A 55,418-nucleotide genomic window follows, 5' to 3' on the forward strand; every position below is an offset into this window, starting at 1 on the left:
TCGACGGTTCCGCGCGCAACATGCGCCTGAGCCGCATAGGCATAGCTGGCCTGCTGGGCGATCCGCTTGGCCAGATCGGCGGCCTGCTCCACCGCCTCGCGCGTGGCGGGCGGCAGCGGAATGTAGATGAAGGGCTGCGGCATCATCGCCTGGACGGCGGCCGATGCGCCATCGACCGACACATCCCCTTGGCCGGCGCGCATATCGGCCAGGATATCGGCGATCCGGGCATGGATGCGCGCATATTCGGCGGCGCCGGCGGCATCTTCGTCGACCGCAACGATATCAACTGCAAAACTCTCCTGCCTGCGCGCATCGCTGGCAGACATGTTGCCCTGCTCGGTCGAAGATTCCGTCGCTGAAACCGGCTGAACGGCCGCAGCCGGCACCGGCGCGCGAACGACGCTCCGATCCACTGGCGAAATCTCGCTACGCGAAAAATACTCGTTCATGACGCACCATCCTAATGCGTCCCCGTAAACAGAATACGGACAAGCGTGGCTAAACTTTAATTCACCATCGCCCTATTTCTTCGATCAACTGCCAAGTATCAGCAAATTCTCTACAATTTCTTTCCATCCGGATCGAAACGCAGATCTTCGGGCACGGTAATGAACGGACGGTCCATTTCCGTCGCCATCCCGTTCTCGACCCGGAAGACGAAGGCCAGCACCGTCGCCACCGCCATGTAGAGGCCTTCATTGACGATCTCGCCAGCGCGCGAGGTGAAGTAGATGGCGCGCGCCAGCTCGGGATATTGCAGCACCGACACGCCATGATCCTCGGCCAGTTCGCGGATCGAGGCCGCGATCGCGTCACAGCCGCGCGCGACCACGACCGGCGCGGCATCCACGCCGGGCCGATAGCGCAGCGCCACCGCGAAATGGGTCGGGTTGGTGATGATGACGCTGGCCTCTGCCACCGCCTGGCGGGTCGATCCGTTCAGCACCTCGAACTGGCGCCGGCGGATCTGGCCCTTGAGTTCGGGCGAGCCTTCGCTTTCCTTATGCTCGTCCTTGATGTCCTGCTTGCTCATGCCCAGCCGCTTGCCGCGCTGGAAAATCTGCATCGGCACGTCGATGCCGGCGATCACGAACAGCCCGCCTGCCATCACCAGGCAGACCAGGATGAACATGTTGCCAAGGTCGCTGATCGCATTGCCGACCCCCGCCTTGCCCAGGCCGATGATCGCGGTCAGCCGGTCCCAGATCATCCAGAAGCCGACCGCGCCCAGCAGCCCCACCTTGGCGATCGACTTGACCAGTTCGATCAGCCCCTGTGCGCCGAACATGCGCTTGAGGCCAGAAGCCGGGTTCATCTTCGACGCCTTGGGCGCGAAGGCGCCGGGACGAAAGCCCAGCGAACCGAGCAGCGCCGGCGCCGCGATCGCGGCAAAGAAGGTCGCGAGCAATACGCCGCCCACCGGCAGCGCGATGTCCGCCAGCAAGCCGGTGCCGCGCGTTACCGGCGAGAAGTTCACGATATCCTCGCGCCCGAAGCGCAGCGCGCGGGTCAGCATGCCAGACAGCGCATCGATCAGGCCCGGCCCCGCGACCGCCAGCCAGCCGATGCCGGCCATCACCACCAGGGCCGTCCCCAGTTCGCGGGACTGGAGGATATCGCCTTCCTTGGCGGCATCCTGCAATTTCTTCTGTGTCGGTTTTTCGGTCTTTTCGCCGCCCTCGGATCCGCCCGCCATGGCTCAGCGTCCTTCCGAGATGGCGCGGGCCTGTTCCAGCCCCGACTTGAGCGCGATGGTAATCCCCTCGCCCATCACCGGCACCGCCATCGCCAGCAGCACCAGTCCCGCCATCACCGCCATCGGCATGCCCACGGCGAACAGGTTGAGCGCGGGCGCGGTGCGCGCCAGCATGCCCATGACGATCTGTACCAGCACCAGCGCAAAGCCGACCGGCAGCGCGATCGTAACCCCGGCGCCCAGCAGCGAGCCGCCAAACTGGATCATGTGCCAGACCGCATCATTGCTGAGCATCGCCGCGCCCGGCGGCAGCGCCTTGTAGCTCTGCACCACGAAGCTGACGAGCAGCAGATGGCCGTCCATCGCCAGCAGCAGGAAGGTCGAGAGGATCGACAGGAACTGGCCGACCGCCTGCGTCCCCTGCCCCGATCCCGGATCGACCATCGCGGCAAAGCCCAGCCCCATGGTGTTGGCAATCGCCTCACCAGCGACGAAGGCGGCGGAATAGCCGATCTGCACGGCGAAACCCATCGCAAGGCCCGTCAGCACTTCGCCGGCGACCAGCATTACGCCTTCGAAACTGGCGACGCCGTCATGCGGCAACTGGATGGTGACGCTGTTGAGCGCCGCCATGCCAAGCGCGAGCGAGAGGATCAGGCGCAACTGAAGCGGCATCGCGGGCGCACCGAAGACGGGCGCGGCCAGAAAGGCCGCACCAGGGCGGATCATGGCGATCAGCCAGATCCACAATTGCGTCTCGACGCCTGCGAAGCCGGGTGCGATCATTGCAGCAGGTCCGGTATCCGCTCGAATATCTCGCGCGTGAAGTCAGCGATCAGCACCATGATCGATCCGCCGAACAGGGTCAGCATCGCACCCACGACCAGAATCTTGGGAATGAAGCTGAGCGTCTGTTCGTTGATCGACGTCGCGGCCTGGACCATGCCGATCAGCACGCCCGCGACCAGCGCCGGAATCAGGATCGGCGCCGTCGCCAGCGCCGTGATCCACAGCGCATGCTGTGCCAAGCCCATGAAGAAATCCGCATTCTCCATTGCCGCCCTCCTATGTCGCGAAGGAGCCGGCGAGCGACCCCATCGTCAGCGCCCAGCCATCGACCAGCACGAACAGCAACAGCTTGAAGGGCATGGAGATGATCGTGGGCGACAGCATCATCATGCCCAGTGCCATCAGGGTCGATGCGACGACCAGGTCGATGATGAGGAAGGGCAGGAAGATCATGAAGCCGATCTGGAACGCGGTCTTCAACTCGCTGGTGACGAAGGCCGGCAGCAGGATCGTGAAGGGAATGTCGTCGGGCGTGCGGAAGGCCGGAGCCTCGGCCATGTTGGCGAACAGCTTGAGGTCGCTCTCGCGCGTCTGCTTGGCCATGAAGCCGTGCAGCACCTTGCCCGAACGGCCAACCGCTTCCTCGATCGAAATCTGGCCCTTGCCATAGGGATCATAGGCCTGGCCGTTGATCTGGTCGATCACCGGTCGCATCACGAACAGCGACAGGAACAGGGCAAGCCCCACCAGCACCTGGTTGGGCGGCGTCTGTTGCAGGCCCAGCGCCTGGCGCAGCAGCGAGAGGACGATGATGATCCGGGTGAAGCTGGTCATCATGAGGATCAGCGACGGCAGGACCGACAGCAGGCTCATGAGGACGAGGATCTGCAGCGACAGCGACAGCGAGCGGCCGTCGCCCGAAATCTGTCCCATCGCGCGGGTCAGCGCGCCGCCATTGTCGACCGGCGCCGGCGCGACCGGCACCGCCTGCGCCAGCGCAGGATCGACCAGCATCAGCCCGGCGGTCAGCAGGATGCCGCCGACCAGCCAGTGACTAGCGCGCACGATAGGGGTCGCCTTCCGCGATCTTCTCGATCCGGCCACGGGTGACCGACAGCAGGATCTTCTTGCCCTCGAACTCGACCACGGCCAGCTTGCCGAACGTGCCCATCGGCAGCGCTTCCAGCAGCTTCAGCGACCGGTCATTCTGGCCGACCATCATGCCGGGCTGATATTTGCGCCACAGCCACAAGGCACCAAAGGCCATGCCGCCAACAAGCGGCAGCAGGATCAGCAATTTGACGAAATACCAGAACATGCACGCGCCCCGCGTTTAGGTTAATGCGTCATCCGATCCGCAAGAATGGGCCGCAAGGCAAGCGCAAAAGCACGGCCCTGCGATCAGCCGCGCCGTTCGACCCCGGCCATGCGGGTTTCGGTGGCGGCGATATCGACGATGCGGATGCCATAGCGGCCATTCACCGTCACGACCTCGCCCTTGGCGATCAGCGCGCCATTGACCATGATGTCGAGCAGTTCGTCGGCCTGGCGATCCAGTTCCACGATGCTGCCTTCGGCCAGGTCCATGACTTCGGCCAGGCGCAGCGAGGTCGATCCGACCTCCACCGACATGCGCACCGGAATATCGGCCAGCAGCTTGAACTGGCGGTTCGCCGCCATGCGGCTGGCGCTGTCTTCCCCACGGGGATCCATCATCGGGGCGTCGCTCATATCACTCATTGTTCCGGTCCCTGTGCAATCTTTTCAATCTGGAAGGCGGCACGGCCATCCTGTTCGCCGATCGTGCCGTGCGCGACGATCCTGTCGCCGACGATCAGCGGCAGGCTGCGGCCGATCGTCACGGGTATGATGTCGCCAGCCTTGAGCTGCATCAGCTCCGCCAGCGAGAGATTGGGGCGGGCCAGCACGGTGCGGGCCGGCAGGCGGATGTCGCGCATGCGGCGCGCCACGCGGGCCTGCCACACCGGATCGACATGCTCGTCATCGCTTGCGACCTTGCTGCCCATCAGCGCCTCGACGCCGCGCAGCGCCGCCAGCGGGAAGACCATGTCGATCGACCATTCGCGATCCCGGTCTAGGCCGACGCGGAAGCGCTGCACCACCATCTGGTCGGCGGGCTGGGCAGCGGCGGCAAAGCCGATGCCGGTTTCACGCAGCAGCAGGCCGGGTTCCAGGGGCAGGACTTCGGACCAGCATTCGACCATGCGGGCCATGATGGTTTCCGACAGGCGGGCGATCAGCCGGTCTTCGGTCGGGGTAAATTCGCCGCGCGCGGGCAGCGCCCGGTTGCCAAGGCCGCCATAGAAGCAGTCGACCAGGGTCGAGATCATGGTGGTGTCCATGCACAGCAGCATCTGCCCCTTCAGGGGCAGCAGGCGATAGATGGACAGGCTGCAGAAATTGGGCGCGCCGGCCGACCAGGCGCCGAACTCCACGACCCGCGCATCCTCGGCCGCGACGTGCGGGCGGATGCCGGAAATGGGTTCGATCAGCGCACGGATACGCCGGCCGAGCTTTTCACCCAGCCGGTCGAGGCCCGACAGCATTACCGGAGCTTGCGCGTCTCCCCGCCCGAAGGCGAAGGATTGAACGTGATTCATGTCTGTCCCCTGCCCTCGGCCAGGGGACTTCCCAGCGTTCAGGCAGCGCTATTGAATAACGAAATTGGTAAAATAAACGTTATCGACACCGCCATAGCCGGTCTTCTGCTTGAGTACATCGTTGATGATGCCCCGGATTTTTCCTTGCAGCATGCGCTTGCCGTCGGGCGTGACCAGCTGCTCCTCGGGCTGTTCGGCGAGCATCATCAGCACCTGACTGCGAATCGCCATCTCGTGCATCTTGATCGCGGCGATCACGCGATAGTCATAATAGGTCGACACCGCGACGGTGATCTGGGCGAAGGCGTCGGTGTCCGTCATGTTCGACGTGAAGGGCGCCTGGAGCTGGAAATAGGTGGCCTGATAGGCAGTCGGATTGCTTGGTGCCGGCAGGTCGATGCCCTTGCCCGGCGCATGGGCGGCGGACGGGGCATGCCCCTCGCCACCGGCGCTCGCATGGCCACCGCCTTCGCCACCACCGCCGCCGCCTTCACCGGCCCAGCCATGGGCGGTGGCGACAGCCTGCGCATCCTCGCCCGCCAGGACGAGCACGGGCTTGTTGGGATCTTCCTTGGGGCCTTCGGCCTTGGGGCTGAAGAAGCCGGCGGCGTACAGCCCGCCCGCAGCGCCGGCACCGCCCACCACCATGGCGACGGCGACCAGCAGGATGAGCTTCATCCCCCCACCCTTCTTCTTCTTCGCCTTGGGTTCATCGCTCATCGTTCACGTCCCCTGGAATATCCCGTCCCGGCCGTCAGGCGTAGCGCGCGCGGCGGACGTCACCGGCGCTATCGCCGGTGTCACCATGGTTAAGAACGGCCGGATCGCTCCCGGCTTTATGGCCAAGGCCATTATTTTCGTGCCCCTGCCAGCGGCCCTGCGACGAGGATTGGCCCATCGACTGGCCCGCCATCTGGCCAGCACCTTGCCAGGCGCCCTGCTGCTGAGAGGCATTGCCCTGCTGGCCGTTCGACTGGCTGCCGGTCTGGCCATTGGCATCGGCCTTGGCCGCTTCGGCGACATGCGGCGCGCGTTCGATCTTCACTTCGTGGATGCGCACGGCGGCAAGGCCCGCGTCCAGCTTCAGCCGGTCGCTATCCTGGCGCAGCGCCATTTCCGCCGCCTCGCTGGCGACGGTCAGGCTGACCGCCGCGCCATCGCCATCCTGGCGGATATCGACCTGGATCGGGCCAAGCTGGTCGGCATTGATCTGGAACCGGCCCTGCGCGCCATTGGCCGACAGGCCGGCAATGTCGCGGGCCAGCCCGTCAATCCACTGTCCCGACACGCCCATATCGACGACCTGCTGGCCAAGGCTGGCCGACAGGTCGACGGTCGGCATCGCCGCCGGGGTGAGCGAAGGGGTCTGGGGCGTGGCGGCCTGGGGCACGGAGACTTCCGAGCCATGATGGGGCGCGGCCGGAGTGGCAGCAACCAGCGGATCGACGGCCGCGGCCGCCTTGTCCGGCGTGGGATCGCTGACCGGCGTTGCCGCATCGGCGCTGTCGCGCACCGGCGTCGCCCGGCGGTTCATATGGTCGCGCACCAGTTGCAGCAGCGACAGGGCTTCCGCCTTGGCCGGCTTGGCGGCCACGGGCGCGGCCGGGACGTCGGTGCCAGCGGATGCGATCTCGACATCTCCCTCATCCGGGCTGCTGGTCGCAACCACCGGTGCGGTCTTCTCGGTCGGCTTGGCGCTCGCCACGACCATTTCCACCGGCATGTCGGCGTCCGTCACCGGCCCTGCCGCGACGGCGGGCATGACCTGCTCGACCGGGCGCGGTGCAATCGCGGGCTGCGGGGCGGCCTGGACCGGGGCCTGCACGACATTCGGTGTCGCGTTGGCGACTGGCACAGGCTGGGCCGGGATCATCGCAGCGACCAGTTCGGGCGTCACTGCAGGCGCCGTCACGGGCGCTGCAACGATCTGCTCATCCTGCCCATCCGCGCCGACCACCGGGGCCGTCACCGCTTCCTGTCCCACGGCCGGTTTCGAAGGGGCCTGGGTTTGGGACGATGAAGGTGACAGCGAAGGAGACACGCTCAAAGGCATCTCCCGGGTCGGCGCGGATGGAGCCGAAGATGCGGGGGCATCGATCGGCGCCTGCGGCAAGGGGGGGAGTGCAGCAGGCAAGGAATGGGCAATCGGATCGGCGACAACTGGCGCGTCGCTGTCGACGGGCGCATCGGCCGTCACTATGTCAGCTTCGCTGTCACCATCGGCGATGTCGTCGGCCTCGGGCGCGACCATCGCAGCCGGCAGAGGCTGCGGCGCGTGCGTCGGCACGGTCTTGATCGGCGCGTCGGCAAGGGCGAGCGCGATCGGGCCTTCGGGGTCGGCCGGCAGCGGCAGGGCCACATCAGCGGTCGGAACCGGCGCCGGCGTCCGGATATCGGCAGGCGCAGGCGCGACCGCCGGGATCGGCAGAGGCAGCGGGAGGGCTTCGGCGTCAGCCTCGCCTTCGGGCAGGACGATCGGGGCGGGCTCGGCCGATACGGGCGCGACGGCCGCCTGATCCTGAACCGGCGCAGCGATGGGCAGGACCGGTTCGGCAACCGGCAAGGCGGCCGCAACGACCGGCAGCGCCGGTTCTGCGACCGGCTGGACCGGCATGGCCCGCTGGGTCAGAAATTCGGCGGTGTCCGGCACAACCGGCGCCTCGATTGCTTCGGGCGTCACGACCGGCGCATCGCCCTTGATCGTCCCTTCCACCGGCAAGGCGGCCGCGCCCACGGTCGTGGCAGGCGCAGCCGGCTGCGACGCGCCATCGACATCGCCCAGCAGTGCAGCGAAGTCGGCCGCACCCTCGGCAACCGCCGAAGCAGCGGCCGTCGTCGCACCGGCCAGCGGCGTCGAGGAGAAGAGCAGCGATTTGAGGCTGGCGAGCATGGTCATGTCAATTGTCCCCCGTGCGCTGCATGCGGCGATAGCGCGGCAACGCGGCAAGCTTGTTCTCGCGCCATTCTTCCAGCGCGACGCGGGCCCGATCCTTCAGGCGCGCGGCAATTTCCTTCTCGCGGTTGGCCGCGATGCTGAGCCCTTCCTTCGCCTCCACCTTGCGGCGAGCGTCGTAGAGCGCGCCGTCGAGCTGGCGACCGGCCTGCTCCAGACGGCTGGCCAGTTCCTGCATCGAGGCGAAGGAGGCGCCGGTGGCGCCGCCCTGGACACCGAACAGCTCGCCCCGCACCCGGCGCAGACGTTCCAGGTTGGTGGCGATCCCCTCCGCCTCGTCACGGGCGCGCGCGGTCTCGGCCATGGCCATGGCATGCTGGACATGGCGCACGCGCAGCACGCGATGGCGGCGGAACACCAGCCCCTTCACGCGCCGAACTCCGCGATCAGCGCGTTGGCGCTGGTATCAAGGTCGATCCGGCTCTTCTGGTCCTGGCGGATGAAATTCAGAATTTCCTGGCGACGCTGCACCGCCTCGTCGATCACCGGATCATTACCGGGACGATAGGCGCCCATCAGGATGAGGTCGCGATTTTCCTCATAGGCGGCCCAGAGGCGGCGATAGGCGGCAGCGGCCTGGCGATGCTCGTCGGGCACGACGTCGGCCATGACGCGCGACAGGGACTTGCCGATGTCGATCGCCGGGAAGATTGCCTGTTCCGACAGGCTGCGCGACAGGACGAAATGGCCGTCGACAATCGCGCGGGCGGCGTCGACGATTGGATCGTCGGTGTCGTCGCCATCAGCGAGAACGGTGTAGAGCGCAGTGATCGAGCCGCCAGTGCGGGCGTCGACGCCGGCCCGTTCGACCAGGCGCGGGATCAGCGCCAGCGCCGAAGGCGGATAGCCCTTCATCGCCGGCGGTTCGCCGAGCGCCAGGCCGATCTCGCGCTGGGCATGGGCGCAGCGCGTGAGGCTGTCGATCAGCAGCAGCACCTTCTTGCCGCGAGCGCGGAAATATTCGGCGATGGCGGTGGCGCGCGCGGCGGCGCGCAGGCGCAGCACCGGCGGATGATCGGCCGGCACGGCAACCACGATGCTCTTGTGCATCGCATGCTTGAGCTTGGTTTCGAGGAAGTCGCTGACCTCGCGACCACGCTCGCCGATCAGGCCGGTGACGACGATATCGGCTTCCGCGCCGGCGATCATCTGGCCCATCAGCACCGACTTGCCGACACCCGAGCCGGCGATGATGGCGATGCGCTGACCGCGCCCGGCGGTCAGCAGCGCGTTGACGGCGCGCACGCCAAGGTCGAACGGCTCGGTCACGCGGCCGCGATCGAGGACATTGCCCTTCACCCCGTTGAGCGGCCAGACGCCGCCGGCGATGATCGGCCCCTTGCGGTCGAGCGGCTGGCCCATGGCGTCGATGACGCGGCCGATCAGTCCCTCGCCCACCTGCACCATATTGGCCTGGCTGTCGGGTTCGACACGAATGCCGTTTTCCAGCGGCGCGTCAGCGTCGAGCGGCACCAGCAAAGTGCGCTCACCACGAAAGCCGACGACTTCGGCGCGACAGACCGACCCGTCGCTGGCCAGGACGCGGGCGCCCGAACCAATCGGACGGCGGAAGCCGGTGACTTCCAGCATGCCGGCATCATGGCTGACCAGACGGCCGACATGGCGCGGCTGGCGATTCTGGACCTGAAGATGCTCGAACAGGGTTTCGGCCTGCGCCAGCTCGGCGCGGATCATGCCTTACCCTCCATGTCATCCATCAGGGCGCGCAGGCGCGCCAGACGAACGTCCGGGCCATCCTCGACCCAGCCGTCGGCGGTTTCGAGGCGCACGCAGCCGCGCTGCATGCTCTTGTCCGACACCAGCGGCACGCCGATCTGCTCGCCTTCGAGCAGGGCTACGTCGTCAGGATGCAGATGCAGCGCGCTCTTGTCGCTGCTGTCATCGATGAAGGCGGCGACCGCTTCGCAGCGCTGGGTCAGCCGGTCGAGATCGATCTGCACTTCGCCGACAATCTGTTCGACCAGGCGGACGACCGTGGCCGACAACATGGTCGACAGGCTGCCGCTGGGTGCCGGCGCCAGCATTTCAAGCGCGGCGGTCAGGCGGTTGCGCGCCTCGATCTCGTTCGCCTGATCCTCACCGGCGGCGCGATAGCCTTCCTCGAACCCCTGCGAGAAGCCCGCCATATGGGCTTCGTCGATCGGATCGGTTTCCGGTTCGGCATGGATCGGCGCGCGGGCGGGCGCCGCGATGACGTCGCCGGGCAGCGCCGAATAAAGGCTGCGGAAGCCGTTGCTGGCCACCTGGCCAACGCCGATCATCGGCACGCTCGATACGTCATGGCTGGCTTCGGCGGCCCAGATCTTAGACAAAGTCGTTCCCCTTGCCACCCAGCATGATGGTGCCGGCATCCGCCATGCGGCGGGCGGTGGCGATGATCAGCTTCTGCGCGTCGATGACTTCGGCCAGGCGGATCGGGCCGCGTTCCTCGATCTCGTCGGCGATCGCCTGTGCGGCGCGGGCCGACATGCAGCTGAAGATCTTCGCCTTGAGCATGTCGTTCGCACCCTTGAGCGCCACGACCAGCACCTGGCTGTCGACGGTGCGCATCAGCGTGCCCAGATTCTTGTCATCCATGTCGATCAGGTTATCGAAGACGAACATTTCCTCTTCGATGGTCTGGGCGATCATCTTGTCGCGCTTGGCGACGGCCTTCATGATGCGCTGTTCATTGTCCTTGCGGACATTGTTCATGATCGCGGCCGCTTCGACCGTGCCGCCGCGCTGCGACGCCGCGCCCTGCTTGTTGACCGGACCACGCAGCAGCAACTGCTCCAGATCGTCCAGCGCCTCGTTCGACACCGGGCCGAGCGTGGCGATGCGATAGACGATCTCTTCCTGATATTCGGTCGGCAGCAATTGCAGCACGTCGGCGGCAACCGGCGCTTCCAGATGCGCCAGCACGATCGCCATGATCTGCGGATGCTCCATCTCGATCAGGATGGCGATTTCCTTGGCGTCCATCCACTTCAGCATTTCCAGCTGGGTGGAGCGGGTCGGCGGGGTGATGCGGGCCAGGATGGTTTCGGCCCGTTCCTCGCCCAGCGCCTTGGTCATCGCGCCGCGGATATGGCGGGTCGCGCCATAGCCGATGGTGGTGCGCTTCTTGGCCTTGGTGACGAAATGGTCGAGCGCCTCGTTCACTTCCTCGGGATCGACATCCTGCACGTCATACATGGCATAGCCGAGCTGACGGACTTCTTCGGGCTCCAGGCGCGACAGGATCTGGGCGGCTTCATCCTCATCGAACAGCATCAACAGGACGGCGGCGGCGGCGCTGCCCTTGAGCGCCTCGGGACGGCCGGGGACGATCTCAGGCATTTTCCTTCTTCCCTTCCTTCAGAAGGTCGCGGACCACCAGGGCGGCGCGATCGGGATCCTGCTTCACGAAGTTGCGGATCAGGTCGGCGCGCTGGGCATAGTCATAGGTGGACGAGATCATGTCGAGCGTCACCGGACGGCTGGGATCGGGATTTTCGGTCGCCTGCTTGGTCAGTTCGCCCGAAATTTCGCGACCCAGGCGCTGCCCGGCTTCGGCGGTCTCCACGACCTTCGCTTCCTGTGCGGCGGCACGGCGCTTAAGCAGCGGGCGACCGATGCCGAAGATCACCAGCAGCGCGACCAGCAGGGCCGAGACATTGCGGATCAGCGGCGACATCCAGTCGGCCTCATACCAGGGCGCCTTGACCTCTTCGGCCTTGGCGAAGCTGCGCGCCGACAGGGCAACGACGTCGCCACGGGCCTGGTCGAAGCCGACGGCCCCCTTCACCAGAGCTTCCAGCGCGGCAATTTCCTGGGCCGAGCGCGGCTTGCCATCAGCGCCGGTGTCGAGCGCGACGGCGACCGACAGGCGCTTGACGGTGCCGACAGCATCCTTCGTGACCGACACTTCACGGCCCAGCTCGAAGCTGCGGTTGAAGGTTTCCTCGGTCTTCATCGGCGGCAGGCCCGGCGTGGCCGGCTGCTGCTGTTCGGCCGTCTGCCCCTGCGTCACGGCCTGGCCGTTCGGGTTGGTCTGGGTCACGGTCGGGTTGACCGGCGCCTGGTTGCTGAGCGCGCCGGGAATGCCCGATGCCTCGCCAGCCTTCTGGCCCCGCTCGTCCGACGACCAGCTGCCCTGCTCGGCACGCAGGCGCGCCTCGTCCTGGGGGAAGCTTTCGCGGGTCGCCTGGCGTTCGGCGAAGTTCAGTTCGGCATGGACTTCGGCCGAAAATTTGCCGTCGCCCAGGATCGGGGTCAGCAGCGCGACCACCGACTGGCGATAGCGATCCTCGATCCGGGTCTGGATGGCGAGCTGGCGATCGTCGGCGGCATTGCCGTCATTATTGCTGAGCAGGCGGCCATTCTGGTCGACGACCGAAATATCTTCCGGGTTCAGTTCCGGGATCGACGAGGCGACGAGATGGACGATGGCGCTGACCTGCGCGTCGGTGAGCGTGCGGCCCTGCGACAGGCGCAGCATCACGGAAGCCGAGGGCTTGGTACGTTCGCGCAGGAAGACGCTGGGCGCTTCGACCGCAAGATGGACCTTGGCGCTCTCGACACTGTCGATCGCCTCGATCGTGCGGGCGAGATCGGTCTCGCGGGCGCCGCGCAGCTTCTCATTTTCGACCGCGCGGCTGGCGCCCATCGGCAGGCTGTCGATCATGCTGTTGCCGTCGGGCGCGCTCTTGGGCAGGCCCTGGGCGGCGAGCATCATCTTCGCCTTGAAATAATCGCCTTCGCCAACGGTCATGCCACCGGCATTGTCGAAGTCGTACTTGATGCCATTCTGGTCGAGCACCTGGGCGACGGCAGATTTGTCGCCATCGGGCAGGCCGCGGAACAGGTCGCGCTGCGGCGGTTCGCGCAGGGCCAGCCAGGCCGCGCCGGCCACCGCAACGGTGCCGAGCAGGCCGAGCAGCGGCAGGCTCTTGGCCACGGCCGGCTGCTTGATGAAGCCCGCGAAGCGCGCCTTGAGCGCGTCCACGCCCTTGGCATTGCCGAAGCTGGCACCGGTGACGGCCGGGAGGGCCGGGGCAGCGGCCGAGCCGCCATCGATGGTGAGTGCGTTCTCGCTCATGGGTTAGACCGGCATGCTCATGATGTCCTTGTAGGCGGACAGGAGTTTGTTGCGGACCTGGAGGGTCGCCTCGAAGCTGACCGATGCCTGCTGCTTGGCCAGCATGACCGCAGCGATATCGGTGGTTTCGCCCCGTTCGAACGCCGAGGCGGCATCGCCGGCCTGGGTCTGCAGGCCGTTGACCTGCTGGAGCGCATTGTTGAGCGCGTCGGTGAAGCCGCCGGGTGCGGTGCCCTGCGTTGCGCCCGCGCCGCCAGCCGAACCGACATTGCCGGTCGAGGCGACGTCGCGCAGCGCGGCGTTCTTCTGCAGGATGGCATTGCGCATCGCCATCACGCTGTCGGTGGGAGAGATACCGGTCATGCCCTAACCCTCCTTAAGCCGCAGCCAGCTCACGCATCTCGGCGAGCCGATAGCGCAGCGTGCGTTCGGAAATGCCCAGCTTGCGGGCGGCGGCGGCGCGATGGCCATCGGTCTCGCGCAGGGCGGTGCGGATCGCTTCCAGCTTGGAATGATGGGCGACGTCGCGCAGGCGGATCGGTTCGGCCGGTGCGGCAGCGACTGCGGCAACCGGCGCGGCCGAAACGATACGCAGCGGCTGCGGCGCACCGGCGACATGCAGGTCGTCGGCCTCGATGCGCTCGCCGTCGCGCAGCACCAGCGCGCGCTGCAGCACATTGCCCAGCTCGCGGGCATTGCCCTGCCAGCGATGAGCGGCCAGCTTGTCGAGCGCGGCGGCGGTTGGCCAGACAAAGCCGTCCTTGCCGGCATCCTGGTGGCGCAGCAGCATGGCGGCGGCGATCGCGGCGATGTCGCCGGGACGTTCGGCCAGCGGGCGCAGTTCCAGCGCCATGACATTGAGGCGCCAGTAAAGGTCTTCGCGGAAGCGACCGGCAGCGACTTCGTCGGCCAGGTTGCGGTTGCAGGCGGCGACGATGCGGACATTGACCGGCACCGGATGGGTGGCGCCGACCGGCAGCACTTCGCCTTCCTGGAGGGCACGCAGCAGCTTGGCCTGGAGCGCGAGGGGCAGCTCGGCGATTTCGTCGAGGAACAGAGTGCCGCCGTCCGCGGCCAGGAACAGGCCGTCCGAGGCATTGGATGCGCCGGTGAAGCTGCCCTTCTTGTGGCCGAACAGCATGGCTTCCATCATGGTTTCGGGCAGCGCGGCGCAGTTGACGGCGATGAAGTCATGGGTGACGCGGCCGGACTGGGTATGAAGGAAGCGCGCCATGCCTTCCTTGCCGGTGCCGGTATCGCCCTGGATCAGGACGGTGGCATCGCTGCGGGCCACGCGGCCGGCGAGCGTCATCAGGCGGGCACTGGCGGCATCGCCAACCGCCGGGACCGAAGCCGGGCGGGCCAGTTCGGCGATCAGCGCGAAGGCAAAGCCCATGTCTTCGAGGCCAAAGGCGACGCGTGCGGGCAGGCCATTGGCCGCCGGCACCAGCGACGGCTTGCCATCGACCAGGTTGATGAGGATATCGCGATGGGTGGCATGGCCGATCTCGGTCGCGAGAAGGACGCGGCGGCTATCCCGCTCACGCGGGCTCTGCGCATCCACGATCCGCACCGTGTACAAGGCATTTTCGAGCCAGTGCTGCAAGCCCGGAACGAGCGCGCAGACCCCACGGCTCACGTCAAGCGATGACATGAACTGTCCCCAGTGTCTTGGCAGGTTTGTGCCCCCGCACGCCCCTACCCCCTTCGATGACTTAAATTTACGCCAGCGTGGTTATTAGATGGTTAACGCGGCCATTAACTTGCCGGTGACCGGCAATTTTTTTCCGCTCCGCCGGCAGAAAAATCGCACTCTATATATACGCGCACGCGTAGAGGGCTGTTTTTCCGTCTTTTTCCAGAAAAATCGCATCATCCCCTAAAAGCTTTTCGCGGCCCGCCGTTATCCCCTTTCGAGGCCGCAAGCGTCAGACGACAGCGACCTGATGAACGGAAAGGGAATATCATGACTGTTATCGGAACCAACTCGTCGGCGCTGCGGGCCACCAATGCTTCGGCCGCCTCCAGCAAGGCTCTGTCCACCGCCATGGAGCGCCTGTCGACCGGCAAGCGCATCAACTCGGCCAAGGACGACGCCGCTGGCCTGGCCATCGCTTCGTCGATGACCTCGCAGATCAAGGGCATGACCCAGGGCATCCGCAACGCCAATGACGGCATCAGCCTGGCGCAGACCGCAGAAGGCGCACTGGGCGAAGTCACCAACATGCTGCAGCGCATGCGTGAACTGACCGTCCAGGCCGGCAACGACACCAACGACGACACCGCCAAGGGCAACATCAAGTCGGAAATCGACCAGCTCGCCACCCAGATCGGCAAGGTTCTGTCGGACACCAGCTTCAACGGCATCAAGCTGTTCGACGGTTCGGCCGGCCCCAACACTGACGGCAAGATCAACATCCAGGCTGGTGCCAACTCCAGCGACGCGATCGAAATCGACCTGGGCAATGTCGAAGACGACACCGATGTCGCCGCAGTGGTGACCGGCGGTGCGACCACCGCTGCCCTCGATGTCACGGCCGGCACCTTCGATGTCGGCGCCGCTCTGGATCTGTATGACGACGCCCTGAAGGCGATCGACACCTCGCGCGCCAATCTCGGTGCGGTGCAGAACCGCCTGGAATCGACCGTCAACACGCTGACCGCGAACGTCACCAACCTGACCGACGCCAAGAGCCGCATCGAAGACGCCGATTTCTCGACCGAAACCACCGCGCTCGCCAAGGCCCAGATCCTGAGCCAGGCATCGACCGCGATGCTGGCTCAGGCCAACCAGAGCCAGCAGAACGTCATGAAGCTGATCCAGTAATCCGGATCGGACACCGAAAATGACGGGTTGAGGTATTGGTCACCGGCAACCCGCCATGTCACCCCCGGCACATCAACAGTCCCCACCGTGCCGGGGGTAACACCTTCGATCAAACGGCCAAATTCGAAGCCTCCGTCCCCCCGGACGGGGGCTTCATCGCGTTTGATTACAGGCCCATCTTGCAATGGCGCGATCAGCACCCATGATGGACGCATGACCATGATCGACCGGCGCGCCTTGATCGCTGCTTCGGGCGCAGCGCTGCTGCTCCCTCGCCCCGCCCTCTCCCAAGCCCGAAACGACCGTTTCTCGTGGGATGGCATCATCGCCATGGCGCAGAAGCTGGCGCGCACGCCCTTTGCCGAAACCCCGCCCAATCCGGTCGCCGCCAAGGTCGGCTATGACCAGATGCACCAGGCCCGGTTCCGCGACGAGAAGACGATCTGGGGCGACCTGCCCGGCGACACCGGCGTCCGCCTGTTCCCGCTGAGCGGCACGGCCCAGCAGCCGGTGCAGATCGCGTTGGTGGACAAGGGCGTGGCGACGCCGCTGCGTTATGATCCCGCCATGTTCGAAACGCCCGACGGCAATGCCGTCGCGGATCTTGGCCCGGACGCTGGCTATGCCGGTTTCCGCATCATGAATGCCAGGCGCGATGGCGACTGGCTGTCCTTCCTGGGTGCCAGCTATTTCCGCGCGCCCGGCCCGACCAAGCAGTTCGGCCTGTCCGCCCGCGCGATCGCGATCAACACCAGCATTCCGGGCAAGGAGGAATTTCCCCGCTTCACCCATTTCTGGCTGGAGCGGACCGGCGACAGCAGCGTCACCGTCTATGCCCTGCTGGACGGGGCATCGATCACCGGCGCCTTCCGCTTCGTCAACCGGCTTGGCGCCAAGGGGGTGACACAGGACGTGACCGCTGCCCTCTTCCCGCGCCGGCCGATCCCCGAACTGGGGCTGATGGCGATGACCAGCATGTTCTGGTACGACGAGGCGCACCGGACCAAGGGCACCGACTGGCGCCCGGAAATCCATGATTCCGACCTGCTCTCCATCGCCAGCGCCGATGGCAGCGCGCAGGCCCGGCCGCTGGTGAACCCGTCCGTCCCGCGCGTCGATGGCTTTGCCGAAACCAGCCCCAAGGGCTTTGGCCTGTTGCAGCGCGACCGCAATTTCGACCATTATCAGGATGACGGCGTCTATTATGACCGCCGCCCCTCGCTATGGGCGACGCCGTCTGCGCCGCTCGGTGCAGGACAGGTGCGGCTCTACACCTTCCCGACCGACAGCGAATATACCGACAATGTCTGCGCCTATTGGACGCCGGCCAAGGCCGCGCGTCCCGGCAGCCGGATCGATGCCGCCTATCGCCTCGATTGGACGGCGGACCGGGCACCCGCCGGCAGCAATCTGGCGATCGTGCAGGCGGTATGGCGCGGCCGTGGTGACGAAGCCGGGGTCGAACGACTGGTGATCGACTTTGCCGGCCTGCCCGCCGACGCGAAGCCTGACCTGTGGACCGATATCGGCAACGGCACCATCGTCAAGAAGGGCGGATATCCGGTGCTGGGCCAGGCGGGATTGTATCGCGTGGCGATCGACATCCGCAAATCGGGCGACAGGGCGGCGGATATCCGGGTCCAACTTCGCTCTGGCAATCGCGCGTTCAGTGAATATGTGCATTATCCGATAGGCGCATGAAGGGAACCACGCGGGTAGCGAAAGGTTCTAGCGCTCGGGTTAACCAGGAATGGGTCTGACATGACATCGACAGGAGGCACGAACGTGGCCGATGGGGCCACGGGGTCGCAAGCGCTTGTCCGGGCGTTCGAAAGCGTGCCGGCAGAGGCGCCGCTTGCCATGCCGGTGCAGGATTTCGCGACCGCGCCGGGTCGGATCCATCGCCCCCTGAACATCGACCTGTGGGCCCGCCGGCTGCTGGTCGTGCTGCTGGCACTGCTGCCCGCCGCGCTTGCCGCGCACGAGATGCGCCGGTCGATCGGCCTGGACGGTATTTCCTTCTGGGAAGGCGTCTATCTTGCCCTGTTCATCCCGCTCTTCGCCTGGATCGCCTTCGGCTTTGCCACCGCCGCGATCGGCTTCCTGCTGCTGACGGTCGGCAAGGGCAAGGGTGTGCGCCCCTATATCCCGCGCGATCGCACGCCGCTCAAGGCGCGCACCGCCATCCTGCTGCCGGTCTGCAACGAGGATTTCCTGGGCGTGCTCGGCCGCCTGTCGATCATGGAACGATCGCTGTCGCAGGTGATGGGCGGCGAGCGCTTCGAATTCTTCATCCTGTCGGATTCCAACCCGGAAAATGGCGAGACCGAGCGCAAGGCCTATCTGGAAATGCGCAAGGCCTTTTCGCGCCCGGTCCATTATCGCCGCCGCGCCCGCAATATCGGTCGCAAGCCGGGCAATATCGAGGAGTGGGTGACCCGTTTCGGCGGCGCATATGACCATATGATCGTGCTGGATGCCGACAGCGTGATGAGCGGCCAGACCATGGCACGCCTGTCGGTCGACATGGAACGCCACCCGCATCTGGGCCTCATTCAGACCGTCCCGACGGTGATGGGCGCGGCCACGCTGTTCGCCCGCTGGCAGCAATTTGCCAGCCGCCTGTTCGGGCCGATCTCGGCCGCCGGCATGATTTGGTGGGCCGGGTCCGAAGGCATGTTCTGGGGCCATAATGCGATCGTCCGGGTGCGCGCCTTCGCCGAAAGCTGCGGCCTGCCCGAACTGCCGGGCCGGGCGCCCTTTGGCGGCCATATATTGAGCCATGACATGCTGGAAGCAGCGCTGCTGCGGCGGCGCGGCTGGGACGTCCACATGGTCACCGCCGACGACAGTTTCGAGGAATTTCCGCCGGCCATGCCCGACCTGTTCACCCGCGATCGTCGCTGGTGCCAGGGCAATATCCAGCATGTCCCGCTGCTGGCGAAGATCAAGGGGTTGCACCCGGTCAGCCGGTTCCAGCTGTTCGTCGGCGCCTCGGCCTATTGCACCTCGCCGCTATGGCTGGCGATGATGCTGGTGGTTCTGGGCGGCGTCGCCACCGGCGTCTGGCCGCCGGCCGCCGTGCTGCCGTCCAGCACGCTGCTGACGGTAACTGCGGTGCTGCTGTTCGGTCCCAAGATATTGGCGATCGGCTGGGCCATGGCCGACCCGTCGCGGCGGATCGGCTTTGGCGGCGCGGTGCGGATGACGCGCGGTGTGATCGCCGACATCCTCCTGTCGATCCTGATGGCGCCGGTCGCGATGCTGACCCAGACGATCAACCTGTTTTCCATCCTGATGGGCCGCAAGGCGAGCTGGAACGGCCAGACCCGCGATCGCGACGGCATGGCGATCCTGGGCGCGATCTGGCTGTTTAAATGGCATATCTTGTTGGGCGTCGGCCTTACGGTGCTGGCGGTGCGCGCCAATGCGATCGGCTGGATGAGCCCGGTGCTGGCCGGCCTGTTCGCCGCGCCCATCCTGGCCGCGCTGACCGCGCGCAAGGATCTGGGCCAGCGGGCGGAAAATAGCGGTCTGTTCCAGGTGCCCGAACCGTGGTGGCGGACACAGAATTACCGGCCGCTGCGTTTCCGCTGGCCGGTTCCGGGTCGCAAGGCATCGGTATCGCGCCCCGCCAACGACGGTTGACGGGCGCGCGGGCCGGTCAGTTCCAGTCGCTGAGCTTGCCGCGCAGCTTGTCGAGCGCCGACTTCTTGATCTGGCACACGCGCGCGGCACCAATGTCCAGCGTCTGGCCGATTTCCTCCAGATTGAGTTCCTCGACGAAATAGAGTTGCAGCACCAGCGCCTCGCGCTCGGGCAGTTCGCCGATGCATTTGGCGAGCGCGCCCTTGAGCGATTCGCGCTCCATGATGTCGTCGGCACGATCCTCGACATCGGCGAACCACATGGACTGGTCGGAATAGACCTCATCCATGCTGGTGTGCTGGACCATCTCGGCGCCATCGGCCGCCTCGCGATAGTCGGCGGCATCCATGCCCAGTTCAGCGGCCATTTCCGCTTCCAGCGGCGCCCGGCCCAATTTCTGTTCCAGCTTCGCACGGGTGGCGGCCAGCTTCTTGCGGGTCGCCATGGCAGAGCGGCACAGGGTCGAATGGCGCCGCAGATGATCGATCATCGCGCCGCGCACGCGCAGCTGCGCATAGGAGGCAAAGCCCAGGCCTCGATCCTCGAAGCTGTTGGCAGACTCCACCAGCGCAACCATGCCGATCTGCAGCAGATCCTCCACCTCGATCGCGCTGGAGACGCGGCCATGGACATGCCAGGCGATCTTGCGCACCAGCGGCATGTAGCGGCGCGCCAGCTGTTCGGGGGAATTGGCAAGCCCTGCCCGTCCATAGGTAAGGACATCCGAGCCTGCAGCGACCTTATTCATATACATTGGTCAGTCTCCTCAGGCGACGCGTTCACGCGGCAGCGGATCGTGCCGGGGCGTGGGACGCTGCTCGCCACCGACGACGGCGACAACCTCGACACCCTTGCCGTCCGGGATTTCCAGGAAGGACAGCACCGGGGTCTCGGGCAGATGGGGTTTGAACAGCCGGGCGAGCGCGCGGCGCGCGACCGGCGAGGTGACGATGGCGAAATTGCGCGCCTGGCCCAGCATCGGCCGGGCGGCATGCACGACCGATTCGACGATGCGGTTGCCCAGGCTCGGCTCGATCGGATGCTTGGCGTCGCCGGCGACACGCATCGCCTGCGCCAGCATCGCTTCCAGATCGCCGTCGAGGGTGATGACCGGCAGCGGCATCTTCACCGGGACGAGGCCCTGGATGATGAGCGCGCCGATGCGCTGGCGCACCGCTTCGACAAGCTGTTCGTGGTCCATGTCCGGGCGGGCCGCGTCGACCATCGCCTCGCAGATACGGCGGAAGTCCTTGAGCGCGATCCCTTCCGACAGCAGCGCGCGGCACAGCGCGGAAATCTGCGTCAGGCTGAGCGTGCCGGGGGTCAGGCCATCGACCAGCTGCGGCGCGACATCCTTGAGATTGTCGAGCAGCTTGCGGGCTTCGTCCAGACCGAACATCTCGGCCGCGTTCATCGCGATCAGCTGGTTGAGATGGGTGGCGACCACCGTCGGCGGATCGACCACGGTGTAGCCGGCGACCACCGCCTCGCTGCGCTTGGCCGGCGAAATCCAGACGGCGTCGAGGCCGAAGGTCGGATCCTTGGCCGGGCGACCAGCGACCGTGCCTTCCAGCATGCCGCTGTCCAGCGCCAGCAGATCGTCGGGCCAGATATCATCCTCGCCCACGACGACGCCGGCGATGGTGATGCGATACTGATTGGGTTCGAGCGCCAGATTGTCCTTCACGCGGACCATCGGCACGACAAAGCCCAGTTCCTTCGACAACTGGCGACGAATGCCGGTGATGCGGGCCATCAGCGGCGCGCCCTTGCGCTCATCAACCAGGCCGATGAGGCCATAGCCGATCTCCAGACCCAGGATCGCGCCATCGGACACGTCGTTCCATTCGATGATGGCTGGGTTGGGCGGCGGCGCGACCGGTTCGGGTTCGGCGGCCTTGCGCTGGCCCGCCTTGCGCAGCTGCCAGGCGATACCGCCGGCGATGGCAGCGGCCGTCAGGATGATGAGGTGCGGCATGCCCGGCAGGATGCCGAGGAAGCCGAGGATCGCGGCGACTGGCACCCAGGCCTTACCGGTGCCGAACTGGCCGGCGACCTGCGCCGAAAGATCCTGTTCGGACTTGACGCGGGTCACGATCGAGGCGGCGGCGATCGACAGCAGCAGCGCCGGGATCTGCGCAACCAGCGCGTCACCGATGGCGAGCAGGATATAGGTCTGGGCCGCATCGCCCATCGCCAGGCCATGGCTGACCACGCCCAGGATGATGCCGCCGATGATGTTGATCGCCAGGATCAGGATGCCGGCGATCGCGTCGCCCTTCACGAACTTGGACGCACCGTCCATCGAACCATAGAAATCCGCTTCGGTCGCGACTTCGGCGCGGCGCAGCTTGGCTTCCTCGGGCGTCATCAGGCCAGCGTTGAGATCGGCGTCGATCGCCATCTGCTTGCCCGGCAGGGCGTCCAGGGTGAAACGCGCCGACACTTCCGACACGCGGCCCGCGCCCTTGGTGATGACCACCAGGTTGATGATCATCAGGATCGCGAAGACGAAGATGCCGACGACATAGTCGCCGCCGATCAGGAAGTGGCCGAACGCTTCGATCACCTGGCCGGCGGCGTCCGATCCCTCATGCCCCGACACCAGCACGACGCGGGTCGAGGCGACGTTGAGCGCCAGGCGCAGCAGGGTCGCGAACAGCAGCACCGTCGGGAAGCTGGAAAAGTCGAGCGGCTTGGCGGCGTTCAGCGCCACCATCAGCACGGCAAGGCTGATCATGATGTTGGTGATGAAGCCGATGTCCAGCATCACCGCCGGCACCGGCACCATCATGAACAGCACGACCATCAGCGTGGCGAACGGCAACACCGCCCCCTTCGCGGCGCTCATCCAGATCTTCGCTTTGACTTGGGTGGGAGTCATGAGAGGCCGTTACCTTCCGAGGGTGGCGAGCATGAGATAGGCGAGACGTGCGGTCTGCGGTTCCGGGCGGACGGTGACGTCGGCCTGGGTCGCAAGGCGCTGGGTTTCGATCCGCACATAATCGGCGGGGGCGACGGTCTTCGCGCCGCTGGGCAGCCCAGTTGCGCCAGATGCGTCGGCATATTGGACGTTGCCGGTGCCGATCGAATCGACACCCTTTTGCAGCTTGCTGGCGAAGCGATCGCGAATATCGGCGAAGCTGCGGGCATTGCCCTGCTTGTCATAGAAGATCGAGCGATTGGCGCGGGCCGCCGCCGGGAAGATCGAGGCGGCGGTTGCACCAGGCGCGCGATCATTCATCGACAGGAATTTGGAGGCACCACCCACGCCCAGGAAATGGGCGAGGTAGAGATCGACCGGCTCGGCCTCACGGCCCAGGCGGCTTTCCAGATAGGCCTTGTTGTCGGCGGCATGTTCCGCCGCCATGACCGAGGCGGTCTCGGGATGCTTGCGCAGGTCTAGGATCTGCTGGCGCAGATCAGGGTCCGACACATAATAGCGGCCATTGCTGCCCTTGCTGATCGCGTCAGCCGCCCAGCCCAGCCCATATTCGGCGCCATGCTTGTCGACGACGGCGAGCCAGCTCTGGTCGACGAACTGATAGAGGCCGGTGGCGGAAGAGGTGGCGGCACGGGCGCTGGGGTTCAGGCTGGATTCGATCTTGGCCTGACCAAGCAGGTAGGAGAAGTCCACGCCGGTACGACGGCTCGCCATCGCAATCGCGTTGGTGACGCGATTACCGGCCGAAGCTCCCGTTGCTGAAATGTCTGCAAGTGCCGACACTGACCCACAATCCCCATTTGGTACCGTGGGCTATTAGAGCAATGCTTGTGCCAAGATTTGGTTAACGCGGTTAAACAAGATTCTGCGTAAAACGAAAAACGGCGCCGATTGGCGCCGCTTTAGCCCGAAAGCAAAATTTATTTTTGTCAGCGCCGACCATAGGTGAGCGGCGCATTGCGAGCGCCGTTGGAGGTCAGGATCGCGAGTCGCTGGCTGGTATAGTCCGCCAGCACATTGGTGCGCACGCGCGCCGCTTCGATCAGCGGCAGGAGCCGGTTGAGCCGTTCGACCACATCGGGTTCGGAACGCCAGGCGCCGATCGCACGGGCGGCCGCCGCCGCCATGCTGACCTTGGTGCTGGCAGCTTCGATCGCGGCCGCATCATTGCCGTCCAGCGCAGCGCGCAGGTCGTCAAATGCGGCGAAGAGACCATCCAGTGCAGCAAGGCCGAGGGGCATGAAGGAATGTCCTGTTTAGGCGGGAAGATCGAGCGCCATCATCCGGTCGGCGATCACCGACGGGTTGACGGGGTAATTGCCCGAAGCGATCGCAGCCTTGATGGCGGCGATGCGGTCCATGTCGACAGGCGCGCCTTCGGCCGCCATGCGCGCCGCCGGGCTGGCCGACGTCGATGCCGACGCGGTGGTGCCGGTCGATCCGGTTGCCGATGCGGCGCGGGTCTTGCCCCCTTCGCGCAAGCGGTTTGCCTCGATTGCCGAACTGATGCTCTGGCCGACTGAGTTGATCATTGGTTCATTCCTTCACTCGTCCCTTGAACGCTATAACGGACAAGTTCAAAAATTATTAAATCCCGGAATGCGCACTACGCCCATGTCCACGATCTGGGCAAGTACAGGCGATGACTTCTTGTCTTCGCGCACGCGAATCGTCTCGCCAATTGCGCCATCTTCATCGGCGATCATCATGCGCGAGACGCTGAAACTGGCATTGCCGGCCATGAGCTGAACCGGATCGCCGCGTTTGACGACCGATTCCTTGACGACCGGCCGCGCGGCCGGGGCATAGCGACCGACCGGGCCGGAGGCAGCTGCGGCGGCGCCCGCGACCAGCGGCACGCGGATACGCCAGCCTAGTGCATCGCACTTGACCATGGCGGCACCAAAGATCGGCCCCTCGACGCTGGGCGTGGTCGGGCAGGCTGCGAGGCGGAGGCGACGATCGACCGGCGCCAGCGGACCACCGGGTTCGCCCATATTCGCGCCGACGGTCATCGCGACCAGGCTGTCGATGCGATCCAGATTCTCGAACTTCTGCTGCGCCAGCGCGGGCTGCGCAGCGGCGCAGGCCAGGGCGATGGCGAGGAACTGAACGGGTCTGGTCACGGCGCTTCTCCGAAAATGCGGACTTTCGCCATGGTTAAAAGCAACAAACGTGCCAGTTGAGGCTCAGGGCTTCACGGTCTCGCCCGGCGCGATGCGGATCACCTGCCCCTGCCCGTCGGCGCTGTCCGCCTGATCCAGGCCGCGGATGAGCAGGCGATCGCCCCCTATGCCCTGCGCCTTGAGCGCGCGCGCCACGGCGCCAAGCCGCGCTGCCGCCAGATCCCAATCGTCGAAACGCTGTCGCGCCCGGTCCTGCCCCTGGCTGCGCAGTTCGATGATGCGATCATCCTGCATATAGGGCCGCACCGCCGCGCGCAGGCGTATCTGCCCCTGCGGCGTCAGCATCGCTTCGCCCGGCGCAAACAGCTCTGCCGCGCGCAGTTCGATCGCGGTGCGGGCGGGACGGCCGCCAAATTGGCGACTGACCTCGGCCAGCATCGCATCGCGGCGCTGGCTGCCGGTCGCCTGGAGCAGCACGAAGAAGCCGAGCAACAGCATCAGCAGATCGGCAAAGCTGACGGCCCAGCGATTGCGCCGGGCCGCCGTTGCTGCCGATGGGATTGCAGGCGCGGTCATGCGACTTCGCGGATCGATGCGCGGCGCAGCGGCGCATTTTCGCGCCGCGCAATCGCCAGCATGCGCGCCACCGCCTCCTGCTGCCAGGCGAGCTCCTGTTCGGACAGGGTCGCCAGGCGCGCCGCAACCGGCGCGGCGAGCAGATTGGCGATGACCACGCCATAAAGGGTTGTGAGCAGCGCAAGCGCCATGGAAGGACCAAGCGCGGACGGATCATCCATCGCCGCGAACATGCCGACCAGCCCGATGATCGTGCCGGCCATGCCCAGCGCCGGGGCCGCATCGGCGACCGACAGCCAGACATTGCGCACGCTGGCGTGGCGCTGGGCGCGATCGGCCAGCGCCTGCGACGCCCAGGTTTCGAATTGTTCGACGCGATCGCAATTGGCAAGGCGACGCGCGGCATCGACCATGAAGCCGCTGTCGCTCTTCACCCGGTCGATGCACATCAGGCCGCGCAACTGGGCCACCTGGTCGATCTGGAGCAGGGCCGTGCGCGCCGCATCCCGGTCGCGCAGCGGATCGGCGCGCAGCAAAGGCCGCAACGCCACGCAGGCCCGACCGACCGCCTGGACGCCATTTTGCGCCAGCGCCACGACCGCGACGCCACCCAGCATCGCGGCGAGCGTGAGCGGATCGAACAGATGCGCCAAAATCCCGATCATGCCACCTTCCGTTCCGCCATGCTGACCGGGCGGCAAAAGATTGCCGCCACCCGGCAAATTTTTGCCGCCCTTGCCGCCCGATGCCGCGAAAGCCCGAATTTCCCGCAGTTTGCCGCGCCATCCTGCGTCACCCACGCAAATTGGCACGGTCCTTGCGTATATCCGGCTGGATCGCTCGCATCGAACGCCATCAGGCAGGAGAACGGCGGGACGATCGAAAGCTTTAGGCCCGAAAGGGCAAAAAGGGACTGACGGGAAATGTCGCTGGAAGACGGTTTGTTCGGGATCCACGGAAAGGCGCTGGCGCTTCGCTCGCAGCGCCTGTCCCTGCTCGCGTCGAACATCGCGAACGCTTCGACCCCCAACTACAAGGCGCGCGACATCGATTTCGATGCCGCGCTCAAGGAAGCGACCGCCCAGAGCGACCGCGGCCCGGCCGATGTCGGCCAGGCAGTGGACGATGCCATGGGCTATCGTGTGCCGTTGCAGCCCAGCCTTGACGGCAACACCGTCGAACTGAGCACCGAACAGACCCTGTTTGCGGAAAATGCGGTGAAATATCGCACCACCCTCTCCTTCCTGGAGGGCCGCATCAACACCATCAACCGCGCGCTGAAGGGAGAATGAGCATGAGCGGTTCAGGCCCCATGAATGTGTTCGACATCGCCGGCCGCGCCATGAGCGCGCAGCTGGTGCGTCTGAACGCCACCGCATCGAACATGGCCAATGCCGGCAATGTCACCGGCAGCGCCGCCGAAGCCTATCGCGCGATCAAGCCGGTTTTCCAGTCGGTTACCGACAGCCCCGGCGTGTCGACGGTCAAGGTCGCCAATGTCGTGACCACCAATGCGGAACCGACCAAGCGCCACGACCCCAATCATCCGCTGGCGGATGCCAATGGCGATGTCTGGGAATCTGCGGTCGATAGCAATGCGGAGATGGTCGACATGATCGAGACCGCCCGCATGTACCAGAATAATGTGCAGGTGCTCAACACCGCCAAATCCCTGATGCTCGAAACCATAAGGATCGGCAAATGACGACGACGTCTACCGTCACCGATAGCGCAGGCCTTTCGGTCTACAACCCGAATGCCAATGTCGGCACGGGCAGCGCAACCATGGATCAGTCGAGCTTCCTGACGTTGCTGACCGCGCAGATGCAGTATCAGGATCCGTTCGAACCGGTCGACAATACCGAGATGGTGTCGCAGATGGCGACCATCACCCAGTCGACCGGCATCGCCGAAATGAACCAGTCGCTCAAGTCACTGGCTTCGGAACTGAGTGGCACGCGGCTTGGCGATGCAGCCAGCTGGATCGGCAAGTCGATGCTGGTCCAGAGCAATGTCGCAGTGCCCGATTCCAGCGGCTATTATGCCGGCCAGATTACGCTGAGCGGCTCGAGCGATGCCGTCAGCGTCGACCTGGTCGATGGAGACGGCAATGTCGTCAAGTCGATCGACCTGGGCGCGCAAAGCGCCGGCGAAGTCGCCTTCTACTGGGACGGCAAGGATGATGCGGGCGAAACCGTTTCCTCCTCCGCCCTGCAGGTCAAGGTCAATGGCGGCACCACCAGCCAGGTCGCGACCTGGGCCACCATCGCCGCCGTCCAGTCACCCGCTGACGGTTCCTCCTCCAAACTGATCACGGCGCTCGGCAGCTTCGCCCCGACCGACGCGATCAGCCTGATGTAATTTCACCCATCCTTTTCACCCAAGGAGCTACGCCATGTCCTTCTATGTTTCGCTTTCCGGCCTCAAGGGCGCACAGGCCGACCTGTCCGCCGTCTCGAACAATGTCGCCAACGTGAACTCGACCGCCTTCAAGAAGAGCAAGGCCCAGTTCGGCGACATCTTCGCCGCTGCGCCGATGCAGACCACCCACCAGGTCGCCGGCCAGGGCGTGCGTGTGCAGGGCATCACCCAGCAGTTCACCCAGGGCACGATCGAAACCACCGACAAGACGCTGGATATGGCGATCTCGGGCGAAGGCTTCTTCACCGTGAAGGGCGAAGACGGCACGATCAGCTATACCCGCAACGGTGCCTTCTCGGTCGACAATGACCGCTATGCCGTCGACACCACCGGGTCGCGCATCCAGGTATTCGCGGTCGATCCCGACACCGGCGAGATCACGACGCCGCCGACCAATTCGACGACGCCCAACGACCTGACCGACCTGCAGATCCCGACCACCTATAAGGGCGAAGCCGATGGCGCGCAGCTGACCAGCGTGGGCGTGGGCAAGGACGGCCTGGTGTCGGCCATCTATGCCGACGGTTCGACCGTCTATCTGGGCCAGGTCGCCATGGCGTCGTTCAACAGCCTGGAAGGCCTGCGCCAGCAGGGCGACGCGCACTGGACCTCGACCGTGGAAAGCGGCAACGCGATTATCGGTACGCCCAACCAGGGCATGTTCGGCGCCGTCAACTCGGGCTCGCTGGAACGTTCCAACGTCGACATCACCGACGAACTGGTCCAGCTGATCGCGGCCCAGCGCAACTTCCAGGCGAACTCGAAGGCGATCGAGGCGGCCAACACGCTGACCACCACCATCGTCAACATCCGTAGCTAAGGCTTAGGGTAGAAGGGGTAGCCCATGGACCGGCTCGTCAACACGGCACTGACCGCGATGCGCGGTGCGATGGCCCGCCAGGCGTCGATCGCGAACAATCTCGCGAACGCCAACACGGTCGGCTTTCGTGCCGAAATCGCCAATGCCGAGACGCGCTGGATCAAGGGCGACACCTTCGATACCCGAGCCCAGGCCTCCGAACAGGTGATCGCCGCCGACATGGCGCAGGGGGCGGTCACCGAAACCGGCAATCCGCTGGACGTGGCAATGAACGGCGACGCACTGCTCGCCGTTCAGGCCCCGGACGGACAGGAAGCCTATACGCGCCGTGGCGACCTGAAGGTCAATGACAGCGGCCTGCTGACCACCGGCGACGGCCTGGCCGTGCTGGGCCAGGGCGGCCCGATCACCCTGCCCCAGATGGACAGCGTGTCGATCGCCCAGGATGGCAGCATCTGGGGCGTGCCCCAGGGCGGCGATCCGGCCAATCCGCAGCAGGTCGACAAGCTGAAGCTGGTCAATGCCGCCGGCTCCAGCATCGCCAAGGGCACCGACGGGCTGTTCCGCGAAGTGAATGGCGGCGCCCTGCCCGAAGATCCGATCGCGACCGTCACATCGGGATCGCTGGAAGGATCGAACGTCAACGCCACCGCCGCGCTGGTCCAGATGATCGAAGCCAGCCGCGCCTGGGAAACCCAGATCAAGATGATCGACACCGCCAAGCAGATGGACGACGGCGGCGCATCACTCATGAAACTGGATGGTTAATTTTGGCACGCATCTTGCTGTGAACGACGCATGAGCATCCCTTCGGGGAGCCGCATGGAGATTGAACGATGACCAACGCCGCCCTTCATGTCGCCCGCACCGGCCTTGACGCGCAGAACACGAAGATGCGCGTGATCGCCAACAACCTGGCGAACGTCAACACGACCGGCTTCAAGAAGGACCGGGCCGACTTCGAGACGCTGGCCTATCAGCAGATCGTCGCCGCCGGCGCCAACAGCGACAGCCAGAACAAGTTCGCCACCGGCCTCAATCTGGGTTCGGGCGTCTCGTTGCAGGGCACCAGCAAGATCAACACGCAGGGCACGTTGCAGGAAACCGGCAATGCGCTGGACATGGCGATCGAGGGATCGGGCTATTTCCAGGTGCAGCAGGCCGACGGTTCGACCGCCTATACCCGTGCCGGCAATTTCAGCGTCACCGCCGAAGGCACCGTCGTCACCAGCGACGGCCTGCCACTGATCCCGCAGATCACCGTGCCGCAGGGCGCGACGTCGGTCACCGTCGGCAATGACGGCACCGTGTCGGCGACGCTGCAGGGGGAAAGCGAACCGACCCAGCTGGGCCAGATCGAACTGGCGAGCTTCATGAACCCGGCAGGGCTTCAGTCGATCGGCGGCAACCTGCTGGTCGAAACCGCCGCCAGCGGCACGCCGCAGGTCGGCACTGCTGGCCTGGAAGGCCGCGGCCTCATCCGCTCGGGCAATCTGGAAACCTCGAACGTCAACATCGTCGAGGAACTGGTCGACATGATCGAGACCCAGCGCGCCTATGAGGTCAATTCCAAGATGATCAAGGCGACGGACGAAATGCTCCAGTACGCCAACCAGAATATGTGAGCTGACTGATGCGCGCGCTCTCCACTTCGCTCGTCGCCCTCGCCATGGTCTCCATGGCCGCGTCGCCCGCCTTCGCTGCAAAGAAGAAGCGCGAGGTCGAGCGCGAATATTATGCGCCGACCGTCATCGCCCAGCCGCAGGCCCCGCAGGCCAATGGCTCGATCTTCCAGGTCTCGACCGGCTACACGCCGCTGACCAGCGGCGCGCGCGCCGGCAATGTCGGCGACATCATCACCATCGTGCTGGTCGAACGGACCCAGGCAACCAAGAGCAACAGCGCGGACACCAACCGCAGCGGCTCGATCGGCCTCAACCCGCCGACCACCGGTCCGCTGTCCAAGCTCTTCTCGTCCAGCGACATCGCGATGGGCGGCAACAATACCTTCACCGGCAAGGGCGCGGCGACTCAGTCGAACGCGCTGAACGGCGAGATCACCGTGACGGTCGCGGCCGCCTATCCCAACGGCACCATGTTGGTGAAGGGCGAGAAGGCGCTGACGCTCAATCGCGGCGACGAGTTCATCCAGATCAGCGGCCTCGTCCGCCAGGCCGATATCGGCCCGGACAACCGCATCCTGTCGACCCGCGTGGCCGACGCCAAGATCATCTATACCGGCAAGGGCGAGATCGCCCGCGCCAGCCGCCAGGGCTGGCTGCAGCGCTTCTTCTCGATGATCAGCCCCTTCTGATGGAGACCCGGACCGCCATGACACGCCTGTTCCGCTTCCTCCTGCCGCTGCTGGCGCTGATCGCCGCGCCGGCCCATGCCGAACGCGTCAAGGATCTGGGCACCTTCCAGGGCGTCCGTCCCAACCAGCTGACCGGCTATGGCATCGTCGTGGGCCTGGCTGGCACCGGCGACGACAGCATCGAATATACGGTGCAGGGCATGAAGGGCGTGGTCTCGCGCTTTGGCCTGACCCTGCCCGCCGGCGTCAACCCGGCGCTCAAGAACGCCGCCGCCGTGCTGGTGACGGCCGACCTGCCCGCCTTTTCCAAGCCCGGCCAGCGGCTGGACGTCACCGTGTCGGCGATGGGCAAGGCCAAGTCGCTGCGTGGCGGCACGCTGATCATGACGCCGCTGCGCGGCGCCGATAACGAAATCTATGCGATGGCGCAGGGCAATCTGGCCGTTGGCGGCCTGGGCGTGTCCGGTGCCGATGGCAGCCAGGTGTCGGTGAACATCCCGTCGGCTGGCCGCATCCCCGAGGGTGCGACGGTCGAGCGTGCGGTTGCCACCGGCTTCGACACCGCGCCGACCCTGACCTTCAACCTGTCCGAAGCCGACCTGACCACCGCGTTGCGCGTGGCCGACGGCATCAACAAGACCTTCGGTGATCGCCGCGCCCGTGCCATGGATGCCGTGTCGGTCGCGATCGACGCGACGCCAGGTGCCGAGGAACGCATCCTGATGATGGGCATGATCGAGAATATCGAGATCACGCCCGCCGATGCCCCTGCCCGCGTGATCGTCAACGCGCGCACCGGCACCGTCGTCATCAACGGCGCGGTGAAGATCCATCCGGCCGCCGTCGCCCATGGCAAATTGACCGTCAGCGTCAATGAAAGCCCGCGCGTGGTTCAGCCCGCGCCCTTCAGCCAGGGCCAGACCGCCGTCGAGCAATCGTCGAACATCAGCATCGACGAACAGAAAAAACCGATGGTCAATTTTAAAGGTGGGGCGTCGCTGGCCGATATAGTCAAGGCGGTCAACGCCATCGGGGCCTCCCCGGCGGACATGGTCGCGATCCTTGAGGCGCTGAAACAGGCGGGCGCGATGAAAGCGGAACTGGTGGTGTTGTGATGCAGGTATCGAACGCAACCGCGGCGAGCGGCACGTCCAACCCCTTCGAGACCAAGGCTGCGCTGCAGAAGGCGGCGCAGCAGTTCGAAGCGGTATTCCTGCGCCAGATGATCGGCGCGATGCGATCGGCCAGCCTGGCCGAGGGCATCACCGATTCGAGCGCGACCCAGCAATTCCAGGACATGGCCGACGCGCGCACCGCCGACGCCATGTCGACCAAGGGCGCGATGGGCATCGCCGAACTGCTGATGCACCAGTTCGGTGCCCGCGTGAAGGACGACAGCCCGGCCGCGACCGGCACGGCAACCACGGCTGAGGGCGCATGAGCGACCTGTTCATCATCGGTGCGTCGGGCACCAAGGCCTATCGCACGGCGATGGCCGCCATTTCCGAGAATATCGCCAATGCCAGCACCGACGGCTATGCCCGCCGGTCGGTGACGACGGTGGAATCGGGATCATCGACCGCGACCATGGCGACCTATGTCGCCAAGGCGAATTTCGGCGGCACCCAGGTCGCCAGCATCAATCGCGGCACCGACCCCTATCTGGATGCGTCGGTGCGCATCACCGCCATGGCGCTGGGCAGCGCGAACGCGCGCGTACGCTGGCAGACCGACATCGAAACCGCGCTCAATGACACCGCCACCGGCGTCGGCCAGCTGATGACGACGATGTACCAAAATCTGGACAAGCTGGCGGCGAGCCCCAGCGACACGTCGTTGCGCGTCACCACGCTGGACAGCATCGGCCGCGTCGCCGAATCCTTCCGCCAGACCGCCGCGGATCTGGAAACCATATCGACCGGCATCAATACCGAGGCGCAGGCATCGGCCCAGACGATCAACCAGCAATTGTCGTCGCTGGCCGCGATCAACAACAGCCTGCTGCGCGCGCAGCCGGGCACGTCGGCCTATGCCCAGTTGCTCGACAGCCGCGATTCGGCGCTGCAGACGCTGTCTTCTAATCTGAATGTGACGATCAGCTTCGGCGCGCATGATAGCGCCGAGGTCAGCTATAACGGCACCACCCTGGTATCGGGCGACACAGCCGCGTCGGTCGCGGTGACCGCGTCCGCCACCGATGGCCGCCTGTCGCTGGCCCTGTCCGACGGCACGGCACTCGCCGCTCCGTCCAACGGCACGCTGGGCGGGCTGTTCGCATCGGCCGACACCACCGCCGAACGCCGTGCCAGCCTCGACACGCTGGCCGAGCAGTTCGCCACCGACGTCAATGAGTGGCATGCGCAGGGCTATACCGATACCGGCGCCAGCGGCGTGCCGCTGCTGTCCTATGGTGGCAGCGCCGCGACGCTGGTCGCGCTGGACGTGGAGCCGGACGCTCTCGCGACCAAGTCGGCCGACGGCACGCTGAACGGCAATCTGCTGACGGTATCATCGACCCTGCGCGGCAGCGGCAGTGTCGAACAGGGTTGGACGACCCTGATCACCAGCAACGCCAATCTGCTGACCGCCAGCACGGCGGAAAAGACCACGGCCCAGAGCCGCAGCGACCAGGCGGTCGCCGCGCGCGAAGCGGTGAGCGGGGTCGATCTCGACATGGAGGCGGCAGACCTGCTGCGGATCCAGCAGGCCTATTCGGGCTGCGCCAAGATCCTGCAGGTCGCCAAGGACACGGTCGATTCGATCCTGCAGATCATGTGACGGAAGGACGCTGAGACATGGTAGGCATCACCAACAAGATCATGCTCGCCGAGATCCGCCGGCAACAGCAATTGTCGCAGAGCATCGTCGACGGACAGACCTCGATTTCGACCGGCATCACCCTGAACAAGCCGTCGGACGACGCGCTTGCCTGGGTCCAGGTGTCCGACATCGGCCGCGCCCAGGCGCAGCAGTCGGCCTGGCAGACCAATGTCAGCTATGGCACGACCCGCGCCGGCAATGCCGAAGCCAATCTGGAAGAAATCAACAATCTGATGACGCGGGCGCAGGAACTGGTGACCTCGGCGCGCAATGGCGCACTGAACGACACCAGCGCCGCCGCCATCGCCGAGGAATTGAAGACGATCCGCACCACGGTCGGCGAATTGCTGAACCAGAAGGATTATCAGGGCGTGTCGGTGTTCGACGACGGCCAGAGCGTACTGGTGCCGGTGAGCCGCGGCCTCAACCTGGCAGTGGTCGGCACCAAGCAGGAAATTTCCGAGAATATCGACGTCAACGGCACATCGATGTCGCTGGACGAAATTTTGGGCAAGGCGATCGACGCGGTCGAGGGCGGCAATGACACCGACCTCGCCAGTTCGCTGGATGCGATCCAGATCGGCCAGAATCGGGTCGTGGTGGAGCGCGCCAAGCAGGGCGTGCGCGCCGACCGGCTGGAGGTGATCGGCACGCGTCTGACCGATGTCGACATCAACCTGTCGGAACGGCGCGACACGCTGGAATCGGCCGATCTGACCACGGTCATTTCGAACGTGAAGGCGCAGCTGCTGCAGCTGGAGGCGGCCCAGTCCGCCTTTGCGCGGATCAACCAGCAGACCCTGTTCGACCTGATCAGTTAAAGGCGGCGAAAAAGCGTCGCCGTCCTAAAGGGGACGGTAACCAGTCCGTATTAACCAGAAAGGGACTGGCGCCACGGGGCGCCGGCGGAGCCACCGCCTCCAGGCGCATTTTCGGGGATCAACATGTTTGCAATCATCGGCCTTGTCGTGCTTTTGGGCATGGTCTTCGGTGGGTTCATCTTCACCGGGGGCGACATCGGACCGGTGCTGCACGCCCTGCCCCACGAAATGATCATCATCGGCGGCGCCGCCGTCGGCGCGCTGATCATCGGCAATTCGGGTTCCGACCTGAAGGCGCTGGGCGGCGGCCTGGGCAAGGTGTTCAAGGGACCGCAGTACAAGAAGCAGGACTTCCTGGACTGCATCTTCCTGGTCAGCAAGCTGATGAAGACGCTGCGCGTCGAAGGCCCGGTGGCGCTGGAGCCGCATATCGAGGATCCGGGCACCTCGCCCATCTTCGGCGAATATCCCAAGCTGATGAAGGACAAGACGCTGATCCACCTGATCAGCGACACGCTGCGCCTGGTCGTGGTGTCGTCCGGCACGCTCGATCCACATGCGGTCGAGGAAGTGATGGATAACAGCCTCAAGACCCATCATCATGAAGCGCTCAAGCCCGCCGACAATCTCCAGGGCCTGGCCGACGCTCTCCCGGCCCTCGGCATCGTCGCCGCGGTGCTGGGCGTGGTGAAGACCATGGGCTCGATCGACCAGCCGCCTTCGGTGCTGGGTGCGATGATCGGCTCGGCGCTGGTCGGCACCTTCCTGGGCGTGCTGCTCGCCTATGGCATGGTCAATCCCTTCGCCAATCGCTGCCGCGCGGTGATCGAGCAGGACGGCGCCATCTATCATGTCGTCAAGCAGATCATCATCGCCTCGCTGCACGGCCATCCGCAGCCGCTGGTGATCGAGGCCGCCCGTTCCAGCCTGATCCATGCGAACCAGCCCGGCTTTGCCGAAGTGTTCGACGGCATGCGGAACAAATAAGCCATGGCGGAGAAGAAGCGCGGCGCGAACGAGCCCGAACCCCGGCCGATCATCGTCAAGAAGATCATCGTCGATGGCCATGGCGGCCATCATGGCGGCGCCTGGAAGGTGGCCTATGCCGACTTCGTGACGGCGATGATGGCCTTCTTCCTGCTGATGTGGCTGCTGGGTGCGACCACCGAAAAGCAGCGCAAGGCGCTGGCCGACTATTTCACGCCGACGCTGGTCGAGCTGAAGATGAATTCGGCGGGGTCCACCGGCATGTTCGGCGGCGACAGCCTGATGGCGAAGGAAAATTATCCGACGACGGGCGGTCAGGGCAACCTGGCCATCACCATCCCGCGCGATGCCACCGGCACCAAGGACCAGGGCGGCAAGGCATTGCGCGCGGCCGACCGGCAGAAGTTCGAGAATATCAAGAAGCAGCTTGAGGACCGCATGTCCAAGAAGGGCCTGGCCCGGCTGCGCAAGAATGTCCGCTTCACCGAAACCCGCGAGGGGCTGCGCATCGACCTGATCGACGAGGCGGATTTCGCGATGTTCCGATCGGGCACCGACCAGTTGCTGCCCGAAGCCAAGGCGCTGATCGCCGAGGTCGCAGACGCACTGGCGACCATGCCCAATCCGCTGATCGTGCGCGGCCATACCGATGGCCTGCCCTATGCGTCGGGCCGGAGCATGAACAACTGGATGCTGTCGTCGGCCCGTGCGGAATCGACCCGCAAGGCGCTCGCCGAAACCGGCATCCCCAATACCCGCTTCGCCCGGATCGAGGGGGTCGCCGATCGCGAGCCGTTCGTGAAGAGTGACGCCTATGATCCGCGCAACCGGCGCATGTCGGTCATCTTGGGCTGGACCCGCGGCGGCAATGCCTCGGCCGACGAGGATGACGCGCAGGATCCCGAAACCCAGGCAGCGATCAAGGAGCGGGACGATCCGCAGCGGATCGCGCGGGAACAGGCGCAGAAGCTGGACATGGGTGGCACCGGCCTGCCCAGCGGCGCGGCGCTGATCAACCCGACGGCGGCCGGGACATCGCCCAAGCCGGGCAAGCATTGAGGCGGACAGGCGGGGCGGCAAAATAGGAAATCGCCGCCTTAACTTCCCATATTTCCCGCACATTCGGCAATTTTGATGCAGGGGTTGGAAATCTTGTTTCCACCCCCTGCTTCGTCATGTCCGGCCGAAATCCCATCGCGACGCAGCATAAGCCATGATGCGCCAATAGGACAGGCCGGGGTCGGCTCACCCCCATGCGGGCACGGCCTGCCCCTTTGTTGCACCTTTTTGCGGGCGATTGCCTATATGAGCTTCTCCTCGCTTGATGCCCCATGCGGCGTCGCAACGTTCCAAGGCCCTGATTATCGGCCGATATTGCCTGTCCGATGGCTGTGAGGCGCGCCCCGCGTGCCCGCCTGGACGGGCCGGGAGAATAATGTGTCCACATCTGCCGCGCATGCCGCGCGCCACACCCATTTCGGCTGGTTCAAGCGCCGCCGCGACCTGGAAGTCGATGATGTCACCGTCGTCGACCGGTCCCTGCTGAACCGCGCCGTTGGCGCCGCAGCGCTGGGCAATGCCATGGAATGGTTCGATTTCGGCGTCTACGGCTATATTGCCGTTACGCTCGGCCATGTCTTTTTCCCGTCGAGCGATCCGGCGCTGCAGTTGATCGCGACCTTCGCCACCTTCACCGTCGCCTTCCTGGTCCGGCCGCTGGGCGGACTGGTGTTTGGGCCGCTGGGCGATCGCTATGGCCGGCACAAGATATTGGCAATGACCATGATCCTGATGGCGGTCGGCACCTTTTCCATCGGCCTCATCCCCTCCTATGCGCAGATCGGCATCGGCGCGCCGCTGATGCTGCTGGCCGCGCGGCTGGTGCAGGGCTTTTCGACCGGTGGCGAATATGGCGGCGCGGCGACCTTCATCGCGGAATATTCGACCGACCGGAAGCGCGGCCTGATGGGCAGCTGGCTGGAGTTCGGGACTCTGGGCGGCTATATCGCTGGCGCCGGCACCGTCACCGCTCTGCAGATGTCGCTGAGCGATGCGCAGATGCTCGAATGGGGCTGGCGCATTCCCTTCCTGGTGGCCGGGCCGCTGGGCCTGCTCGGCCTCTATATGCGGCTGAAGCTGGAGGAGACGCCGGCATTCCAGGCCTATAGCGAACAGATCGATGCGCGCGAAAGCGAGCGGCCGGGGCTTGGAACCCTGTTCCGCGTCCATTGGCGGCAGTTGCTGAAATGCGTCGGACTGGTGCTGGTGTTCAACGTCACCGACTATATGTTGCTGACCTACATGCCCAATTATCTCAGCGTGACCATGGGTTATGCCGAGACCAAGGGGCTGCTGCTGATCATCATCGTGATGCTGGTGATGATGCCGCTCAATGTCGTGGGCGGGCTGTGCAGCGACCGGCTGGGCCGGCGGCCGATGATCATCGGCGCCTGCGTCGCGCTGATGCTGTTGTCGGTGCCGTGCATGCTGCTGATCGGCACGGGCAATGACGCGCTGATCTTCCTGGGGCTGATGCTGCTGGGGATTGCGCTGGTCTGCTTCACCAGTTCCATGCCCTCCACCCTGCCGGCGCTCTTCTACACGCCGGTGCGCTACAGCGCGCTGTCGATCGCGTTCAACATCTCGGTCTCGCTGTTCGGCGGCACGACACCGCTGATCACCGCCTGGCTGGTGCAGAAGACCGGCGATCCGCTGGTGCCGGCCTATTATCTGATGGGTGCGGCGCTGATCGGCCTACTGACCATGCTGACGGTGCGCGAGACGGCCGGCATGCCGCTGCGCGGATCGCCGCCGGCGGTGGCGAATGAGGCCGAGGCGATCGCGCTGGTCGAAAGCGGCGAGCCGGTGACGGTGGACAAGGCGCTGCCCGACCTGCCGCCGGTGGCGCCGGTCGCAGTGGATACGCCGGCGATGATCCGGCCGCTGGCGAGTTAGAGCCACATTTTCCTCCTCCCCTACAAGGGGAGGGGAACCGCTGAAGGCGGTGAAGGGGTTGTCGCCCTCTCGTGAGCAGAACACCCCTCCGTCAGGCGCTGCGCGCCTGCCACCTCCCCTTACAGGGGAGGATGAGGTAGTAGAGCCAAGCTCTCTCGCCCCCTCAGGCGGGGAGGACGAGGCTGGCTTCGAGACCGCCGCCGGGGCGGTTGGCGAGTTGGAGCGCGCCGCCATGTTCGGCCATGATCGCGCGGACGAGGGCCAGGCCGAGGCCAGCGCCGCCGGTCTCGCGGTTGCGCGAGCCTTCGAGCCGGGTGAAGGGCTCCATCATCTCGCCCATCTTGTCCTCGGCAATGCCGGGGCCTTCGTCGGCAACGATGATGCGGATCATGCCGTCCTGATGCTGGACGCTGACATGGGCGCGGTCGCCATAGACGATCGCGTTTTCGATGAGGTTGCGCAGCGCGCGGCGGATCTGCTGGGCACGGACGAAGGCGACGGCGCGATCGCTGTCGATCATGTCGACCGGTGAACCCAGTTCGATGAAATCCTCGACCACTGCGTCTGCGAGCGAGGTCAGGTCAACCTTCTGCGCCGTCTCGCTGCTGCGGCCGGCGCGGGCGAGCGAGAGGATGTCGTCGAGCATCCGGTTCATTTCCTCGATCGTCTCCGACATGCGGGCGCGCTCGGCCTCGTCGTCGACGGATTCGGTGCGGACCCGCAGCGAGGCGAGCGGGGTGCGCAGATCATGGCCGATGGCGCCGAGCATCCGGTCCTTCTCGTCCAGCATCGCGATGATGCGCGCGCGCATGGCGTTGAAGGCGGTGGTGAGCTGGCGCACGTCGCCCGGCCCGCTTTCCTCGACCGGATCGGCCGAGCCCGTCTTCGCGAACTGGCGGGCGGAGCCGGTCAGTTGCTTGAGCGGGCGGGCGAAGCGGCGGCCCATCCAGAGCAGCGGAATGAGGACGATGACGTAGAGGATCAGCGTCTGGGCCACCAGCCAGCCGCCAAAGCGCGGCGGGCGGCTGCCGATGCGGGCCTCGGTCGTCAGCCATTTGCCCGGTTCATATTCGACCGCGAGGGTGAGCCGGCCGACGCGATGGTCGCGCGGCGCCTCCCCCGTGGCGCGGCTGCGTATCTGTTCCCAGCGGCGCAGCGGCATGATGCGGCTGTCCTCCGCCGCCTCGATCGTGCGGACGGTGAGGCCGATATCGTCGAACATGGCAGCCGCGCGGGCCGCGACATCGGGACGCGGCTTGCCGCTCAGCGTCGGGCGGCTGGCGAGGAAGTCGATATTGCGCCGGTCGCGATCCCGATTGGCGCGCGGATGGTCGCGATCGGGCGCGCGATCCGGCCTGGTGTCGAGCGCGTTGATGACGCGATAGACCAGTGGCGCGGTCTGGCTGGTCAGTTCGACCCGATTGCGTTCGCGCAGAAGCAGGCCGAAATTGATCGCCTGCGCCACGAACAGCGCGATCGCGACCAGGATGATGATCTGTCCGACCAGGCTTTGTGGCCAGAGGCGCAGTTGCTTCACAGTTTGCGGACCTCCGCCGACAGGGTGTAGCCGCCGCCCCAGACGGTCTTGATCAGCGTCGGGTTCTTGGCGTCGGGCTCGATCTTCTTGCGCAGGCGGCTGATCTGGTTGTCGATCGCCCGGTCGAAGGCATTGGCCTCACGCCCCTGGGTGATGTCGAGCAACTGGTCGCGGCTGAGCACCTGGTTGGGCCGGGTGGCGAAGGCGAGCATCAGATTATATTCGGCAGTCGAAAGCGGCAGCGACACGCTTTCGGCATCGACCAGGGTGCGTTCCTGCGTCTTCAAGAGCCAGCCGGCAAAGGCATAGGTGGCGCCGTCGGGCGCGGTGACGCGCTGACCGCCGGTCGCGACGCGGCGGAAGATCACCTTGATACGGGCGACCAGTTCGCGCGGCGAAAAGGGTTTGAGCACATAATCGTCCGCGCCCATTTCCAGCCCGACGATGCGGTCGGTCTCTTCCGACCGGGCAGTGAGCAGGATCACCGGAATCTCGCTGGTCTCGCGGATATGGCGGCACAGCGACAGGCCGTCCTCGCCGGGCATCATGATGTCGAGGATGACGAGATCGATGGCATTGGCGGCCAGACGCAGCCGCGCCTCCGCCGCATTCTCGACCGCGGTCACGCGGAAGCCGTTGCGGGAGAGATATTGGGCCAGCGGCTCGCGGATCGATCGCTCGTCATCGACGAGCAGGAGATGGGGACGTTCGCTCATTTTGCCTGTCTGTCATGCCGGGGGACGGGTTGGAAGGGCGAAGGCAGGGGAACCTTCGCCCTTCCCCCTTGGGACGATCGACTGGAGCGGGGCGCTAGGGGGAAAAGCCCCGCTCCGGATCGTCGGCGCTGTCAGCCGATCAGTTGGCCGGCGGGGGCGGTGCCTGGTCGGCGCCGGGGCCACGGCCCGGACCACGATCATGGCCGCGACCGGGACCACGCATCGCCTGGCGGGCGGCCTTCATTTCCTCGGCCGTGACCTTGCCATCCTTGTTGGCGTCGGCCTTGTCGAACATGGCGAGCGGGCCGGCCATGAACTCTGCCTTGGTCATGGTGCCGTCCTTGTCGGCGTCACCAAAGCCGGGACCGCGGTGCATCATGCCGCGACCGGGACCGCCATGGCCACGCCCGCCCCAGCGCTTGCCGTCGGGGCCGCCGGGCTTGCCAGCTTCAGGGCCGCGATCCGCGCGCGGCTGATGGCCGGCCTGGAACTCGGCCTTGCTGATCTGGCCATTCTTGTCGGTGTCGAGCGCGGCGAAGCGTTCGTCCAGACGCTGCTGGCGGCGGATGTCACGATCCTCCTTGGTCAGCTTGCCATCCTTGTTGGCGTCGAGCTTGGCAAAGCGGGCTTCGAGCGAGGCGGTCAGTTCCGCCTTGGTGATGGTGCCGTCCTTGTTGGCGTCAGCCATCATCATCGGGCCACCGCGCATGCCGCGCGGACCCGGACCACCATCCTGCGCGAAGGCAACATGGGTGGCCGCCAGCCCGCCGACGAACAGCGAACCGACCGCGACGGTGGTGAAGAATTTGCGGAGCATTGGGTCTTTCCTTCCAAGTTCAGTCGTGGATGGCGTGTCGACCATCCTTGACGTCGCTTATCGGCAAGACTTGTCCCGCAACTTTGTCATGTCACCCAATAGTTTGTCGCAATTTGTATCGGGAAGGAAAGAGAAAGGCCCCGGCCCGCTTATGTGCGGACCGGGGCCTTTCCCGAAACATCAGTGCCGCGCTAAATCAAAGCCCGTCGCGGCGGCCGAGCAGGCGCAGGCGGAGCGCATTCAGTTTGATGAAGCCCGCCGCGTCGCGCTGGTCATAGGCGCCGGCGTCGTCCTCGAAGGTGACGACCTTCTCGCTGTAGAGCGTGTAGGGCGACTTGCGGCCGACGACATAGACGCCGCCCTTGTAGAGCTTGAGGCGAACCGTGCCGGTCACCTTTTCCTGGCTGTGGTCGATCGCGGCCTGGAGCATCTCGCGCTCGGGCGAGAACCAGAAGCCGTTATAGATCAGCTCGGCATATTTGGGCGCCAACTCATCCTTCAGATGGGCAGCGCCACGGTCGAGCGTGATCTGTTCGATGCCGCGATGGGCGAGGTGATAGATGGTGCCGCCCGGCGTTTCATACATGCCGCGCGACTTCATGCCCACGAAGCGGTTCTCGACCAAGTCGAGACGGCCGATGCCATGCTTACGACCATATTCGTTGAGGGTTTCGAGCAGGGTCGCGGGCGACATGGCGATGCCGTTGATCGCGACGCCGTCGCCACGCTCGAAATCGACCGTGATATATTCGGGCGCGTCGGGCGCGTCTTCCGGGTTCACCGTGCGCGAATAGACGAAGTCCGGGGTTTCCTCCCACGGATCCTCCAGCACCTTGCCCTCCGAAGAGGTGTGCAGCATGTTCGCGTCGGTCGAGAAGGGGCTTTCGCCACGCTTGTCGCGCGGGATCGGGATCTGGTGCTGTTCGGCGAATTCGATCAGCTTGGTGCGGCTGGTCAGATCCCATTCGCGCCAGGGGGCGATCACCTTGATGTCGGGCTGCAGGGCGTAATAGCCCAGTTCGAAGCGGACCTGGTCATTGCCCTTGCCGGTGGCGCCATGGCTGACGGCGTCGGCGCCGAGCATCTTGGCGATCTCGATCTGGCGCTTGGCGATCAGCGGACGGGCGATCGAGGTGCCGAGCAGATAGAGGCCTTCATAGAGCGCATTGCCGCGCATCATCGGGAAGACATAGTCCTTCACGAATTCCTCGCGCAGGTCGTCGATGAAGATATGCTCTTCCTTGACGCCCATCAGGCGGGCCTTGGCACGGGCGGGTTCCAGTTCCTCGCCCTGGCCGAGATCGGCGGTGAAGGTGACGACTTCGCACTGATAGGTCTGCTGCAGCCATTTCAGGATCACGCTGGTGTCGAGGCCGCCCGAAAAGGCGAGGACGATACGATTGATCTTGTCGGACATGGTGGGCGACTCTTCTGCAGGCCAATATTGGCGTGGGATATAAACCGCGCGCCGGTAACAGGCGGGAGGGGCAAGCGCAACAGCGCGGGGGCGCCTGTTGGAAGCTGCGGGCCTTAACTTCCCATATTTCCCGCAGATTTTGACATAATCTTGCTGGACGCTGATCCTATCGGAAAGCGCGATGCTCTCCCCTGCCCCTGCTTCTATCAGGCAAAGCGGATTGTAGGACAGACAAGACAAAGGGGACGATGGCGAGCCACCGTCCCCTTCATTGTCAGCTCAGGGCGCCGATCAGCTGGTGCGCGGCTTGAACAGGCCCGGACGGGCGCGGTCGCTGCCGAAGCGATAGACGGTCTGGCTGCGATCAGTCGCCGCGGCGCTGGCCGGGGTTGCGACCGGCGCGGCGCGGGCGACCGGATCGGCCGTGCGGAGCGCCTGTCGCTGGGCGAGCAGGAAATGGGCGCGGCGACGGCGGTTGCGCTGGGTCAGGAAGGGATTGTCGCGGCTGGGGGCAGCAGCGACCATCGCTTCGACATCGCTGGCGGGAGCCGTGGCGGCGGCCAGCGGGGTGCGTGCGGCAATCGGAGCAGCAGGGGCCAGCGGCATCGGTGCCGAAGCCGGGCCACTTTCGATCGGCGCGATCGCTTCACGTTCGGCTTCGACACGCTGGCGGCGGCGACGGACGATGGCGGTGGCGCCAAGGCCGACCAGCAGCAGCGAACCGCCACCCAATGCCAGCAGCAGCGCCGGATCGATCAGGGCCGAGGGCTGTTCGGCGGGCGCGGCAGCCGGGGCCGGTTCGGCAACCGGGGTGACGGCAGCCGGTTCCGGAGCCGGCGTTGCGGCCGGGGCTACGGGTGCTGGCGCTTCGGCCCGTTCAGCCGCGACCGGGGTCGGAGCAGGCGCCGGGGCGGGTTCGGAAGCACGTTCAGGCTGGCGAGTTTCCGCGCGACGCGGCGCCGGGGCGGCCGGGGCAGCGCGGCTTTCCTGCGCGGCGGGCGCTTCAGGCTGCGGCTCCGGGGTCGGCGGCGTCTGTTGCACGACCGGCTGGCTGGGCGCGAAGACCGGCGCCGCCGGGGTTGCAGACGGTGTGGCAGGCGCTGCGGGTGCGGACTCTGCCGCCGGCACCGCGGGGGCGATGTCGACCGGCGCGGTCGGCGCCGTTGCGGGCGCGGCCGGCGGGGGCGTCATCACCTCCTGCGCGAACAGGGGCGTTGCGGACAATGTCAGGACAGCGGCGATCGCGGCCGAGGCGGGACGGATGGATCGAATATTCTTGGTCATAGCGATAGATCAACCGCCGACCATCTCCACTGGCCTCAAACATATCGTCAAATGCGGGACGATCTGTTTTTCAATATCGATGAATTGAAAAACACCACCTCAACATGAACAGATGTTCATTCCAAACATGAACAACAGATTTATATAATGACTTCACAGCATCAGACATCGTCGCCGGACTCTTCCTTGCGTTCAAGACGCGCACCATCCAGCAGAGCCGTCATTCGACGTTCTTCTTGCTGGTCGGCAAGTTTCTGTGCCTTGGTCCGGCCGAACTTGGCGCGGTTGCTGTCTGCTGCCTGCGCCTTGTCGGCCCGATCCCTGGCCTTGCGCGCCAGACGAAAATTAATGACGTTGCTCATCTTCCACCCTTGGCCCTATGGGGAATAGTGCCACAAAGATCCGGGGCAGCACCAGTCGCCTTCGGCCCGGCCATACAGGAAAATCATGCCCAGCATCCACGACGTCGCCGCCCTCGCCAAAGTCTCGATCAAGACGGTGTCCCGCGTTGTCAACAAGGCGCCGAACGTCAGCGACGAACTGCGCGAGCGGGTGAACGCGGCGATCGATCAGCTGGGCTATCGCCCGAACCAGTCGGCGCGACGGCTGGCCGGTGGCCGGTCCTTCATGATCGCCTATCTCTACAGCAACCCTGCCCCCGCCTATACCGGCGGCATCCAGTCGGGCGCAGCGGCGCGCTGCCGCGACCTTGGCTATCATCTGGTGGTGGAGCCGATTTCCGACGGTGGCGAGGAGCGGATCGAAGTGCTGGACCGGCTGGTCGCGGCGCTGCGCCCGGACGGCGTGTTCCTGGTGCCGCCGCTGTCCGACGATGCGCTGCTGCTCGACCGGCTGGCGGAAATGAACCTGCCCTGCGCGCGGATCGCCGGCACGGCGGACGCATCGAAGGGTGGCATCAACATGCCGACCCCCGAACATGCCGCCGGACGGATGGTGGCCGATCATCTGGCGTCATTGGGCCATAAGCGGATCGCGGTGATCACCCCGCCCCCGACCCACAAGGCGGCGCTGCAGCGCGTCGAGGGGTTTCGCGAGGGGATGGCGGCGGCCGGCCTGCCGATCGACGACAGCCTGTTCATGCAGGGCAGTTTCGATTTCGCGTCCGGCATCGCCTGCGCAGAGGCGCTGTTGCAGCGGGACGACCGGCCGACCGCGATCTTCGCCACCAACGACCCGATGGCGCTGGGCGTGCTGACGCTGGCGCATGACCTGGGCCTGCGCGTGCCCGAGGACCTGTCGGTGGCCGGGTTCGACGATACGCCCGCGAGCCGCACCAGCTGGCCGCCGCTGACCACCGTGCGCCAGCCGCTGGACCATATGGGCCGCGCCGCGATCGACGCGCTGATCAACGGTCCGGGCGAACCGCCGCGCTTCACCTTCTCGCTGGTCGCGCGCGGCAGCACGGGAGCGGCGACACCGTAAAACGAAGGCAAGGCCCGGCATTGCCAGCGAAAAATCCGTCCGCCCCGACGCAGGGAACCGAAAGCGGCGCGGGCCGTCATGCTCATTCGCGCCACTATCGTTCATGCGCGCCCTGCCCCGTCGACCTGCCTGGAGCATCATCATGGCAAAATCATTCGGACCCGCGGCCATCGCCATGACGGCGATGCTGGCCCCTCTCATCGCCGCGCAGCCGACAAAGGCGGCGGCCGCGCCGCCCGAGATCGTCGACTTCCTGGTCCAGGATGTGTGCCTGAACAATAGCGGCGACATCATCGTCGGCATGATCCCCACCGATGCGCGCTGCAAGAACCGGCGCGACCTGACGTCGGCGGACCGGATGCCCTATCACCTGACCAAGGTGGTGCCCCAGAACGCTGTGGACTGCGGCGCCCGGCGGACGATCCGCGACAATATCCTGTGGCAATATCGGGGCGATGCCCCGACGATTATCCTTCGAAAGTCCTGACGCTGTGGACCAGGGGCGATTTCACTTACAGTTCGGGCAAGCGACTGAACACCATATTGCCCCCCTATTCGCAGGTCGATCCATCCGGCTTGACGCGCGGCAGATGGAGCGGACCTACTGGACCCGCGAGTTTGGCCAGGTGCGCTGGGAAGAGTGGAAGCGGGACGATTATACCCGGTCGCGCGACGGCAAGTCGGCATCGGAAATGGCGGAAAGCTTCTTCGACGACATAGCCGGGCGCGGGCTTCCGCATCCTGGCGAGGAATTTCGCGGTGTCCCCGGTCAGCCGGTCGATATGCCGGCGATCCACGCCCGGCGCGGGAACGATCTGCACCGGCGGCCCCATCAGGGCCGGCAGCGGCGCAGGAAAATGATGGGACGAGGGTTCGCCCTTCATGTCCCAGCCGCCATTGGTCGCGGCATCGAGCGCCGCCTCCAGCGCGGCTTTGCGCCCATCGTCACCGCGATTGAGGCTGATCGAGCGGCGCAGAAACAGGGCGTATCGCTGATCGGCCGCGGCATTGGCGCGCGCCAGCAGCATGTCGGCCGCGATCTCGCCATGACCGCTTCGCTGCAACTGTCCGACCAGCGGAAAGAAAAGGGCATGGTCATCCGGCAAGGCCCCGATTTCCGTTCCCACGGCCGCGACCAGCCCCTTGTCGTTCAGCGCGCAGGCGGCCGTCAGCTTCATGCGCAACAGAGCAGTGTTGAGTTCTGCCGGCTCGACCGACGCCGCAAGCGCGTAGGCATCATGCCAGCGCAAATCCAGGCAGAGCGCGCGGCAGGTTGCGATGATCCGGCCAATTGCCGCCGCATTGTCCACCCTATCCATCGACCGGTCTTGCCCCTGTAATCAGATCGAACCCCAGCACCCATTGGCACTTCGTCCTGCACAGCCGCATATTGCCGCTGGCGACGCTTCGGACAATCCCCGTATTCACGCGGCAAGTCACAAGATCGCAGCGTCATCCAATTGAAATGCCTTGGTCATCAAACTGACCGCAGCGCCCGCTAAGCGGCCGGTCGCATGAGCGAGCATCCTTCTGAACAGGCGCTGCGGGCGCCGCGGCGGCTATGGACCGGCTGGGCCGGGCTGCTGGCGCAGGTCGAGCGGATGACGCGGCGTTCCGACAGCGAGGATCTGTTGCACGATGCCTATGTCCGCATGGCGGCCCGGCCCGAACGGCCCGATAATGAGGAAGCCTTTCTGGTCCGCGCGGCGGTCAACCGGGCGAAGGACAGTTATCGGCGGGAAAAGGTGCGCGGGCCGGCGGGCGGCGAGGATGCGCTGGCCTTGTTGCGCGACGGCGCGCCGTTGCAGGACGAGGCGCTGATGGCGCAGGCGCGGCTGCGGCGCGTGTCGGAAGGGATCGACCAGTTGCCGCCACGCACCCGCGAGGTGTTCCTGCTGCAGCGGATCGACAATCTCAAATATCGCGAGATTGCCGAACGGCTGGACATCAGCCAGAGCGCGGTCGAGAAGCATATGGCCAGGGCGATGAGTTTCCTTGGCGAATGGACGAAGGATTGGTGAGCCCCGACATGCCCGGTGAGCGCCCCATGGCCCGGACCGCCGCCGAGTGGATTGCAAGGCTGAATGCGGACGAACGGACGGTGGACGACGAGCAGGCCTTTCGCGCCTGGATCGCCGCCGATCCCGCGCATGCGGCTGATTTCGAGCGGGCGACCGATATCTGGGCGCTGGTGCCCGGCACCGATGCGGCGGCGCGCCCTGCGCCGGCATCCGCACGCCCCCTTTCGCGCCGGCGGATGATGGCGGCCTGCGCCGGCACTTTGGTGGTGGGCGGCGGTGGCATGGCGATCATGCAGACGGCGATGGCGGGCACCCGCTATCGCACCGGGATTGGCGAGCAGCGCCGGCTGACCCTGCCGGAAGGATCGGCGCTGTTCCTGGATACCGATACCGATGTCCGGGTGCTGGCGAGCGCCAGCCGGCGGCGGCTGTGGCTGGAACGGGGGCGCGTCGCGCTGACGGTGAAGCCGTCCGCCGTGCCCTTTGCGATCGATGCCGGCCGGGGGCGTTTCGTCGCCGGCAGCGGCCGGTTCGATGTGCGGCGCGACAGCGATGACCGGCTGGCGATGACGGCGCTGGCCGGACAGGCCGATGTCGCGGTCGCCGGCGGGCAGCGCAGCCTGTCTGCCGGGCAGCGCATCCGCACCGATGCCGCCGATGTCGTGCAGCTTGATCGGCCCTATGTCGAAACCACCCAGGCCTGGCTGAGCGGCCGCGCAGCCTTTCATGACGACCGGCTGGATGCGGTGGCGGCGGAGGCCAATCGCTACAGCCTCACACGGCTGGTGATCGCCGATCCCGCCACCGCCGCGTTGCGGGTCAGCGGCATGTACCGGATGGGCGACAATGTCGCGCTGGGTCAGGCGCTGTCGCAATTGCTGTCCGTGCCCGTCCGCCAGGTGGACGACCGGGTGCTGCTGGGCGGCTGAAAAAAATCGCCGACGCCGGGGTGGGGTAAAATCCCGCTGGCGCGTCGGGGAGGCGCGGCGCCTTCTGCCGCTGTCCACGGGGGATGATCGTGACCGTTTCTTCTTCGCGCACTTTGCGCCGCTCTCTGGTGCTGGGCGCCGCTCTTGCCGCCTTCTGCGCGGTTCCGGCCCAGGCGCAGCCGCGCCAGGCGACCGTCCAGATCGCCGCGCAGCCGCTGGGGACCGCGCTGGAGGCGCTGGCCCGCCAGACCGGCACCGACATCTTGTTCGCGCCGCAACTGGTGGCGGGGATGAGCGGCCCGTCGCTGAGCGGCCGGATGGATGCGATGGCGGCGGTCGAGCGGCTGATTCAGGGCAAGCCGCTGGCGGTGCGGCGGCAGGGCAATGGCGCGCTGCTGATCGTGGCGGCGGTGGCCGGGCCGCAGGAGACGGTGGCCAGCAGCGGCGTCGAAGTCGCGCCCGACATCATCGTCACCGGCTATGCCGCGAGCCTGTCCGGCGCGCTGGCCGAAAAGCGTAAGGCAACCAATGTCGTCGACGTGGTGAAGGCCGAGGATATCGGCAAATTCCCCGCCCAGAACATCGCCGAAGCGCTGCAGCGGGTGCCCGGCGTGTCGATCGTGCGTGATCGCGGCGAAGGCGTGTTCGTCCGCATCCGCGGCCTGGGCGCCAATTTCCAGGTTGTTACGCTCAATGGCCGGTCGGCCGCGGTGAACGAGAATGTGCGCGACAGCGGCCAGAGCGGGCGCCAGTTCCGCTTCGACACGCTGCCGTCCGAACTCATGTCGGCGGTCGAAGTCATCAAGAGCCCGCGCGCGGACCTGGCCGAAGGCGGCATCGGCGGCATCGTCAACCTGCAGACCTTCCGCCCGATCGACCTCAAGAAGCCGGTGCTGGCGCTGTCCGCCACCGCCAGTTCGCCGCGCCTGGCCGACACGGTCGATCCGCGCCTGTCGGGCATGGCCAGCTGGGTCAATGAGGAGGGCACGTTCGGCGCGCTGATCGCGGCGGTCTATGACGAGCGCACCACGCGGCAGGACCGTGTCACCGGCGTCGGCTGGGCCGACGGGCGGATCGATACGGATGGCGACGGCACGCTGGACAGCGACACCATATTGGTGCCGACCAGCACGCGCCCGACGCTGGAGCGCGAGAATCGCGACCGCATCGGCCTCAATGGCGCGATCCAGTGGAAGCCCGACGACCGGTTCGAGCTGAATGTCGATGGCCTGTGGAGCCGGCTCAACATCGATTATGACGAGCTGACCTATTCGACCGATTTTTCCGCGACCACGCCGGGCGCGATCGTGCCGGGCACGGCAGTGATCGAAAATGGCGTGCTGACTGCCGCGACCGTCACTACATCGACCCAGATCGGGCGCGAGACGTCGCGGCTGGAATATGAGAATTGGCTGATCGGCGCGAACGCCAAATGGTCCGCCAATGGCTGGACGCTGGCTGCCGACGCGAGCCTGGGCCGGGCCTATTCCAACACGCCCACGCCCATCTATCGCACCCGCCTGCTCGGCAGCGTCGGCCAGGTCGCGTTCGATTATGGCAAGGTGGGCGAGCGGTTGCCGAACCTGGAGTTCCTGACCGCCGACCTGACGGAATCGACCACCTTGCCCGGTCGCCGGATCGAATATCGCGTCAATGACTCGCTCGATCGCCAGCGGGCTGCGACCTTCGACGTGACGCGCGAGCTGAGCGGCGTGGTGCAGGCGCTGCGCTTCGGCGCCAAATATGAAAAGCGCGACCGCACCTATAATCGCCGCGACATCAACTTCACCAGCGGCATCGCCGGCCAGCGCTTCGACGACAGCTATTTCGAGGCCTTCCCGGTCGATGATTTCCTGAGCGGCGTGGGCGGCAACCTGCCGACGAACTGGGTCATGCCCGATCCCGACCGTTTCTGGGACGCGGCGACCGGCAAGGAGGCGCTGCTCGACGCGCCGCTGACCCGTGGCGACCGGCGCAACAGCTATGCCATCGATGAACGGATCATCGGCGGCTATGGCATGGCGGAGTTCAGCCTGCCGCTGGGCGGCATGACCATCCGCGGCGACGCGGGCCTGCGCTACGCCCATACCCGGCAGACATCGTCGGGCTATGCCGACAATGGCAGCGCGGCGCTGCCGGTCAGCTATGAGCGCAATTACGGGAATTTTCTTCCCTCGCTCAATCTGGTCGCGGAGTTCACGTCGAACCTGCAGATGCATCTGGCCGCGTCCAAGGTCATCACCCGGCCGTCGCTGGCCGACCTGGCGCCGCGCCTGACGATCAATTCCAACCCGACCGTGCTGACGGCGGTGGGCGGCAATCCCGAACTGCGGCCGTTCGAGGCCTGGCAATATGACGGCACGGTCGAATGGTATTTCGCGCCGGGCAGCGCGCTGATCGGTGGTGCCTTCTACAAGGACATCACGACCTTCGTCTTCCAGCAGACCCGTAATTTCGACCTGGATGGCCAGATCTATCGCCTGACCGCGCCGCAAAATGGCGGCAATGCCTATGTCGCGGGGATCGAGATCGCTTATCAGCAACTGTTCAAGATGCTGCCGGCGCCGTTCGATGGCCTGGGCTTCCAGGCCAATTACACCCATACCAAGAGCAAGGGCACCTATGCCCTGTCCGACGGCACGACCTTCCGCGATGACCTGACCGATGTGGCCGGCGACAGCTTCAACCTGACCGCCTTCTATGAAAAGGGGCCGGTCGGCGCGCGGGCCAGCTATAGCTGGCGCGGCAAGGTGCTGCGCGACGTCGGCGGCGCGGGGCTGGCCGCCAATAACGACGCGGCGTTCGGCAGCCTGGACTTCGACATTTCCTACAAGGTCACGCCCAATGTCACATTCGTCGTGCAGGGCATCAACGTGGCCGGCGGCGTCCAGTGGCAATATGTCCGGGACGATCGCTTCGCGGGCTACACCGATTATGGCACCACGCTGATGGCCGGCGTGCGGGCCCGTTTCTGAACGGAAGGACGGCAATGACGATGCGATCGATCGGGATCATGCTGGCGGCGGGCGCAATGCTCGCCGCCGCTCCGGCGCAGGCCCGCAATGATGACGGCGCCACGCCGCAGCGCGCCCGCAACATCATCCTGTTCCTGGGCGATGCCGGCGGCGTGCCGACGCTGAACGCTGCGGGCATCATGGCGCATGACCGGCCGCAGTCGCTGTTCATCCAGTCCATGCCTCATGTCGGCCTGTCCGACACGTCGGCACTCGACAATTGGGTGACGGATTCGGCGGCGGGCATGAGCGCGATCATGACCGGGCACAAGACCAACAGCGGCATGATCTCCGCGCTGCCGGCGGCCGATGGGGCGATCACCCCGGTCAAGAGCTTCCTGGAATATGCCGAGCAGCGCGGCCTTTCCTCCGGCGTCGTCACCAATATGCCGATCTGGGACGCGACCCCGGCGGCCTGCTTCGCCCATGTCGCCACGCGCAAGGACAAGGACCAGATTTTCCGCCAGATGCTGGCGCCCCGCTTCGGCAATGGCGTCGACATATTGATCGGCAAGGGGCAAGCCGATGCGGTCGCGTCCTTCGCCAAGGATGGCACCACCCCGCAAGCGGCCTTCGCCAGGGCGGGCTATCGGTTCGGGGACGATCCGGCACTGGTGAAGGATAGCGGCCGGGCGGCGGTGCTGCGCGATGCGGATTATGCGCCGATCCCGGCGGTCGAGGCGACGATCGGCCAGCTTGCGCGCAATCCCAAGGGCTATTTCCTGATGGTCGAATGGGACATGCACACCGACAAGCCGGAAAATGGCCTGAAGCATGTGATCGAGATGGACGAGATGATTCGCCGGGTGAGCGCGATCGCGGGCAAGGATACGCTGATCCTGTTCACCGCCGACCATAGTTTCGGCCTGCGCATGACCAGCGGCAAGCGCAACGCGCCGATGGCCCAGCAATATGCCGCCGCCGCCGCCAAGCCGGGGGCAACGGTTGCCAGCAATGCGATCATCGGCGTCGAGGACAGTCACACCGGCGAGGAAGTGATCGCCGCCGCCGCCGGGCCGGGCGCCGATCAGGTCCATGGCTTCTTCGCCAACACCCGCCTGTTCGACGTGATGCTGAACGCGATGGGCTGGACGAAGGAGGATTGAAGGCCGCAGCGGCACCCGCCCCGATCCTGCGGATCAAGCTGCGGTGCCGCTGATATGTCGGGGATGACGGGCTGGAGCGGGTAGCGGGGATCGAACCCGCATCACAAGCTTGGAAGGCTAGTGCTCTACCATTGAGCTATACCCGCCCGTCAGGTGACGCGCCCTGCCATCATTCACCGGGGCTCGTCAACAGCCCATTGATGGTAAATGCGTGAGAACGCCTCTTAACCCGGCCTCGTCTTTGTTCTATCGCTCGGCCATGACCAACCCGTCCCTGCGCCAACTCGACATTTTCGCGCAGATGGTGGCCGCGGGCAGCCTGACGCGCTGCGCCCAGACGCTGGGCGTTTCATCCGCCGTGATCGAGCGCGACATGGCGTCGCTGGAAATGCGGCTGGGCTATCGCCTGTTCGACGATATTCGCGGCGCGGCGCGGCTGACCCCGGCGGGCCGGCGCACGGCGCAGGCGATGACCCTGCTGGCACAGGACGATCCCGAGGATTGGGCAGAGGAAGCCGCGCCCGCCCCCACCCCGCAACCTGATCCATCGCCGGCCCCGCCGCCTGCACTGCCGGAATTGCTGCTGGATGCGGATGCGCAATTGCCGTCGCTGCCGGCCGCGCCGCCGCCCGCCAATCGCGCCATCATCCTGGCGACGCCGGCGCCGGTGTTCGGCCATTTCCAGGATGCACTGACCGCATTCGAGGCGGCCAATGACGATATCGCCATCACCCTGGACCTGAGCGTCCAGTCGGCGGTCGAGGCGGCGCGAGCGATCGAATCGCTGCGCGCCGACATCGCCTATTTCTATGCGCTGGAGGAACCGGCCGGCCTGCCGTCGCGCTATGGTTGGTCGGAACAGGTCAATCTCTATGCCGGGGCGGACCATCCGTTGGCGCGCGCAGGCAGCGTGTCGCGCGGCGACCTGACCATCACGCCGCAACTGGCGGTCGATCCGCGCAACGGGTTGCGCCCGATCATCGATGCGGCGCTGGCGCGCGGCGGCGCCCGGCTAGGCCCCGTGATGCTGGAAACCGACAATATGTTCGACATCATCACCGCGCTGCGTGAAGGCGCGGGCTGTTTTGCGGCCTTTGGCCCGATGGCGCGCGACCTGGGGCGGATGAGCGGCATTCGCCGGCTGCCGCTGGACGTGCCATTGCCCGCGATCGAGGTGCGCCAGACCGTCAACGAACGATCGCTGTCGCGCCCCGGCGTGCAGGCGCTGGCAGATTTCCTCTTCCTCTGAGCAGCAAATGATGGCGGAATTGCGCGGCTGATCCGTCTTGGCGGCGGGTAATATGCTGCGCGCCATGCCGTGCAAAAATGCAACAGTTGGTGGTGAATGCGGCAGAAACGGCCTTCATTTCGCCGATCGTATATTGATATGATGTATCATGACCGATACGCGGAGGCCGACCCACATATTCTGCAAGGATAAAAAGCCTGATGCTTCGTTCCCCGTCGCTGCGCGCCGGCTGTGCCCTCACGGCCCTTTGCCTGGCCTGGCCCGCCGCCGCCCAGACCGCAGCCCCCGCCGAAACCCAGGCCGATGGCAGCTATCATGACCCGCGCAGCGACATCGTCGTCACCGCCCTGATCCCCCGCAGCCAGGGCGACATATTGTCCGGCACCTCGATCGTCACCGGCGAGGAACTGACCCGCAGCCTGCGTCCGACCATCGGCGAGACGCTGGCGCGCCAGCCCGGCGTGTCGGCCACCTCCTTTGGCCCCAACGCATCGCGCCCGATCCTGCGCGGCTTCCAGGGCGAGCGCGTGCGCATCCTGACCGACGGCATTGGCAGCTTCGACGTGTCCAACACCTCGGTCGACCATGCGGTCGCGATCAACCCGCTGACCGCCGACCGGATCGAGGTGCTGCGCGGCCCGTCCGCCCTGCTCTATGGATCGTCGGCGATCGGCGGCGTGGTCAATGTGATCGACAGCCGCATCCCGCGCCGCGTGCCGGACGAGGCGATCCATGTCGACGCGATCGGCACCTATGGCAGCGCCGCCAACGAACGCAGCGGTTCGGGCGAGATCGAGGTGCCGCTGACCGAGAATTTCGTCGTCCATGTCGATGGCAGCTACAGCAAGACCGACAATCTGCGCACCGGCGGCTATATCCTGTCCAAGGCAATGCGCGAGATCGCCGCCGCCTCCGACGAGGAGGAAATCCAGGACAATGCGCGGCTGAAGGGCAAGCTGGCCAATACCGCGGCGGAAGTGTGGGAAGTGGCCGGCGGCTTTGCCTATATCGGCGATGGCGGCAATCTGGGCATGTCGATCTCGCACAGCGAGAACACCTATGGCGTGCCGTCGCGCCTGGAAGTGGCCGAGGAACATGACCATGATCACGATCATGACCACGATCATGAGGAAGAGGGCCACAGCCACGAGAATGTGACGCTGGCGATGAAGCAGACCCGCGCCGACCTGCGCGGCGAGGTCGCGGTCAATGGCGGCTTCCTAGACAGCATCCGCCTGCGCGCGGGCTGGGCCGATTACCAGCATCAGGAAATCGAACCGTCGGGCGAGGTCGGCACCACCTTCAAGAACCAGTCGATGGAAAGCCGGCTGGAATTCGTCCAGGCCGACCGCAATGGCTGGCAGGGCGCATCGGGCGCGCAATTCTTCACCCGCCGTTTCCAGGCCGATGGCGAAGAGAAATTCCTGCCCAAGAACCAGACCGACCAGTTCGGCCTGTTCACGCTGCAGTCGCTGGACCTG

General features: G+C 65.8%; 59 protein-coding genes and 1 tRNA gene (2 of these 60 running past the window's edge). 26 read left to right on the forward strand and 34 right to left on the reverse strand.

Annotated features, from left to right (window positions below):
• The 17 genes from ACUCV3_RS06010 to ACUCV3_RS06090 all read right to left on the reverse strand — a co-directional run.
• Positions 1–452, reverse strand: partial view of a hypothetical protein gene (locus ACUCV3_RS06010; protein WP_026109657.1) — the 5' portion only. The gene continues 28 nt to the left of window position 1, outside the view; 452 of the gene's 480 nt are visible here — the first part of the coding sequence; it begins with the start codon at positions 450–452; the stop codon falls past the left edge of the window.
• Between the two features lie 110 nt (positions 453–562).
• Positions 563–1,699, reverse strand: coding sequence for a flagellar type III secretion system protein FlhB (gene flhB / locus ACUCV3_RS06015; RefSeq protein WP_482240424.1), 1,137 nt, complete (start codon positions 1,697–1,699; stop codon positions 563–565).
• A 3-nt stretch (positions 1,700–1,702) separates the two neighbouring features.
• A complete protein-coding gene (fliR, locus tag ACUCV3_RS06020) occupies positions 1,703–2,485 on the reverse strand; it encodes a flagellar biosynthetic protein FliR (RefSeq protein ID WP_004208179.1) in 783 nt (260 codons plus the stop codon).
• Positions 2,482–2,754 carry a flagellar biosynthesis protein FliQ gene (gene fliQ, locus ACUCV3_RS06025; RefSeq protein WP_004208180.1) on the reverse strand — a complete coding sequence of 91 codons (273 nt, stop codon included), beginning with the start codon at positions 2,752–2,754 and terminating at the stop codon, positions 2,482–2,484. The genes fliR and fliQ overlap by 4 nt, the downstream gene beginning before the upstream one ends.
• Before the next feature lie 10 nt (positions 2,755–2,764).
• Positions 2,765–3,502: a flagellar type III secretion system pore protein FliP gene (gene fliP / locus ACUCV3_RS06030; protein WP_279729054.1), complete on the reverse strand. Its 738-nt coding sequence runs from the start codon at positions 3,500–3,502 to the stop codon at positions 2,765–2,767.
• Between the two features lie 40 nt (positions 3,503–3,542).
• On the reverse strand, positions 3,543–3,806 hold the full coding sequence (locus tag ACUCV3_RS06035) for a FliO/MopB family protein (protein WP_004208182.1): 264 nt from the start codon (positions 3,804–3,806) through the stop codon (positions 3,543–3,545).
• Between the two features lie 83 nt (positions 3,807–3,889).
• Positions 3,890–4,228, reverse strand: a complete 339-nt coding sequence (fliN, locus tag ACUCV3_RS06040; protein WP_004208183.1) for a flagellar motor switch protein FliN — start codon at positions 4,226–4,228, stop codon at positions 3,890–3,892.
• Complete coding sequence (locus tag ACUCV3_RS06045) at positions 4,225–5,109, reverse strand: flagellar motor switch protein FliM (RefSeq protein WP_482240425.1); 885 nt, start codon at positions 5,107–5,109, stop codon at positions 4,225–4,227. Before ACUCV3_RS06045 ends, fliN begins: the two co-directional genes overlap by 4 nt.
• A 48-nt stretch (positions 5,110–5,157) precedes the next feature.
• Positions 5,158–5,829, reverse strand: a complete 672-nt coding sequence (locus ACUCV3_RS06050) for a flagellar basal body-associated FliL family protein (RefSeq protein WP_004208185.1) — start codon at positions 5,827–5,829, stop codon at positions 5,158–5,160.
• Positions 5,830–5,863: 34 nt separating this feature from the next.
• A complete protein-coding gene (locus tag ACUCV3_RS06055; RefSeq protein ID WP_279776173.1) occupies positions 5,864–8,005 on the reverse strand; it encodes a flagellar hook-length control protein FliK in 2,142 nt (713 codons plus the stop codon).
• Position 8,006: 1 nt separating this feature from the next.
• Positions 8,007–8,432 carry a hypothetical protein gene (locus ACUCV3_RS06060; RefSeq protein ID WP_279731236.1) on the reverse strand — a complete coding sequence of 142 codons (426 nt, stop codon included), beginning with the start codon at positions 8,430–8,432 and terminating at the stop codon, positions 8,007–8,009.
• Complete coding sequence (locus tag ACUCV3_RS06065; RefSeq protein WP_010338846.1) at positions 8,429–9,757, reverse strand: FliI/YscN family ATPase; 1,329 nt, start codon at positions 9,755–9,757, stop codon at positions 8,429–8,431. Before ACUCV3_RS06065 ends, ACUCV3_RS06060 begins: the two co-directional genes overlap by 4 nt.
• Positions 9,754–10,395, reverse strand: coding sequence for a FliH/SctL family protein (locus ACUCV3_RS06070; RefSeq protein ID WP_010338847.1), 642 nt, complete (start codon positions 10,393–10,395; stop codon positions 9,754–9,756). The genes ACUCV3_RS06065 and ACUCV3_RS06070 overlap by 4 nt, the downstream gene beginning before the upstream one ends.
• The gene (fliG, locus tag ACUCV3_RS06075; protein ID WP_017500447.1) at positions 10,388–11,404 is read right to left on the reverse strand and encodes a flagellar motor switch protein FliG; all 1,017 of its coding nucleotides are present in this window, start codon (positions 11,402–11,404) and stop codon (positions 10,388–10,390) included. The genes ACUCV3_RS06070 and fliG overlap by 8 nt, the downstream gene beginning before the upstream one ends.
• A complete protein-coding gene (gene fliF / locus ACUCV3_RS06080; RefSeq protein WP_004208191.1) occupies positions 11,397–13,145 on the reverse strand; it encodes a flagellar basal-body MS-ring/collar protein FliF in 1,749 nt (582 codons plus the stop codon). Before fliF ends, fliG begins: the two co-directional genes overlap by 8 nt.
• Positions 13,146–13,148: 3 nt before the next feature.
• The gene (gene fliE / locus ACUCV3_RS06085) at positions 13,149–13,508 is read right to left on the reverse strand and encodes a flagellar hook-basal body complex protein FliE (protein WP_010338848.1); all 360 of its coding nucleotides are present in this window, start codon (positions 13,506–13,508) and stop codon (positions 13,149–13,151) included.
• A gap of 13 nt (positions 13,509–13,521) precedes the next feature.
• The gene (locus ACUCV3_RS06090; protein WP_004208193.1) at positions 13,522–14,799 is read right to left on the reverse strand and encodes a sigma 54-interacting transcriptional regulator; all 1,278 of its coding nucleotides are present in this window, start codon (positions 14,797–14,799) and stop codon (positions 13,522–13,524) included.
• Positions 14,800–15,111: 312 nt separating this feature from the next.
• Here ACUCV3_RS06090 and ACUCV3_RS06095 point away from each other — a divergent pair, with 312 nt between their 5' ends.
• Positions 15,112–15,972 carry a flagellin N-terminal helical domain-containing protein gene (locus tag ACUCV3_RS06095; protein ID WP_017500443.1) on the forward strand — a complete coding sequence of 287 codons (861 nt, stop codon included), beginning with the start codon at positions 15,112–15,114 and terminating at the stop codon, positions 15,970–15,972.
• Here the strand turns inward: ACUCV3_RS06095 and ACUCV3_RS06100 are convergent.
• Positions 15,927–16,193 carry a hypothetical protein gene (locus ACUCV3_RS06100; protein WP_279731239.1) on the reverse strand — a complete coding sequence of 89 codons (267 nt, stop codon included), beginning with the start codon at positions 16,191–16,193 and terminating at the stop codon, positions 15,927–15,929. The two genes, ACUCV3_RS06095 and ACUCV3_RS06100, sit on opposite strands and share 46 nt — an antisense overlap.
• Between ACUCV3_RS06100 and ACUCV3_RS06105 the strand changes: the two genes are divergently transcribed.
• Both ACUCV3_RS06105 and mdoH read left to right on the forward strand, forming a co-directional pair.
• Positions 16,186–17,673: an OpgD/OpgG family glucan biosynthesis protein gene (locus tag ACUCV3_RS06105; protein WP_279731240.1), complete on the forward strand. Its 1,488-nt coding sequence runs from the start codon at positions 16,186–16,188 to the stop codon at positions 17,671–17,673. The two genes, ACUCV3_RS06100 and ACUCV3_RS06105, sit on opposite strands and share 8 nt — an antisense overlap.
• Before the next feature lie 60 nt (positions 17,674–17,733).
• Positions 17,734–19,620 carry a glucans biosynthesis glucosyltransferase MdoH gene (mdoH, locus tag ACUCV3_RS06110; protein WP_279731241.1) on the forward strand — a complete coding sequence of 629 codons (1,887 nt, stop codon included), beginning with the start codon at positions 17,734–17,736 and terminating at the stop codon, positions 19,618–19,620.
• 16 nt (positions 19,621–19,636) lie between these two features.
• Here mdoH and ACUCV3_RS06115 read toward each other — a convergent pair whose 3' ends face one another.
• The 8 genes from ACUCV3_RS06115 to ACUCV3_RS06150 all read right to left on the reverse strand — a co-directional run bounded on the left by ACUCV3_RS06115 (position 19,637) and on the right by ACUCV3_RS06150 (position 25,931).
• The gene (locus ACUCV3_RS06115; RefSeq protein ID WP_010338853.1) at positions 19,637–20,374 is read right to left on the reverse strand and encodes a FliA/WhiG family RNA polymerase sigma factor; all 738 of its coding nucleotides are present in this window, start codon (positions 20,372–20,374) and stop codon (positions 19,637–19,639) included.
• Positions 20,375–20,386: 12 nt separating this feature from the next.
• Positions 20,387–22,504, reverse strand: a complete 2,118-nt coding sequence (gene flhA / locus ACUCV3_RS06120; RefSeq protein ID WP_482240426.1) for a flagellar biosynthesis protein FlhA — start codon at positions 22,502–22,504, stop codon at positions 20,387–20,389.
• 9 nt (positions 22,505–22,513) lie between these two features.
• Complete coding sequence (locus tag ACUCV3_RS06125) at positions 22,514–23,347, reverse strand: hypothetical protein (RefSeq protein ID WP_026109018.1); 834 nt, start codon at positions 23,345–23,347, stop codon at positions 22,514–22,516.
• A gap of 146 nt (positions 23,348–23,493) precedes the next feature.
• On the reverse strand, positions 23,494–23,805 hold the full coding sequence (locus ACUCV3_RS06130; RefSeq protein ID WP_017500439.1) for a hypothetical protein: 312 nt from the start codon (positions 23,803–23,805) through the stop codon (positions 23,494–23,496).
• 15 nt (positions 23,806–23,820) lie between these two features.
• Positions 23,821–24,096, reverse strand: a complete 276-nt coding sequence (gene flgM, locus ACUCV3_RS06135; RefSeq protein WP_004208201.1) for a flagellar biosynthesis anti-sigma factor FlgM — start codon at positions 24,094–24,096, stop codon at positions 23,821–23,823.
• Between the two features lie 45 nt (positions 24,097–24,141).
• Positions 24,142–24,690 (reverse strand): flagella basal body P-ring formation protein FlgA, encoded by a 549-nt coding sequence (locus tag ACUCV3_RS06140; RefSeq protein WP_037517563.1) that lies wholly within the window; start codon positions 24,688–24,690, stop codon positions 24,142–24,144.
• 63 nt (positions 24,691–24,753) lie between these two features.
• Positions 24,754–25,266 (reverse strand): OmpA/MotB family protein, encoded by a 513-nt coding sequence (locus tag ACUCV3_RS06145; RefSeq protein WP_037507670.1) that lies wholly within the window; start codon positions 25,264–25,266, stop codon positions 24,754–24,756.
• Positions 25,263–25,931: a motility protein A gene (locus ACUCV3_RS06150; protein ID WP_279776172.1), complete on the reverse strand. Its 669-nt coding sequence runs from the start codon at positions 25,929–25,931 to the stop codon at positions 25,263–25,265. Before ACUCV3_RS06150 ends, ACUCV3_RS06145 begins: the two co-directional genes overlap by 4 nt.
• Between ACUCV3_RS06150 and ACUCV3_RS06155 the strand changes: the two genes are divergently transcribed.
• From ACUCV3_RS06155 to proP, 15 genes are all read left to right on the forward strand, one after another.
• Positions 25,911–26,183 (forward strand): hypothetical protein, encoded by a 273-nt coding sequence (locus ACUCV3_RS06155; protein ID WP_279776171.1) that lies wholly within the window; start codon positions 25,911–25,913, stop codon positions 26,181–26,183. The genes ACUCV3_RS06150 and ACUCV3_RS06155 overlap by 21 nt on opposite strands.
• Positions 26,184–26,189: 6 nt before the next feature.
• Positions 26,190–26,558: a flagellar basal body rod protein FlgB gene (flgB, locus tag ACUCV3_RS06160; protein ID WP_004208205.1), complete on the forward strand. Its 369-nt coding sequence runs from the start codon at positions 26,190–26,192 to the stop codon at positions 26,556–26,558.
• A gap of 2 nt (positions 26,559–26,560) precedes the next feature.
• Positions 26,561–26,971: a flagellar basal body rod protein FlgC gene (flgC, locus tag ACUCV3_RS06165; protein WP_004208206.1), complete on the forward strand. Its 411-nt coding sequence runs from the start codon at positions 26,561–26,563 to the stop codon at positions 26,969–26,971.
• Positions 26,968–27,627, forward strand: a complete 660-nt coding sequence (locus tag ACUCV3_RS06170; protein WP_137405891.1) for a flagellar hook assembly protein FlgD — start codon at positions 26,968–26,970, stop codon at positions 27,625–27,627. The genes flgC and ACUCV3_RS06170 overlap by 4 nt, the downstream gene beginning before the upstream one ends.
• A 34-nt stretch (positions 27,628–27,661) precedes the next feature.
• Positions 27,662–28,507, forward strand: coding sequence for a flagellar hook-basal body complex protein (locus ACUCV3_RS06175; protein WP_125997871.1), 846 nt, complete (start codon positions 27,662–27,664; stop codon positions 28,505–28,507).
• Between the two features lie 24 nt (positions 28,508–28,531).
• A complete protein-coding gene (locus ACUCV3_RS06180) occupies positions 28,532–29,275 on the forward strand; it encodes a flagellar basal body rod protein FlgF (RefSeq protein ID WP_004208209.1) in 744 nt (247 codons plus the stop codon).
• 68 nt (positions 29,276–29,343) lie between these two features.
• Entirely contained in the window at positions 29,344–30,132 is a 789-nt protein-coding gene (flgG, locus tag ACUCV3_RS06185; RefSeq protein WP_010338863.1) for a flagellar basal-body rod protein FlgG, read from the forward strand.
• Positions 30,133–30,140: 8 nt separating this feature from the next.
• Entirely contained in the window at positions 30,141–30,821 is a 681-nt protein-coding gene (locus tag ACUCV3_RS06190; protein ID WP_004208211.1) for a flagellar basal body L-ring protein FlgH, read from the forward strand.
• A complete protein-coding gene (locus ACUCV3_RS06195) occupies positions 30,821–31,936 on the forward strand; it encodes a flagellar basal body P-ring protein FlgI (protein ID WP_004208212.1) in 1,116 nt (371 codons plus the stop codon). Before ACUCV3_RS06190 ends, ACUCV3_RS06195 begins: the two co-directional genes overlap by 1 nt.
• The gene (locus ACUCV3_RS06200; protein WP_069335725.1) at positions 31,936–32,262 is read left to right on the forward strand and encodes a rod-binding protein; all 327 of its coding nucleotides are present in this window, start codon (positions 31,936–31,938) and stop codon (positions 32,260–32,262) included. Before ACUCV3_RS06195 ends, ACUCV3_RS06200 begins: the two co-directional genes overlap by 1 nt.
• Entirely contained in the window at positions 32,259–33,599 is a 1,341-nt protein-coding gene (gene flgK / locus ACUCV3_RS06205; protein WP_004208214.1) for a flagellar hook-associated protein FlgK, read from the forward strand. Before ACUCV3_RS06200 ends, flgK begins: the two co-directional genes overlap by 4 nt.
• Before the next feature lie 17 nt (positions 33,600–33,616).
• Complete coding sequence (locus ACUCV3_RS06210; protein ID WP_279729689.1) at positions 33,617–34,462, forward strand: flagellin; 846 nt, start codon at positions 33,617–33,619, stop codon at positions 34,460–34,462.
• Between the two features lie 123 nt (positions 34,463–34,585).
• Positions 34,586–35,449 (forward strand): flagellar motor stator protein MotA, encoded by an 864-nt coding sequence (gene motA, locus ACUCV3_RS06215; protein WP_010338868.1) that lies wholly within the window; start codon positions 34,586–34,588, stop codon positions 35,447–35,449.
• A gap of 3 nt (positions 35,450–35,452) precedes the next feature.
• The gene (locus ACUCV3_RS06220) at positions 35,453–36,508 is read left to right on the forward strand and encodes a flagellar motor protein MotB (RefSeq protein ID WP_279729688.1); all 1,056 of its coding nucleotides are present in this window, start codon (positions 35,453–35,455) and stop codon (positions 36,506–36,508) included.
• A gap of 378 nt (positions 36,509–36,886) precedes the next feature.
• Positions 36,887–38,404 (forward strand): glycine betaine/L-proline transporter ProP, encoded by a 1,518-nt coding sequence (gene proP / locus ACUCV3_RS06225; RefSeq protein WP_279729687.1) that lies wholly within the window; start codon positions 36,887–36,889, stop codon positions 38,402–38,404.
• Positions 38,405–38,567: 163 nt separating this feature from the next.
• Here the strand turns inward: proP and ACUCV3_RS06230 are convergent, their stop codons facing one another.
• From ACUCV3_RS06230 to ACUCV3_RS06255, 6 genes are all read right to left on the reverse strand, one after another.
• Positions 38,568–39,941 (reverse strand): sensor histidine kinase, encoded by a 1,374-nt coding sequence (locus ACUCV3_RS06230; RefSeq protein WP_279729685.1) that lies wholly within the window; start codon positions 39,939–39,941, stop codon positions 38,568–38,570.
• Entirely contained in the window at positions 39,938–40,657 is a 720-nt protein-coding gene (locus tag ACUCV3_RS06235; RefSeq protein WP_482240427.1) for a response regulator, read from the reverse strand. The genes ACUCV3_RS06230 and ACUCV3_RS06235 overlap by 4 nt, the downstream gene beginning before the upstream one ends.
• Positions 40,658–40,796: 139 nt before the next feature.
• Positions 40,797–41,474 carry an EF-hand domain-containing protein gene (locus ACUCV3_RS06240; RefSeq protein ID WP_279729684.1) on the reverse strand — a complete coding sequence of 226 codons (678 nt, stop codon included), beginning with the start codon at positions 41,472–41,474 and terminating at the stop codon, positions 40,797–40,799.
• A gap of 196 nt (positions 41,475–41,670) precedes the next feature.
• Entirely contained in the window at positions 41,671–42,891 is a 1,221-nt protein-coding gene (locus ACUCV3_RS06245) for an argininosuccinate synthase (protein WP_017500430.1), read from the reverse strand.
• 291 nt (positions 42,892–43,182) lie between these two features.
• Positions 43,183–44,175: a hypothetical protein gene (locus ACUCV3_RS06250; protein WP_482240428.1), complete on the reverse strand. Its 993-nt coding sequence runs from the start codon at positions 44,173–44,175 to the stop codon at positions 43,183–43,185.
• 161 nt (positions 44,176–44,336) lie between these two features.
• Positions 44,337–44,537 carry a DUF4169 family protein gene (locus ACUCV3_RS06255; protein WP_125986404.1) on the reverse strand — a complete coding sequence of 67 codons (201 nt, stop codon included), beginning with the start codon at positions 44,535–44,537 and terminating at the stop codon, positions 44,337–44,339.
• Between the two features lie 85 nt (positions 44,538–44,622).
• Between ACUCV3_RS06255 and ACUCV3_RS06260 the strand changes: the two genes are divergently transcribed.
• Both ACUCV3_RS06260 and ACUCV3_RS06265 read left to right on the forward strand, forming a co-directional pair.
• Positions 44,623–45,618 carry a LacI family DNA-binding transcriptional regulator gene (locus tag ACUCV3_RS06260; RefSeq protein WP_037507655.1) on the forward strand — a complete coding sequence of 332 codons (996 nt, stop codon included), beginning with the start codon at positions 44,623–44,625 and terminating at the stop codon, positions 45,616–45,618.
• Positions 45,619–45,760: 142 nt separating this feature from the next.
• Positions 45,761–46,105: a hypothetical protein gene (locus ACUCV3_RS06265; protein WP_279729680.1), complete on the forward strand. Its 345-nt coding sequence runs from the start codon at positions 45,761–45,763 to the stop codon at positions 46,103–46,105.
• A 64-nt stretch (positions 46,106–46,169) separates the two neighbouring features.
• Here ACUCV3_RS06265 and ACUCV3_RS06270 read toward each other — a convergent pair whose 3' ends face one another.
• Complete coding sequence (locus ACUCV3_RS06270; protein ID WP_279729679.1) at positions 46,170–46,937, reverse strand: hypothetical protein; 768 nt, start codon at positions 46,935–46,937, stop codon at positions 46,170–46,172.
• A 195-nt stretch (positions 46,938–47,132) separates the two neighbouring features.
• Here ACUCV3_RS06270 and ACUCV3_RS06275 point away from each other — a divergent pair, with 195 nt between their 5' ends.
• The 4 genes from ACUCV3_RS06275 to ACUCV3_RS06290 all read left to right on the forward strand — a co-directional run bounded on the left by ACUCV3_RS06275 (position 47,133) and on the right by ACUCV3_RS06290 (position 52,688).
• Positions 47,133–47,639: an RNA polymerase sigma factor gene (locus tag ACUCV3_RS06275; protein ID WP_069336701.1), complete on the forward strand. Its 507-nt coding sequence runs from the start codon at positions 47,133–47,135 to the stop codon at positions 47,637–47,639.
• A gap of 26 nt (positions 47,640–47,665) precedes the next feature.
• Positions 47,666–48,568: a FecR family protein gene (locus tag ACUCV3_RS06280; protein WP_279776170.1), complete on the forward strand. Its 903-nt coding sequence runs from the start codon at positions 47,666–47,668 to the stop codon at positions 48,566–48,568.
• A gap of 83 nt (positions 48,569–48,651) precedes the next feature.
• Complete coding sequence (locus ACUCV3_RS06285; RefSeq protein ID WP_482240429.1) at positions 48,652–51,543, forward strand: TonB-dependent receptor; 2,892 nt, start codon at positions 48,652–48,654, stop codon at positions 51,541–51,543.
• Positions 51,544–51,557: 14 nt separating this feature from the next.
• Positions 51,558–52,688 (forward strand): alkaline phosphatase, encoded by a 1,131-nt coding sequence (locus ACUCV3_RS06290; protein WP_482240430.1) that lies wholly within the window; start codon positions 51,558–51,560, stop codon positions 52,686–52,688.
• A gap of 72 nt (positions 52,689–52,760) precedes the next feature.
• Here the strand turns inward: ACUCV3_RS06290 and ACUCV3_RS06295 are convergent.
• Positions 52,761–52,834 (reverse strand) — tRNA-Gly (locus ACUCV3_RS06295).
• A 113-nt stretch (positions 52,835–52,947) separates the two neighbouring features.
• Here ACUCV3_RS06295 and ACUCV3_RS06300 point away from each other — a divergent pair.
• Positions 52,948–53,937, forward strand: a complete 990-nt coding sequence (locus ACUCV3_RS06300; protein ID WP_279729673.1) for a LysR family transcriptional regulator — start codon at positions 52,948–52,950, stop codon at positions 53,935–53,937.
• 200 nt (positions 53,938–54,137) lie between these two features.
• On the forward strand, positions 54,138–55,418 hold the 5' portion of the coding sequence (locus tag ACUCV3_RS06305) for a TonB-dependent receptor (RefSeq protein ID WP_482240431.1). 885 nt of this gene lie beyond the right edge of the window; only the first 1,281 of its 2,166 coding nucleotides appear in the window; its start codon is at positions 54,138–54,140; its stop codon lies off the right edge, out of view.

This window comes from Sphingobium sp. VMM, from assembly GCF_056790315.1.

Bases quoted from the DNA above. Each gene is read 5' to 3' on its own strand.
- flhB (WP_482240424.1), bottom strand. From the start codon at position 1,699: ATGGCGGGCGGATCCGAGGGCGGCGAAAAGACCGAAAAACCGACACAG.
- fliR (WP_004208179.1), bottom strand. From the start codon at position 2,485: ATGATCGCACCCGGCTTCGCAGGCGTCGAGACGCAATTGTGGATCTGG.
- fliQ (WP_004208180.1), bottom strand. From the start codon at position 2,754: ATGGAGAATGCGGATTTCTTCATGGGCTTGGCACAGCATGCGCTGTGG.
- fliP (WP_279729054.1), bottom strand. From the start codon at position 3,502: ATGCTGGTCGATCCTGCGCTGGCGCAGGCGGTGCCGGTCGCGCCGGCG.
- ACUCV3_RS06035 (WP_004208182.1), bottom strand. From the start codon at position 3,806: ATGTTCTGGTATTTCGTCAAATTGCTGATCCTGCTGCCGCTTGTTGGC.
- fliN (WP_004208183.1), bottom strand. From the start codon at position 4,228: ATGAGTGATATGAGCGACGCCCCGATGATGGATCCCCGTGGGGAAGAC.
- ACUCV3_RS06045 (WP_482240425.1), bottom strand. From the start codon at position 5,109: ATGAATCACGTTCAATCCTTCGCCTTCGGGCGGGGAGACGCGCAAGCT.
- ACUCV3_RS06050 (WP_004208185.1), bottom strand. From the start codon at position 5,829: ATGAGCGATGAACCCAAGGCGAAGAAGAAGAAGGGTGGGGGGATGAAG.
- ACUCV3_RS06055 (WP_279776173.1), bottom strand. From the start codon at position 8,005: ATGACCATGCTCGCCAGCCTCAAATCGCTGCTCTTCTCCTCGACGCCG.
- ACUCV3_RS06065 (WP_010338846.1), bottom strand. From the start codon at position 9,757: ATGATCCGCGCCGAGCTGGCGCAGGCCGAAACCCTGTTCGAGCATCTT.
- fliG (WP_017500447.1), bottom strand. From the start codon at position 11,404: ATGCCTGAGATCGTCCCCGGCCGTCCCGAGGCGCTCAAGGGCAGCGCC.
- fliF (WP_004208191.1), bottom strand. From the start codon at position 13,145: ATGAGCGAGAACGCACTCACCATCGATGGCGGCTCGGCCGCTGCCCCG.
- fliE (WP_010338848.1), bottom strand. From the start codon at position 13,508: ATGACCGGTATCTCTCCCACCGACAGCGTGATGGCGATGCGCAATGCC.
- ACUCV3_RS06090 (WP_004208193.1), bottom strand. From the start codon at position 14,799: ATGTCATCGCTTGACGTGAGCCGTGGGGTCTGCGCGCTCGTTCCGGGC.
- ACUCV3_RS06095 (WP_017500443.1), top strand. From the start codon at position 15,112: ATGACTGTTATCGGAACCAACTCGTCGGCGCTGCGGGCCACCAATGCT.
- ACUCV3_RS06105 (WP_279731240.1), top strand. From the start codon at position 16,186: ATGACCATGATCGACCGGCGCGCCTTGATCGCTGCTTCGGGCGCAGCG.
- ACUCV3_RS06100 (WP_279731239.1), bottom strand. From the start codon at position 16,193: ATGGTCATGCGTCCATCATGGGTGCTGATCGCGCCATTGCAAGATGGG.
- mdoH (WP_279731241.1), top strand. From the start codon at position 17,734: ATGACATCGACAGGAGGCACGAACGTGGCCGATGGGGCCACGGGGTCG.
- ACUCV3_RS06115 (WP_010338853.1), bottom strand. From the start codon at position 20,374: ATGTATATGAATAAGGTCGCTGCAGGCTCGGATGTCCTTACCTATGGA.
- flhA (WP_482240426.1), bottom strand. From the start codon at position 22,504: ATGACTCCCACCCAAGTCAAAGCGAAGATCTGGATGAGCGCCGCGAAG.
- ACUCV3_RS06130 (WP_017500439.1), bottom strand. From the start codon at position 23,805: ATGCCCCTCGGCCTTGCTGCACTGGATGGTCTCTTCGCCGCATTTGAC.
- flgM (WP_004208201.1), bottom strand. From the start codon at position 24,096: ATGATCAACTCAGTCGGCCAGAGCATCAGTTCGGCAATCGAGGCAAAC.
- ACUCV3_RS06145 (WP_037507670.1), bottom strand. From the start codon at position 25,266: ATGACCGCGCCTGCAATCCCATCGGCAGCAACGGCGGCCCGGCGCAAT.
- ACUCV3_RS06155 (WP_279776171.1), top strand. From the start codon at position 25,911: ATGCGCCAAAATCCCGATCATGCCACCTTCCGTTCCGCCATGCTGACC.
- ACUCV3_RS06150 (WP_279776172.1), bottom strand. From the start codon at position 25,931: ATGATCGGGATTTTGGCGCATCTGTTCGATCCGCTCACGCTCGCCGCG.
- flgB (WP_004208205.1), top strand. From the start codon at position 26,190: ATGTCGCTGGAAGACGGTTTGTTCGGGATCCACGGAAAGGCGCTGGCG.
- flgC (WP_004208206.1), top strand. From the start codon at position 26,561: ATGAGCGGTTCAGGCCCCATGAATGTGTTCGACATCGCCGGCCGCGCC.
- ACUCV3_RS06170 (WP_137405891.1), top strand. From the start codon at position 26,968: ATGACGACGACGTCTACCGTCACCGATAGCGCAGGCCTTTCGGTCTAC.
- ACUCV3_RS06175 (WP_125997871.1), top strand. From the start codon at position 27,662: ATGTCCTTCTATGTTTCGCTTTCCGGCCTCAAGGGCGCACAGGCCGAC.
- ACUCV3_RS06180 (WP_004208209.1), top strand. From the start codon at position 28,532: ATGGACCGGCTCGTCAACACGGCACTGACCGCGATGCGCGGTGCGATG.
- flgG (WP_010338863.1), top strand. From the start codon at position 29,344: ATGACCAACGCCGCCCTTCATGTCGCCCGCACCGGCCTTGACGCGCAG.
- ACUCV3_RS06190 (WP_004208211.1), top strand. From the start codon at position 30,141: ATGCGCGCGCTCTCCACTTCGCTCGTCGCCCTCGCCATGGTCTCCATG.
- ACUCV3_RS06195 (WP_004208212.1), top strand. From the start codon at position 30,821: ATGGAGACCCGGACCGCCATGACACGCCTGTTCCGCTTCCTCCTGCCG.
- ACUCV3_RS06200 (WP_069335725.1), top strand. From the start codon at position 31,936: ATGCAGGTATCGAACGCAACCGCGGCGAGCGGCACGTCCAACCCCTTC.
- flgK (WP_004208214.1), top strand. From the start codon at position 32,259: ATGAGCGACCTGTTCATCATCGGTGCGTCGGGCACCAAGGCCTATCGC.
- ACUCV3_RS06210 (WP_279729689.1), top strand. From the start codon at position 33,617: ATGGTAGGCATCACCAACAAGATCATGCTCGCCGAGATCCGCCGGCAA.
- motA (WP_010338868.1), top strand. From the start codon at position 34,586: ATGTTTGCAATCATCGGCCTTGTCGTGCTTTTGGGCATGGTCTTCGGT.
- ACUCV3_RS06220 (WP_279729688.1), top strand. From the start codon at position 35,453: ATGGCGGAGAAGAAGCGCGGCGCGAACGAGCCCGAACCCCGGCCGATC.
- ACUCV3_RS06235 (WP_482240427.1), bottom strand. From the start codon at position 40,657: ATGAGCGAACGTCCCCATCTCCTGCTCGTCGATGACGAGCGATCGATC.
- ACUCV3_RS06240 (WP_279729684.1), bottom strand. From the start codon at position 41,474: ATGCTCCGCAAATTCTTCACCACCGTCGCGGTCGGTTCGCTGTTCGTC.
- ACUCV3_RS06245 (WP_017500430.1), bottom strand. From the start codon at position 42,891: ATGTCCGACAAGATCAATCGTATCGTCCTCGCCTTTTCGGGCGGCCTC.
- ACUCV3_RS06250 (WP_482240428.1), bottom strand. From the start codon at position 44,175: ATGACCAAGAATATTCGATCCATCCGTCCCGCCTCGGCCGCGATCGCC.
- ACUCV3_RS06255 (WP_125986404.1), bottom strand. From the start codon at position 44,537: ATGAGCAACGTCATTAATTTTCGTCTGGCGCGCAAGGCCAGGGATCGG.
- ACUCV3_RS06260 (WP_037507655.1), top strand. From the start codon at position 44,623: ATGCCCAGCATCCACGACGTCGCCGCCCTCGCCAAAGTCTCGATCAAG.
- ACUCV3_RS06265 (WP_279729680.1), top strand. From the start codon at position 45,761: ATGGCAAAATCATTCGGACCCGCGGCCATCGCCATGACGGCGATGCTG.
- ACUCV3_RS06270 (WP_279729679.1), bottom strand. From the start codon at position 46,937: ATGGATAGGGTGGACAATGCGGCGGCAATTGGCCGGATCATCGCAACC.
- ACUCV3_RS06275 (WP_069336701.1), top strand. From the start codon at position 47,133: ATGAGCGAGCATCCTTCTGAACAGGCGCTGCGGGCGCCGCGGCGGCTA.
- ACUCV3_RS06280 (WP_279776170.1), top strand. From the start codon at position 47,666: ATGGCCCGGACCGCCGCCGAGTGGATTGCAAGGCTGAATGCGGACGAA.
- ACUCV3_RS06285 (WP_482240429.1), top strand. From the start codon at position 48,652: ATGATCGTGACCGTTTCTTCTTCGCGCACTTTGCGCCGCTCTCTGGTG.
- ACUCV3_RS06290 (WP_482240430.1), top strand. From the start codon at position 51,558: ATGACGATGCGATCGATCGGGATCATGCTGGCGGCGGGCGCAATGCTC.
- ACUCV3_RS06300 (WP_279729673.1), top strand. From the start codon at position 52,948: ATGACCAACCCGTCCCTGCGCCAACTCGACATTTTCGCGCAGATGGTG.